This window comes from Streptomyces goshikiensis, from assembly GCF_014650555.1.
Classification (GTDB): Bacteria; Actinomycetota; Actinomycetes; order Streptomycetales; family Streptomycetaceae; genus Streptomyces; species Streptomyces goshikiensis.
This window is the reverse complement of the sequence record NZ_BMVE01000002.1, coordinates 57,401-115,071: the sequence shown is the minus strand read 5'-3', so window position 1 is coordinate 115,071 and position 57,671 is coordinate 57,401. Positions and strand designations below refer to the sequence as shown.

Annotated in this window: 43 protein-coding genes (2 of these 43 running past the window's edge); 12 read left to right on the top strand and 31 right to left on the bottom strand. The window is 73.0% G+C overall.

Features of this window, described 5'->3' with window-relative positions:
• Positions 1 to 70: the 3' portion of a restriction endonuclease gene (locus tag IE248_RS05975; RefSeq protein ID WP_190030116.1), read on the top strand. It extends 2,018 nt beyond the left edge of the window; 70 of the gene's 2,088 nt are visible here — the last part of the coding sequence; its start codon lies off the left edge, out of view; the stop codon is at positions 68 to 70.
• Between the two features lie 28 nt (positions 71 to 98).
• Here IE248_RS05975 and IE248_RS05970 read toward each other — a convergent pair whose 3' ends face one another.
• Together IE248_RS05970 and IE248_RS05965 are read right to left on the bottom strand one after the other, a co-directional pair.
• Positions 99 to 1,208, bottom strand: coding sequence for a CobW family GTP-binding protein (locus IE248_RS05970; protein WP_190030115.1), 1,110 nt, complete (start codon positions 1,206 to 1,208; stop codon positions 99 to 101).
• Positions 1,209 to 1,233: 25 nt separating this feature from the next.
• Positions 1,234 to 2,385, bottom strand: coding sequence for a citrate synthase/methylcitrate synthase (locus IE248_RS05965; RefSeq protein ID WP_100583335.1), 1,152 nt, complete (start codon positions 2,383 to 2,385; stop codon positions 1,234 to 1,236).
• Between the two features lie 82 nt (positions 2,386 to 2,467).
• On the opposite strand from IE248_RS05965, the gene IE248_RS05960 reads away from it, so the two are divergent.
• Positions 2,468 to 3,727, top strand: coding sequence for a citrate synthase (locus IE248_RS05960; protein ID WP_190030114.1), 1,260 nt, complete (start codon positions 2,468 to 2,470; stop codon positions 3,725 to 3,727).
• 19 nt (positions 3,728 to 3,746) lie between these two features.
• On the opposite strand, the gene IE248_RS05955 is transcribed toward IE248_RS05960, so the two are convergent.
• The gene (locus IE248_RS05955) at positions 3,747 to 7,094 is read right to left on the bottom strand and encodes an ATP-binding protein (protein WP_190030113.1); all 3,348 of its coding nucleotides are present in this window, start codon (positions 7,092 to 7,094) and stop codon (positions 3,747 to 3,749) included.
• Between the two features lie 120 nt (positions 7,095 to 7,214).
• On the opposite strand from IE248_RS05955, the gene IE248_RS05950 reads away from it, so the two are divergent.
• The 4 genes from IE248_RS05950 to IE248_RS05935 are packed head-to-tail and all read left to right on the top strand — an operon-like array spanning position 7,215 to position 10,852.
• Positions 7,215 to 7,907, top strand: coding sequence for a hemerythrin domain-containing protein (locus IE248_RS05950; protein ID WP_190030112.1), 693 nt, complete (start codon positions 7,215 to 7,217; stop codon positions 7,905 to 7,907).
• A 59-nt stretch (positions 7,908 to 7,966) separates the two neighbouring features.
• Positions 7,967 to 8,404: a DUF4267 domain-containing protein gene (locus IE248_RS05945; RefSeq protein ID WP_190030111.1), complete on the top strand. Its 438-nt coding sequence runs from the start codon at positions 7,967 to 7,969 to the stop codon at positions 8,402 to 8,404.
• 55 nt (positions 8,405 to 8,459) lie between these two features.
• Complete coding sequence (locus IE248_RS05940; RefSeq protein WP_190030110.1) at positions 8,460 to 10,088, top strand: sensor histidine kinase; 1,629 nt, start codon at positions 8,460 to 8,462, stop codon at positions 10,086 to 10,088.
• A 17-nt stretch (positions 10,089 to 10,105) separates the two neighbouring features.
• Positions 10,106 to 10,852 (top strand): response regulator, encoded by a 747-nt coding sequence (locus IE248_RS05935; protein WP_229895217.1) that lies wholly within the window; start codon positions 10,106 to 10,108, stop codon positions 10,850 to 10,852.
• A gap of 4 nt (positions 10,853 to 10,856) precedes the next feature.
• Here the strand turns inward: IE248_RS05935 and IE248_RS05930 are convergent, their stop codons facing one another.
• The 3 genes from IE248_RS05930 to IE248_RS05920 all read right to left on the bottom strand — a co-directional run bounded on the left by IE248_RS05930 (position 10,857) and on the right by IE248_RS05920 (position 15,206).
• Complete coding sequence (locus IE248_RS05930; RefSeq protein ID WP_008743797.1) at positions 10,857 to 12,449, bottom strand: monocarboxylic acid transporter; 1,593 nt, start codon at positions 12,447 to 12,449, stop codon at positions 10,857 to 10,859.
• On the bottom strand, positions 12,446 to 12,937 hold the full coding sequence (locus IE248_RS05925; protein WP_037795347.1) for a DUF485 domain-containing protein: 492 nt from the start codon (positions 12,935 to 12,937) through the stop codon (positions 12,446 to 12,448). Before IE248_RS05925 ends, IE248_RS05930 begins: the two co-directional genes overlap by 4 nt.
• 148 nt (positions 12,938 to 13,085) lie before the next feature.
• Complete coding sequence (locus tag IE248_RS05920) at positions 13,086 to 15,206, bottom strand: DNA gyrase/topoisomerase IV subunit B (RefSeq protein ID WP_008743799.1); 2,121 nt, start codon at positions 15,204 to 15,206, stop codon at positions 13,086 to 13,088.
• 445 nt (positions 15,207 to 15,651) lie between these two features.
• On the opposite strand from IE248_RS05920, the gene IE248_RS05915 reads away from it, so the two are divergent.
• Positions 15,652 to 15,885 (top strand): DUF7455 domain-containing protein, encoded by a 234-nt coding sequence (locus IE248_RS05915; RefSeq protein ID WP_008743800.1) that lies wholly within the window; start codon positions 15,652 to 15,654, stop codon positions 15,883 to 15,885.
• A gap of 128 nt (positions 15,886 to 16,013) precedes the next feature.
• Here IE248_RS05915 and IE248_RS05910 read toward each other — a convergent pair whose 3' ends face one another.
• From IE248_RS05910 to IE248_RS05880, 7 genes are all read right to left on the bottom strand, one after another.
• A complete protein-coding gene (locus IE248_RS05910; protein ID WP_047960722.1) occupies positions 16,014 to 16,931 on the bottom strand; it encodes a serine protease in 918 nt (305 codons plus the stop codon).
• A 108-nt stretch (positions 16,932 to 17,039) separates the two neighbouring features.
• Positions 17,040 to 18,611 carry an RNA polymerase sigma factor gene (locus tag IE248_RS05905; protein WP_268254021.1) on the bottom strand — a complete coding sequence of 524 codons (1,572 nt, stop codon included), beginning with the start codon at positions 18,609 to 18,611 and terminating at the stop codon, positions 17,040 to 17,042.
• A gap of 480 nt (positions 18,612 to 19,091) precedes the next feature.
• Positions 19,092 to 20,033, bottom strand: a complete 942-nt coding sequence (locus tag IE248_RS05900) for a FadR/GntR family transcriptional regulator (protein ID WP_073777204.1) — start codon at positions 20,031 to 20,033, stop codon at positions 19,092 to 19,094.
• Positions 20,034 to 20,184: 151 nt separating this feature from the next.
• Complete coding sequence (locus tag IE248_RS05895) at positions 20,185 to 21,966, bottom strand: ATP-binding cassette domain-containing protein (protein WP_190030108.1); 1,782 nt, start codon at positions 21,964 to 21,966, stop codon at positions 20,185 to 20,187.
• A gap of 131 nt (positions 21,967 to 22,097) precedes the next feature.
• A complete protein-coding gene (locus IE248_RS05890; RefSeq protein WP_008743806.1) occupies positions 22,098 to 22,844 on the bottom strand; it encodes an NUDIX hydrolase in 747 nt (248 codons plus the stop codon).
• 123 nt (positions 22,845 to 22,967) lie between these two features.
• A complete protein-coding gene (locus tag IE248_RS05885) occupies positions 22,968 to 24,938 on the bottom strand; it encodes a glycogen debranching N-terminal domain-containing protein (protein WP_100583328.1) in 1,971 nt (656 codons plus the stop codon).
• Positions 24,939 to 25,159: 221 nt separating this feature from the next.
• Positions 25,160 to 26,440, bottom strand: a complete 1,281-nt coding sequence (locus IE248_RS05880; RefSeq protein WP_190030107.1) for a DUF4192 domain-containing protein — start codon at positions 26,438 to 26,440, stop codon at positions 25,160 to 25,162.
• Between the two features lie 123 nt (positions 26,441 to 26,563).
• Here IE248_RS05880 and IE248_RS05875 point away from each other — a divergent pair, with 123 nt between their 5' ends.
• Together IE248_RS05875 and IE248_RS05870 are read left to right on the top strand one after the other, a co-directional pair.
• Positions 26,564 to 28,723, top strand: a complete 2,160-nt coding sequence (locus IE248_RS05875; protein ID WP_190030106.1) for a RecQ family ATP-dependent DNA helicase — start codon at positions 26,564 to 26,566, stop codon at positions 28,721 to 28,723.
• Between the two features lie 214 nt (positions 28,724 to 28,937).
• A complete protein-coding gene (locus IE248_RS05870) occupies positions 28,938 to 29,567 on the top strand; it encodes a hypothetical protein (RefSeq protein WP_037798266.1) in 630 nt (209 codons plus the stop codon).
• A gap of 285 nt (positions 29,568 to 29,852) precedes the next feature.
• Here the strand turns inward: IE248_RS05870 and IE248_RS05865 are convergent, their stop codons facing one another.
• From IE248_RS05865 to IE248_RS05855, 3 genes are all read right to left on the bottom strand, one after another.
• Positions 29,853 to 30,497, bottom strand: coding sequence for a hypothetical protein (locus IE248_RS05865; protein ID WP_037798264.1), 645 nt, complete (start codon positions 30,495 to 30,497; stop codon positions 29,853 to 29,855).
• Between the two features lie 59 nt (positions 30,498 to 30,556).
• Complete coding sequence (gene rnhB, locus IE248_RS05860; RefSeq protein ID WP_037798261.1) at positions 30,557 to 31,267, bottom strand: ribonuclease HII; 711 nt, start codon at positions 31,265 to 31,267, stop codon at positions 30,557 to 30,559.
• Positions 31,268 to 31,360: 93 nt separating this feature from the next.
• Positions 31,361 to 31,975 carry a TetR/AcrR family transcriptional regulator gene (locus IE248_RS05855; protein ID WP_100583325.1) on the bottom strand — a complete coding sequence of 205 codons (615 nt, stop codon included), beginning with the start codon at positions 31,973 to 31,975 and terminating at the stop codon, positions 31,361 to 31,363.
• A 140-nt stretch (positions 31,976 to 32,115) separates the two neighbouring features.
• On the opposite strand from IE248_RS05855, the gene IE248_RS05850 reads away from it, so the two are divergent.
• Positions 32,116 to 33,669 carry an MFS transporter gene (locus IE248_RS05850; RefSeq protein WP_373301473.1) on the top strand — a complete coding sequence of 518 codons (1,554 nt, stop codon included), beginning with the start codon at positions 32,116 to 32,118 and terminating at the stop codon, positions 33,667 to 33,669.
• A 68-nt stretch (positions 33,670 to 33,737) separates the two neighbouring features.
• On the opposite strand, the gene IE248_RS05845 is transcribed toward IE248_RS05850, so the two are convergent.
• The 8 genes from IE248_RS05845 to nrdR form a co-directional block, all read right to left on the bottom strand.
• Complete coding sequence (locus IE248_RS05845) at positions 33,738 to 35,606, bottom strand: DUF4153 domain-containing protein (RefSeq protein ID WP_434093860.1); 1,869 nt, start codon at positions 35,604 to 35,606, stop codon at positions 33,738 to 33,740.
• Between the two features lie 223 nt (positions 35,607 to 35,829).
• A complete protein-coding gene (locus IE248_RS05840; RefSeq protein WP_037798254.1) occupies positions 35,830 to 36,747 on the bottom strand; it encodes an ADP-ribosylglycohydrolase family protein in 918 nt (305 codons plus the stop codon).
• A gap of 11 nt (positions 36,748 to 36,758) precedes the next feature.
• On the bottom strand, positions 36,759 to 37,418 hold the full coding sequence (locus tag IE248_RS05835; protein ID WP_037798251.1) for a histidine phosphatase family protein: 660 nt from the start codon (positions 37,416 to 37,418) through the stop codon (positions 36,759 to 36,761).
• Between the two features lie 80 nt (positions 37,419 to 37,498).
• Positions 37,499 to 38,104: a YdbC family protein gene (locus IE248_RS05830; RefSeq protein WP_073777226.1), complete on the bottom strand. Its 606-nt coding sequence runs from the start codon at positions 38,102 to 38,104 to the stop codon at positions 37,499 to 37,501.
• A gap of 32 nt (positions 38,105 to 38,136) precedes the next feature.
• Positions 38,137 to 38,976, bottom strand: a complete 840-nt coding sequence (locus IE248_RS05825; protein ID WP_190030104.1) for an arylamine N-acetyltransferase family protein — start codon at positions 38,974 to 38,976, stop codon at positions 38,137 to 38,139.
• A gap of 148 nt (positions 38,977 to 39,124) precedes the next feature.
• On the bottom strand, positions 39,125 to 39,823 hold the full coding sequence (locus IE248_RS05820) for a DUF6215 domain-containing protein (RefSeq protein ID WP_229895145.1): 699 nt from the start codon (positions 39,821 to 39,823) through the stop codon (positions 39,125 to 39,127).
• 151 nt (positions 39,824 to 39,974) lie between these two features.
• Positions 39,975 to 42,860 carry a vitamin B12-dependent ribonucleotide reductase gene (locus IE248_RS05815; protein ID WP_073796347.1) on the bottom strand — a complete coding sequence of 962 codons (2,886 nt, stop codon included), beginning with the start codon at positions 42,858 to 42,860 and terminating at the stop codon, positions 39,975 to 39,977.
• A gap of 129 nt (positions 42,861 to 42,989) precedes the next feature.
• Complete coding sequence (gene nrdR / locus IE248_RS05810; protein WP_008742949.1) at positions 42,990 to 43,502, bottom strand: transcriptional regulator NrdR; 513 nt, start codon at positions 43,500 to 43,502, stop codon at positions 42,990 to 42,992.
• A gap of 468 nt (positions 43,503 to 43,970) precedes the next feature.
• Between nrdR and lexA the strand changes: the two genes are divergently transcribed.
• Complete coding sequence (gene lexA / locus IE248_RS05805; protein ID WP_008742948.1) at positions 43,971 to 44,765, top strand: transcriptional repressor LexA; 795 nt, start codon at positions 43,971 to 43,973, stop codon at positions 44,763 to 44,765.
• Positions 44,766 to 44,836: 71 nt separating this feature from the next.
• Here the strand turns inward: lexA and IE248_RS05800 are convergent, their stop codons facing one another.
• The 5 genes from IE248_RS05800 to IE248_RS05780 all read right to left on the bottom strand — a co-directional run bounded on the left by IE248_RS05800 (position 44,837) and on the right by IE248_RS05780 (position 53,824).
• The gene (locus IE248_RS05800; protein WP_190030103.1) at positions 44,837 to 46,807 is read right to left on the bottom strand and encodes an ATP-dependent DNA helicase; all 1,971 of its coding nucleotides are present in this window, start codon (positions 46,805 to 46,807) and stop codon (positions 44,837 to 44,839) included.
• Between the two features lie 52 nt (positions 46,808 to 46,859).
• The gene (locus tag IE248_RS05795; protein WP_190030102.1) at positions 46,860 to 48,737 is read right to left on the bottom strand and encodes an IucA/IucC family protein; all 1,878 of its coding nucleotides are present in this window, start codon (positions 48,735 to 48,737) and stop codon (positions 46,860 to 46,862) included.
• A 131-nt stretch (positions 48,738 to 48,868) separates the two neighbouring features.
• Entirely contained in the window at positions 48,869 to 49,507 is a 639-nt protein-coding gene (locus IE248_RS05790) for a GNAT family N-acetyltransferase (RefSeq protein ID WP_100583319.1), read from the bottom strand.
• A gap of 31 nt (positions 49,508 to 49,538) precedes the next feature.
• Entirely contained in the window at positions 49,539 to 51,593 is a 2,055-nt protein-coding gene (locus tag IE248_RS05785) for an IucA/IucC family protein (protein ID WP_190030101.1), read from the bottom strand.
• An 872-nt stretch (positions 51,594 to 52,465) separates the two neighbouring features.
• The gene (locus tag IE248_RS05780; protein WP_229895144.1) at positions 52,466 to 53,824 is read right to left on the bottom strand and encodes a diaminobutyrate--2-oxoglutarate transaminase family protein; all 1,359 of its coding nucleotides are present in this window, start codon (positions 53,822 to 53,824) and stop codon (positions 52,466 to 52,468) included.
• Between the two features lie 273 nt (positions 53,825 to 54,097).
• Between IE248_RS05780 and IE248_RS05775 the strand changes: the two genes are divergently transcribed.
• Entirely contained in the window at positions 54,098 to 55,276 is a 1,179-nt protein-coding gene (locus IE248_RS05775) for a trypsin-like serine peptidase (protein ID WP_047960718.1), read from the top strand.
• A gap of 99 nt (positions 55,277 to 55,375) precedes the next feature.
• Here the strand turns inward: IE248_RS05775 and hflX are convergent, their stop codons facing one another.
• Together hflX and IE248_RS05765 are read right to left on the bottom strand one after the other, a co-directional pair.
• Entirely contained in the window at positions 55,376 to 56,890 is a 1,515-nt protein-coding gene (gene hflX, locus IE248_RS05770; RefSeq protein WP_073777242.1) for a GTPase HflX, read from the bottom strand.
• Between the two features lie 284 nt (positions 56,891 to 57,174).
• A protein-coding gene (locus IE248_RS05765) for a M1 family metallopeptidase (RefSeq protein ID WP_008742940.1) crosses the window boundary here: on the bottom strand, positions 57,175 to 57,671 show its 3' portion. It continues 949 nt past the right edge of the window; only the last 497 of its 1,446 coding nucleotides appear in the window; the start codon falls outside the window, past its right edge — the gene reads right to left on this strand; its stop codon occupies positions 57,175 to 57,177.

The window sequence follows — 57,671 nt, the reverse complement described above, 5'->3', positions numbered from 1 at the left end:
GATCGGCGGCAAGGGCTACCGCGGCGGCCTGGAGGACCTGCTCGGCGAGTACGGCGTAGAGGTGGCGTGAGGCAGCGGACCCGGCGGCGCCCGCCGCCTCAGTCCTCGGCCGGGGTGTCCGCGGGCCGGTCCACGTAGCGCAGGACGCCCCACATGCTCTCCGGGGGCACCTGCCGCGGGGCCGGTTCGCGGCAGGCCTCCAGCTCCCGGAGCAGGGCCGGGCCGTCGGTGCCGGAGCCGATCAGGACGAGCTGGGTCAGGCGTGTTTCGCCCCGGCCCCAGGGTCCGGGGGCGAAGCGGAGGAAACGGCCGACGGCGTGGACCTCGTAGCGCTCCTCGTGCCCGGGGACTCCGAAGTGGACGAAGCCCTTGATCCGGTAGAGCCCGGCCGGGCGGCGGTCGAGGAAGTCGAGGAACCGGCGCGGGTGCAGGGCCTGCTCGGAGACGAACTCGATGCTCTCGTAGGCCGCGTGGACATGCCCGCAGCGCTCGTGGTCGTGTCCGGCCCCGTCCGCCGGGTCGGTCCCGTCGGCCTCGTCGGCCTGGTGGGCGGCTTCCGCGAGCAGGTCCTCGAAGGAGAGCTGGCCGCGGGTCTCCGTCCACGGGCGGCGGTCGAAGAGCAGCTCCGGATCGATCCGCCCATGGTCCGCCCCGACGACGGGGATGCCCGGGCCGCACAGCGTGCCGAGCGCGGCCTCGATCCTGGTCCGCTCGGCGGCGTCCACCCGGTCGGTCTTGTTGAGCACCACCAGGTCGGCGACGGCGAGATGGCGCTCCGTCTCCGGGTGCCTGGCCCGGCTGGCGTCGAACTCGGCCGCGTCCACGACCTGCACCATTCCGCCGTAGCGGATCGCCCGGTTCTCGTTGGCCATGAGCATCTTGACCATCTCCTGCGGCTCGGCCAGGCCGCTCGCCTCGATGACGATCACGTCGATGCGGTGGACGGGCGCGGCGAGCTTCTCCAGGTAGGCGTCGAGTTCGCTGCCGTCGACCGCGCAGCACAGGCAGCCGCCGCCGAGGGAGACCATCGAGTCGCCGACCTGGCCGGCCACCGACATCGCATCGATCTCGATGGAGCCGAAGTCGTTGACGACGACCCCGATCCGGGTGCCTCCCCGGTTGGCCAGGAGGTGGTTGAGCACGGTGGTCTTGCCGGATCCGAGGAATCCGGTGAGGACGACGACGGGGATGGGCTGCCTGCTGTTCACCCGGCCGATCGTAACCAGCCCGGGGTCAGGCGAGCGCGGGGACCGGCTGCGGCGGGGTCGGACCGGTGTACCGGGCGGCCGGCCGGATGATCTTCGAGTCGGCGGCCTGTTCGAGGATGTTGGCGCTCCAGCCGACCACGCGGGCCGCGCAGAAGGTCGGGGTGAACATCTCGCGCGGCAGTCCGCACAGCTCCATGACCACGCCCGCGTAGAACTCCACGTTGGTGTGCAGTTCGCGGCCGGGCTTGAGCTCGGCGAGGATCCGCTCGACCTGCCGCTCGACCTCGACCGCGAAGTCGACGAGCGGGCCCCCGAACTCGCGCGCCGTGTCGCGCAGCATGCGCGAACGCGGGTCCTCGGTGCGGTACACGGGGTGCCCGAAGCCCATGATCCGCTCCCCGGCGAGGACCCGTTCGCGGATCCACGGGTCGATGCGGTCCGCCGTGCCGATGGCGTCGAGGGTGTCCAGGGCCCGGCTGGGGGCGCCGCCGTGCAGGGGGCCGGAGAGTGCGCCGATCGCCCCGGTCAGGCAGGCCGCGACATCGGCGCCGGTGGAGGCGATCACGCGGGCGGTGAAGGTCGAGGCGTTGAACCCGTGGTCGATCGTGGAGATCAGGTACCGCTCGACCGCGCGGGCCTTGACCGGGTCGGGCTCCTCCCCGGTGAGCATGTACAGGTAGTTGGCGGCGTACGGGAGGTCCGCGCGCGGCTCCACCGGCTCCAGGCCCTGCCCGAGCCGGTGCAGGGCGGTGAGCAGGGTCGGTACGGCGGCGCAGGCGGCCAGGGCGTCGGCGGCGCGGCGCTCGGGGCCGAGGTCGTAGACGGGGCGGAAGCCGGCCGAGGCGCCGAGCAGCGAGAGCGCGGTGCGCAGTCCGGCGAGCGGGCCGGACAGGGCGGTGGCCCGGGCGAGTGCGGGCAGGGCGTCCCGCACCTCGGCGGGCAGCCTGCGCAGCGGCGCGATCTCGGCGGCGAAGGCGTCCCTCTCGGCGGCGTCGGCAGGCAGGGCGCCGCGGAACATCAGGTGCCAGACGTCCTCGAAGCCACGGCTCCCGGCGAGCTCGACGGCCGAGTACTGGCGGTAGTGGTAGAAGCCTTCACGGCCACGGACGTCACCGAGTTCGGTCTCGGTGACCACGACTCCCGCGAGACCGCGGGGTACTTCGACGCTGGTGTTCATGGATCGACCATCCATGCTTGACTCAATACTTGTCAATATTGATTGAATCAACATTCACATCAACATGCGTAGGATGTGCGTCATGAACGACAGGGCGGGCGACCAGACGGGCGCCGGGAGCAGGATCAGCACCCGGCAGGCGGCGGAACTGCTCGGCGTGAAGCCGGCGACCGTGTACGCGTACGTCAGCCGCGGCCAGCTCACCAGCCGCCGCGACCCCGTCGGCCGGGGCAGCAGCTTCGATCCCGCCGAGGTGGAGTCGCTGGCCCGCCGCAACCGGCGCGAGGCCGCGGCCCCGACCGGATCCGCCGGGGAGCTCGCGGTGCGGACCTCCCTCACGCTCATCGAGCCCGACCGGTACTACTTCCGGGGCGTGGACGCCGTCGAGCTGGCCTCGCGGCACCCGTACGAGGAAGTCGCCGAGTGGCTCTGGACGGGCACGCTGCCGCGCGGGGCCCGCTTCACCGCTCCCCCGGAACCGCTGGCGGCGGCCCGCCGGGCCGTGGCCGCCCTGCCCGAGCACAGCGGACCCCTCGACCGGCTGCGCGTGGCCACCGCCGCCGCGGCCGTGGCGGATCCGCTGCGCTTCGACCTGTCCGCCGAGGCCGTCCTGGGCTCCGCCCGCTGCCTGATCCCGGTCCTGGTCGACGCCCTGCCGGAGGTGGGTCAGCCCGGCTGGCGCGGGGACGGCCGGCTGGCCCGGCGGCTGTGGACCCGGCTGACGCCGCGCGAACCCGACCCTGACGCGCTGGCCGCGCTGGACCTGGCCCTCGCCCTGCTCATCGACCACGACCTGGCCGCCTCGACCCTGGCCGTACGGGTGGCCGCGTCGGCCCACGCCCATCCGTACGCGGCGGTGTCGGCCGGACTCGGCGCGCTCGAAGGCCCGTTGCACGGCGCGGCCGGGCGGCTCGCGCACCGGATGCTGGAGGAGGCGCTGGAGCGGGGCGGCGCCGCGCCGGTGGTCGCGGACCACCTGCGGGCGGGGCGGCGGGTCCCGGGGCTCGGCCACCGGCTGTACGCGGGCGAGGACCCGAGGGCCCGGGCGTTGTTCGCACGCCTGGAGACCCTCCCGCAGGCGGCCCCGGCCCTGGCCGCGGCCCGGGAGGTGGTGGCCACCACCGCCGCCCGCCGGCCCGGGCTGCACGCCAACGTGGACCTCGCGCTGGCGGTGCTGACGGTGTCCTGCGGCATGCCGGCGGAGGCCGGCGAGACGGTGTTCGCGGTGGCCCGTACGGCGGGCTGGATCGCCCATGCCCTGGAGGAGTACCAGGAACGCCCGCTCCGGATGCGCCCGGTCGGCCAGTACCGGGGCCCGCGCCCCCCGCAGCCGATGCCGTAGCGACGGCCGCCGGGCACCCCTACGCCGGATCGCGCCAGCGGGCGGTGATGCGGGCGGCCGCGTCGAAGTGGGCGGCGGCTTCGGACTCCCGGCCGAGGAGCCCCGCCAGTTCGCCGAGGGTGTGCGCGACCGGCCGGGTCGCCAGGGTGAACCCGGCGGCGGGCGGTGGGGCGTCGCGGTAGGGCAGCAGCTCCGCGTACAGCTCCGGCGCGCCCCGCCGCTCGCCCAGCGCCACCAGGGTCATCGCCCGGAAGGTCCCGAAGACCCGGAAGAAGTAGTCCGGCCGCAGCGGTCCACACCGCTCCAGGACCGCGCGGGCCTCCTCCGCCTCCCCGGCCTCGGCCAGCGCCACCGCGAGCAGGTCGCCCACCGCCGGGCCGTACCGCTCGTACGCCTCCCGGGCGGCGGGCAGCGTACGCGCCAGCTGCCCCTCGCTCGCCCGCAGGGTCGCGACCGCGACCGACAGGTACCCCTGGGCGTGCGGGGATCCCTGCCGGGCCATCGCCTCGGCCGCCCGCGCGTACAACCGCTCCGCCTGCGCCGGCCGGCCCTCGACATGGGCCAGGGTCGCCGTCACGCAGTCGGAGACCGCCGACGCCTCCGGCATCCGGTAGCTCCGGGAGAACTCCGCCGCCTCCCCCAGCAGCCGGCGCGCACCGGCCGCGTCCCCCGCGGCCGCAGCGGCCGTCGCGCGGGTGAAGAGCCCGAACCAGCGGTGCGCCGGCAGCTCGTGCGCCGCGCCCAGCCGTTCCAGTTCCCGCCCCAGCCCGGCCCGTTCCGGCCCTTCCAGATCGGGGTCCAGCTCCCGGAGCAGCGTGACGAGGGCCGCCGCCCGCAGCTCGGGATCCCCGAGGCCCTCCGCGAGCGCGACCGCCTCCCGCGCGGCGGCCCGTACGCGCGGGATCCGGGCATCGGACAGTTCGGCCGCGTACGCCCCGAGCAGCCGGCACCGTACGGCCGGTTCGAGACCGGGCCGCTCCAGCAGGCGTTCGAGCAGCGCCACGACCGGCCGGTCGACCGCCCCGTACGGCCGGGTCTGCCAGGGGCTCGGCTCGGTCCATGCGGTGAACGCGCTGATCAGCAAGGATTCCCGGCCCGTGCCGATCGTGCACTCGATGGCCTGCCCCCGCGTCTTGCGGGCCGCCATGACCGCTCCCGCGCGCACCTGGGCCCGTACCAGACGGCCCAGCAGCCCGACCCGTTCGCCGTCGCGGTCGCCCGCGGCGCCGGGCGGGACGGGGGTGCGCTCGAAGCAGGCCACCGCCTCCACGAGCAGCGCGGCGGCCGTGTCGTGGGCGAACCGCCGGTCGGCGAGGTCGGCGGCCCGTACGCAGTAGTCCACGGCCTTCGCCGCGGTCGCCGAGGAGGCCGCGCGTACGAAGTGGTGGGCGAGCCCCGAGACGTCGTCCGGAGCGAGCCGCTCCAGGCTCTGCCCGATCCGCCCGTGCATCCGCGCGGCGCGCAGCCGGCTCAGGTCGGCCAGCAGCGTGTCCCGGACCAGCGCGTGCGCGAACCGCACCCGCCCCGGCCCGGGTTCAACGAGCAGCCCGGCGACCAGCCCCGCCTCCAGCGCGTCCAGTACGGCGTCCTCGCCCGCGTCGGCGGCCCCGACCAGGACCTCGACACCGCACTCCCGCCCCGCGACGGCGGCCAGCCGCAGTACGGAGACCACCGCGTCGGGAAGCCTGCCGAGACGGCGGCGCAGCACGTCCCGTACCCCCTCGGGCACGTCGGACAGGGCGACGAGTGCCCCCTCGCTGCCCAGCAGCCGGGCGCTCTCGCGCACGTAGAAGGGGTTGCCGCCGGTCCGTTCGGCGAGCGCCGCCAGCGTCGCGGGGTCCGCCTCCGGGCCGCCGAGCGCCCGCACCACCTCGGCGACGGCCGCCTCGGGCAGGCCGGGCAGCACCACCCGGGTCGGCGAGCGGCGGGCCAGCAGGGCGAGGGTGTCGGCGAGCCCGCCGGGCACCTCGTCCGGCCGGAACGCGCCGACGACCAGCAGCGGGGTCCCGGCCGGCGGTTCCGCCGCCCCGGCCAGCAGGGCGAGCGTTTCGCCGTCGGCCCAGTGCAGGTCGTCCAGCACGACGCAGACGGGCCGCTCCCGGGCCGCCTCCGCGAGCCACTGCCAGACCGCGCGGTGCATCCGGAACCGTCCGGCGGCGGTGTCCCCGGCCGTGCGGGAGGGCTCGTCGGCATCGGAGAGCAGCGGGGCCACGGCGGCGGCCGCCCCGGGGCCGGGCGGGACGGCGGCGGCGACGGTGCGCAGCGCCTCGGCCCAGGCCCAGGCGGGCGGGGCGCCCTCGGCGTCGGCGTTGTGGCCGACGGCGACGAGCCAGCCTTCGCTGCGGAGCCGGTCGCGGAACCGGTGCAGCAGGGCCGATTTGCCGAGCCCCGCCTCTCCGCTGACCAGGGCGATCCCCGGCCCGGCGGCGCGCGCCCGGTCCGCGGCCCCGGCCAGCAGCGCCAGTTCGGCCTCGCGGCCGACGAAGGGGGCGGGCGCGGCCTCGGGTGCCCCGTCGGGCGGCTGCGCCCGGGGCGGCGCGGGTGCCGCAGCGGCCGGCTCCGCGGCGGGTACCTCGGCGGGCCCCGGTGCGGCCGTCGCCCGGCGCAGCACCCGGTCGTCCTGCGCCAGGATCGCCCGCTCCAGCGCGACCAGGGCGGCGCCGGGGTCCAGCCCCGCCTCCTCGGCCAGCACGGCCCGCGCCCGGCGGAGCGCCGAGAGCGCGTCGGCCTGCCGCCCGGCGGCCCACAGCGCGAGCGCGTGCAGCCGCCAGCCCTCTTCCCGCAGGGGTTCGTCGCGGGTCAGCAGCGCGGCCCGCGCGACGACCCCGGCGCTGTCGCCGACCCGCAGCCCGGCGGCGAGGTCCAGTTCCCGCGCGGCCAGCCGCAGCTCGTCCAGCCGGGTGATCTCCGCGTGGCTCCACGGTTCGTCGGCGGTCTCCGCGTAGGCCGGCCCCTGCCAGAGCGCCAGCGCCTCCCGCAGCAGCCGGCGGGCGCGGTCCGGTGCGCGGTCGAGCAGGTCCCGTGCCTCCCCGAGGAGCCTCTCGAAGCGCCACGCGTCGACCGCGTCCTCGGGCAGCCGCAGCGCGTACCCGGGCGGCGCGCTCACCAGCAGCCGCGCCGCCGCGCGGGGAGCCCGGCCGGGTTCGAGGAGCCGGCGCAGGTTGGACACGTAAGCCTGGAGCGAGGCCACCGCACGGGCGGGCGCGGCACCCTGCCAGAGCTCCTCGATCATCCGGTCGACGGAGACGACCCGGCCCCGCGCGGACACCAGCAGGGCCAGGACGGAGCGCTGGCGGTGACCGCCGAGCGGGACCGTCTCGCCGTCCCGCTCGGCGGCGAAGGAACCGAGTACGCGTATGTAGACCATGACGTTGTACAACGTAGACCGGATCGGTCAACTCCGGCCGGAATCCGCCCAGATGACGCCCCGGCGACCCTCCAAGTGAGCTCCAAGAGCCTTCCATGAGCCGAGGGCGAGTCTCTTCTCATGAAGACGAAGACGACGAAGAAGACGCCGCAGACACAGACCGGCACCCGGCCCGACACCCACCAGATGGTCGTCATCCACCGCGGCATCCGCCGCGAGGCCGGCCTACTGATCGATCTGGTCACCGCCACGGCACCCGGGGACACCGCTCGGGCCAAGGTCCTGGCGGAACACTTCCGCACCTACCGCCTCGGCCTCCACAACCACCACACGGGAGAGGACGAGCACCTCTGGCCGGCGCTGCTGGCCCGCGTCGATCTGGAAGCCGACATCGTCCTGCGGATGGAGGAGCAGCACGAGCGGGTGGCGGCCACCCTCGCGGCAGCCGATGCCGCCCTGCCCGCCTGGGAGGCCACCGCCGCCGAGGCGGACCGCGACCGCCTCGCCGCCGTCCTGGCCGAACACCGCGCCGTCCTGGTCGAGCACCTCGACGAGGAGGAGGAGTCACTTCTTCCGCTGGCCGACCGGCACCTGACCGCTCAGGAGTGGGCCGCGATGGGCGAGCACTTCGCGGCGAGCGCGCCCAAACCGAAGGTGCTGTTCTTCCTCGGCATGGCCCTGGAAGAGGCCGACCGGGCCGAGCGCAGGTCGATGCTCCGCGGCCTGCCGCTCCCGGCCCGCCTGATCTGGTACGCCGTCGGCCGTCCCGCGTACGCCCGCACGGTGCGCGCCGTCCGCCGCACCGGCCGCTGACCGCTGACCGCTCCCGGCACCCGCCCGCCCCCACCCCCGCACACCAGCAGGAGACCGCCATGACCAGCACGACCGTCAAGCACCTCGCCACCGCCCTGGCCGCCCTCGGCGCCGCGTTCATCCTCTACATCGGCCTCAGCTACCTGATCGCGCCGCAGGCCAGCGCCTCGCAGTTCGGCGTTCCGACCTGGCCCCGGCAGGACGGCACGGCCTTCCTCGCCGTCAAGGGGGTGCGCGACGCGGCGAGCGGCCTGGTCATCTTGGCGCTGCTGCTCACCGGACAGCGGCGGGGGCTGGGCTGGGCCCTGGCGGCGCTCACCTTCGTACCGCTGGGTGACATGGTCATCGTCCTCGGCTCGGGCGGACCCGCCGCCACGGCGTACGGGGTCCACGGCGCGACCGCCGCGGTCGTGGCGTTCACGGCGCTCCTGCTCCTGCGCGAGCGCACCCCGGCCGCCACCCCCACCGGGCCCGGAATCACATCCTCCGCAGTCTGATCCGTGACCCCGGAGGAATACCGCTCGTGCCTGAGCCGACCTACGGTTGTCTGTCATGCGGTTCCCCCTCTTGAGCGCTCGGCGCCTCGGGCTGCCCAGACGGGCCGTCTCCCAGATCCTGCTGACCCAGCTGGCCATCGCCGCCGGGGTCGCCGTGCTGGCCACCGGGCTGTTCCTGGCCCCGCTCAGCGCACAGCTCGACGACCAGGCGATGCGGCGGGCCCTGGCCATCGCGCAGAGCGCCGCCGCCGACCCGGCGCTGGCCGCCGGCCTGCTGACGGCGGAACCTCCGGCCGGAGGACCGGCGGCGGCGGACGGCCCCGTACAGTCCTCGGCCGAGCGGATCCGCCGGGCCACCGGCGCCGAGTACGTGGTCGTCATGGACCTGAACGGGATCCGCCGTTCCCACCCCAGCCCCGAGCTGATCGGACTGCCCGTCTCCACCGACCCCCACGACGTCCTGGCCGGCCGCGAGGTCATGGAGATCGACGAGGGCACCCTCGGCCGCTCCGCCCGCGGCAAGGTGCCGCTGGTCGCCGCCGACGGGGAGATCGTCGGCGCCGTCTCGGTCGGCATCGCCTACGACAGCGTCCGCGACCGGCTGCTCGGCGCCATCCCCGGCCTGCTCGCCTACGCCGGCGGCGCCCTGGCGGCGGGCGCGCTCGCCGCCTACCTGCTGTCCCGCCGGATCCAGCGGCAGACCCGCGACCTGGCCTTCTCCGATATCGCCGGCCTGCTCGCGGAGCGCGAGGCCATGCTGCACTCCATCCGCGAAGGAGTGATCGCCCTCGACCCCGGCGGCCGGATCCGGCTCGTCAACGACGAGGCCGCCCGGCTGCTGGGCCTCGCTCCCGACTCCGCCGTCGCCGGGCGCCCGCTGGACGACGTACTGGGCGCGGGCCGGACCACCGACGTCCTGGCCGGCCGGGTCGCCGGCCGGGACCTGCTCACCGTGCGGGGCCGGCGGGTCCTGGTCGCGAACCGGATGCCCACGCGGGACGGCGGCGCCGTCGCCACCCTGCGTGACCGCACCGAACTGGAGCACCTGAGCCGTGAGCTCGACTCCACGCGGGGCCTGATCGACGCCCTGCGCGCCCAGGACCACGAGCACGCCAACCGCCTCCACACCGTCCTCGGCCTGCTGGAGCTGGGCCTGCACGAGGAGGCGGCGGAGTTCGTCACCGAGGTCGTCGGGGTGCACCGCAGCACCGCCGAGCAGGTCACCGAGAGGGTCCACGACCCGCTGCTGGCCGCCCTCCTCGTGGGCAAGACCACGGTCGCCGCCGAGCGCGGGGTCCCGCTCCGCCTCGCCGATTCCACGCTCCTGCCCGACCGTCTGGTCGACCCCGGCGGGCTCGTCACCATCGTCGGGAACCTGGTCGACAACGCCTTGGACGCGGCGGCCGGCTCGGCGGCGCCCCTGGTCGAGGTCGACCTCCACGCGGAGGGCCGGACCGCGGTCCTCCGCGTCCGCGACAGCGGCCCCGGCGTGCCCGCCGCGCGGCGCGAGGAGATCTTCACCGAGGGTTGGTCGACCAAGCAGCCCAGCGGCCCTCGCGAGCGCGGGCTCGGTCTCGCGCTCGTACGCCGGCTCGCGCAGCGGCAGGGCGGCAGCGCCTGGGCCGGGGAAGCAGCGGACGGAGGGGCGGAGTTCTCCGTCGTACTCCCGGAGGCCCTGCGATGAACGCGGTCCCGAGCCGGGTGTTCGCCGTATTGGTCGTCGATGACGACGTGCGGGTTGCCCGGATCAACGCGGCGTACGTGGAGAAGGTTCCCGGATTCGAGGTGGCGGCCCGGGCCCATTCGGCGGCCGAGGCCCTGGAGCTGCTCTCCGGCCGTCCGGTGGACCTGATCCTGCTCGACCACTACCTCCCCGACGAAAACGGCCTGGACCTGGTCCGCCACCTGCGCCGGCGCGGTGACCTGACCGATGTGATCATGGTCACCGCCGCCCGCGACCTGGCCACCGTCCAGGCCGCGATGCGCCTCGGCGCGCTCCAGTACCTGGTCAAACCCTTCACGTTCGGCGCCCTGAGATCCCGCCTGGAGGCGTACGGATCGCTCCGCCGCAGCCTGGAGAGCGGCGGCGAGGCCGAACAGGCCGAGGTCGACCGGATCTTCGGCACCCTCGCCTCGGCCGGCACCCCCAACGCCCTCCCCAAGGGCCACTCCCCCACCACGGCCGAGCTGGTCCGCCAGGTGCTGCGCAGTGCCGACGGTCCCCTCTCCACCCAGCAGATCGCCGACCTCGCCGGCATCAGCCGCCAGACCGCCCAGCGCTACCTCAAGCTCCTCGACCGCACGGGCCGCGTCACCCTCGCCCTCCGCTACGGGGAGACGGGCCGCCCGGAACACCGCTACGCCTGGCGCCCGTCGGACCGCCCGTCGGACCGCCCGTCGCACGGAAGCGATCGGCCGAACGGGAGCGATCACCCCGACGGAACCTGACCTCTCACACGGCCCCGGCCCCCGTCAGCGCCCGGACCTCCGTCTCCGCGTGCCTGCGCTCGTCCGCCTCCTCGGCGGAGGTGACCGTCCCCAGCCAGCCCGCCAGGAACCCCAGCGGAATCGAGATGATCCCCGGGTTCTGCAACGGGAAGTACTGGAAGTCCACGCCCGGGAAGAGGGACTCCGGGCTGCCGGAGACCACCGGCGACAGCACCACCAGCAGCACGGCCGGCACCAGCCCCCCGTACACCGACCAGACGGCGCCCCGCGTGGTGAAGTTCCGCCAGAACAGCGAGTACATCAGCACCGGCAGGTTCGCCGAGGCCGCCACCGCGAAGGCCAGCCCCACCAGGAACGCCACGTTCAGGTCCTGGGCGAGCAGTCCCAGCGCGATCGCCGCCGCCCCGATGCCGACGGCCGAGGCCCGGGCCACCGCGACCTCGCTGCGCTGGCGGGCGTGCCGGCGCTTCAGCGAGGCGTACAGGTCGTGCGCGACCGAGGCCGAGGAGGCCAGGGTGATCCCCGCGACCACCGCCAGGATCGTGGCGAAGGCGATGGCCGCCACGAAGGCGAACAGCACCGCGCCCCCGGTGGAGCCGGCGCCTCCGCCGAGGAACGCGGCGAGCAGCGGAACCGCCGTGTTCCCCGAGGCGTTGGAGGCGCGGACCGCGTCCGGTCCCACCAGCGCCGCGGCCCCGAATCCGAGCACGATGGTCATCAGGTAGAAGCCGCCGATCAGCGCGATCGCCCACACCACCGACCGGCGGGCCGCCCGCGCGGTCGGCACCGTGTAGAAGCGCGACAGGATGTGGGGCAGTCCGGCGGTGCCCAGCACCAGCGCGAGTCCGAGGCTCATGAAGTCGAAGCGGGCGGTCCAGTCCCCGCCGTACTTGAGCCCCGGACTCAGGAAGCGGGCCCCGTGTCCGCTGCGCTCGGCGGCGCTCGTCAGCAGCTGGTCGAAGTTCCCGTGGAAGCGCAGCAGCACCAGCACGGTCAGGGTGATCGCCCCGCCCATCAGCAGTACGGCCTTCACGATCTGGATCCAGGTCGTGGCCCGCATCCCGCCGAAGGACACGTACACCACCATCAGCGCGCCGACCCCGACCACCGTCAGCGTCCGCGCCGCCGTGCCCGAGTCCCCGAGCAGCAGGCCTACCAGGCTGCCCGCGCCGACCATCTGCGCGACGAGGTACAGCACCGAGACGGTGACGGAGGAGATTCCGGCCGCGATCCGCACCGGCCGCTCGCTCATCCGGGCGGCGACCACGTCGGCCAGGGTGAAACGCCCGCAGTTGCGGACCAGTTCGGCCACCAGGAACAGGACGACCAGCCAGGCGACGAGGAACCCGACCGAGTACAGCAGGCCGTCGTAGCCGAACAGCGCGATCAGCCCCGAGATCCCGAGGAAGGAGGCGGCGGACATGTAGTCGCCGGCGATGGCGAAACCGTTCTCCAGCGGTGAGAACAGCCGCCCGCCGGCGTAGAACTCCTCAGCCGAGCCGTGCCGGTTGCGGCTGACCCAGGTGGTGATGCCCAGGGTGACCGCGATGAAGAGGCTGAACAGGATCAGCGCGAGGGTCTGGTGCTCGGTGGTCACCGGCCGGCCTCCCGGCTGCGGGACCGTTCCTGGCCGCGCTCCTGCTCGAACACCGTCCAGCGCAGGTCCAGCGCCGCCCGGTCCCGGCGGAGCCGCGCGTGCCGCGCGTAGGCCCAGGTCAGCAGGAAGGTGCTGAGGAACTGCCCGAGCCCCGCCAGCAGGGCGACGTTGACGGCCCCGATCACGGGCCGGGCCATCACCCCGGGCGCCGTGGTCGCGGCGACCACGTAGGCGACGTACCAGAGGAAGAAGCCGGCGGTCGCGGGGACGACGAACCTGCGGTATCGGCTCCGGACCTCCTGGAAGGCGGCGCTGCGCTGCACTTCGAGGTAGATGTCGGACGCGCCGGGCGCGCGGCGGCCGCCGGGGGCCGGGTGCGGCGGCGCCGCGGCCTCGCCCTGGCCCTCGCCCCATCCGACGGCGAGCGCGTCGTACCAGGGGTCGTTCAGCCGGATCGTTCCGGCATCGCGCCCTTCGTGCTTGTCCACCGAACTCTCCTTGTCCGCCGCCGCATTGGCCGCGTGGGACAAGGATGTGCGCAATGCTCCCTTTCCGGACTGGTGTACCGGTGCTCTTCACTCCATCAGGTGATGGAGTGAAGAGCACCGGTGTGCCGGGAGCCGAGCGCCTCTCGGATCAGGCGTCGATGCGCGAGCGGTCGAGGGTCGCCGCGGAGCCGGTGATGAACTCCTTGCGGGGCGCCACCTCGTTGCCCATCAGCAGGTCGAAGACCTGCTCGGCGGAGTCCAGGTCGCCGATGTTGATCCGCCGCAGGGTGCGGAACCGCGGGTCCATGGTGGTCTCCGCCAGCTGGTCGGCGTCCATCTCGCCGAGGCCCTTGTAGCGCTGGATCGAGTCCTTGTACCGGACGTTCTTGCGCTGGAACTCCAGCAGGGTCTGGCGCAGTTCGTTGTCCGAGTACGTGTAGACGTACTTGTCCTGGCCCTTCTTGGGCTGGACCAGCTCGATCCGGTGCAGCGGCGGCACGGCCGCGAAGACCCGGCCCGCCTCGACCATCGGGCGCATGTAGCGCTGGAAGAGGGTGAGCAGCAGGCAGCGGATGTGCGCGCCGTCGACATCGGCGTCGACGAGCAGGACGATCTTGCCGTACCGGGCCGCGTCGATGTCGAAGGTCCGGCCCGAGCCGGCTCCTATGACCTGGATGATCGCCCCGCACTCGGCGTTCTTGAGCATGTCCGAGACCGAGGACTTCTGAACGTTCAGGATCTTGCCGCGGATCGGCAGGAGGGCCTGGAATTCCGAGTTCCGGGCGAGCTTCGCGGTACCGAGGGCGGAGTCGCCCTCGACGATGAAGAGCTCGCTGCGGTCCACGTCGTCGCTGCGGCAGTCGGCCAGCTTCGCGGGCAGCGAGGAGGACTCCAGCGCGGTCTTGCGGCGCTGCGCCTCCTTGTGCTGGCGGGCCGCGATACGGGTCCGGGCGGCCGCGACGATCTTCTCCATCACGGAGCGGGCCTGCTGCTTGTCGTCCCGCTTGGTGGAGGTCAGGAAGGCCTTGAGCTCCTTGGCGACGACGGCGGCGACGATCCGGGTGGCCGCCGAGGTGCCGAGCACCTCCTTGGTCTGGCCCTCGAACTGCGGCTCGGCGAGGCGGACGGTGACGACGGCGGTCATGCCCTCCATCGCATCGTCCTTGACCACGTCGTCCTCGGCCACGCGCAGCAGCTTGGCGGAGCGCAGCACCTCGTTCACGGTCTTGGCGACCGAGCGCTCGAAGCCGGAGACGTGGGTGCCGCCCTTGGGGGTGGCGATGATGTTCACGAACGACTTGACGTTGGTCTCGTAGCCCGTGCCCCAGCGCAGGGCGATGTCCACGCCGAGCTCGCGGGTGACCTCGGTGGGGGTCATGTGGCCGCGGTCGTCGAGGACCGGGACGGTCTCCTTGAAGGTGCCCGCGCCGGTCAGGCGCAGCACGTCGCAGACGCCCTTGTCCTGGGCCAGGTACTCGCAGAACTCGCTGATGCCCCCGTCGAAGCGGAACGTCTCCTCGGTCTTGCCGGCGCCGTCGATGCCGCGCTCGTCGCGGACGACGAGGGTCAGGCCGGGCACCAGGAAGGCGGTCTGGCGGGCGCGCTGGTAGAGGTGCTCCAGCGAGAGCCGGGCGTCCTTGAGGAAGATCTGGCGGTCGGCCCAGTAGCGGACCCGGGTTCCGGTTTTACCCTTGGCGACCCGCTTGACCTTGCGCAGGCCGTTGGCCGGGTCGAACGGGCTGTCGGGGCCCTGCTCGGTGAACATGCCCGGGACGCCGCGGCGGAAGCTGATGGCGTGCGTCGAGCTGTTGCGGTCGACCTCGACGTCGAGGCGGGCGGAGAGGGCGTTGACCACGGAGGCGCCGACGCCGTGCAGGCCGCCGGAGGCCGCGTAGGAGCCGCCTCCGAACTTGCCGCCGGCGTGCAGCTTGGTCATGACGACCTCGACGCCGGACAGGCCGGTCTTGGGCTCCACGTCGACGGGGATGCCGCGACCGTTGTCGCGGACCTCCACGGAGGAGTCCTCGTGGAGGATCACCTCGATGTGGTCGCAGTAGCCGCCCAAGGCCTCGTCGACGGAATTGTCGATGATCTCCCAGAGGCAGTGCATCAGGCCACGGCTGTCGGTGGAGCCGATATACATGCCGGGGCGCTTGCGGACGGCCTCCAGGCCTTCGAGGACGAGGAGGTGCCGCGCGGTGTAGTTGGAGCCGTCCCGGTCTGCTCCGGTCAGGAGTGCGCTGGAAGGCACGGACGTGTCGGCGGTCACGCAGTTCGCTCCTCGCTGAATTTCTTTTCTGGCCCGGTCGGGCGCAGGGGTGGCTGGCGCCCTGTCAGAGGGTACCGAGGCCTGGTAGAGCCGATGCAACGCCACCCTCGCCCTTCGTCAGCCTAGTGCAGGTCCGCACGCGTGTTCGATCCCCCGCCCGGGTGAAGCAAACATCACGTTCCCTTCCGCGCATGAACCATTTAGGGTTCGGGCACGTCCTCATGAACAACCCGGCACTCACGCCGGGGAGGACGGAACTGCTACAAGCGAACGACTGACAACGCGAAACCGTAAAGCAACGCAATACGGCTCCTTCGCCGCCAACCGGCAACAGCCGGCCAGCTTCGGAAGGAAGTTTCGAGGAAAAGCCGAGAGCGGGAACGTTTTCGGCCTGGTTGGATGTTGACCCTGGTACGACAGCTCGTCGAGCTAGAGAAGAGGCGACGTGACTACTGTTCTGACACCCGCGACCCCGCTGACGGCCGCTGACCGATGCGACCGTTGCGGCGCCCAGGCATATCTGCGCGTCGTCCTGCTGAGCGGCGGTGAACTGCTCTTCTGCGCCCACCACGGACGCAAGTTCGAGCCGGAACTCAAGAAGATCGCCGCGGAAATACAGGATGAGACCGAGCGGCTTACGTCCGCTCCGGCTGTAAACGCCGACACCGAGGACCGCTGACACAAGGCCTACACCTCGCATCCGACGAGCCAGGACCGGCCAGGCCGGTCGACGGGCGGTACCCCTGAGACCCAGGGGTACCGCCCGTCCTCATGTTCGAGACCGTTCGAGGATCCGGCCGCCGCCCCTCACGACCTCGTGGCGGGCCGTGCAGTGCCCCCAGAAGCCCCGGAGGCGCCCCGGAGGGTGTCCTGGTCGGGCTTGCGCTGCGAGCCCGTCTCAGCGGCGCTCACGAAGTCGGCCAGCGGAGCGATCCTCGTGTAGACCCCGGGACTGTCCGCGCGCCCGCAGCCGCGCCCCCAGGACACCAGCCCGATGAGCCGGCCCCGGGCCACCAGCGGGCCGCCACTGTCCCCCTGGCAGGCGTCCTTGCCGCCGTCGCGGTCTCCGGCGCACACCATGGAGGCGGCCTGGTACCGCCCGTCACGGTCCCCCGGGTAGGCGGCCTCGCAGACCTCGTCCTCCAGCACCGTCACCCCGGCGGCGCGCAGCCCGTACGCGTAGTCACCGAACCCGCTCGTGTCGCCCCAGCCGTACACGGCCGCTTCCGTCCCGACCTCGTAGCCGGGATGCCCGGCCCCGGCCAGGGGGATGACGTGGTCCGCCGGAACGGCCTCCTCCAGCACCAGCACGGCGAGGTCCCCCGCGTTGGTCGCGGGGTCGTACGCCGGGTTCACCCGGGCCCCGCGCACCGCGATCTCCCGGCCCTCGCTCGCGCGCAGCTCCGTACGACCGGTGATCACCCGGAAGTCGGGGAGGGATTCGACGGGGCCGCCGAGCACCTGGCTCCCGAGGCAGTGGGCGGCGGTGAGCACCTTGGTCGGGGCGACGATGACGCCCCCGCAGAACTGGCCGCCCCGCGTACCTCCGAACCGGTCACGGCTGGCGAGCGCGACGACCCACGGGGTGTCGGCGACCTTGACCGGCTTCCCGCCTATGACGACGCTGTCGGCGGCGGCCCTCGGCGCCGGGGAGAGCGGTGCGGCGGCCGCACCTGCCACCAGGGTCAGCGCGCCCGCCAGAACACGGGCAAAGGGAAGACGCATGTGGGCTCCTGACTCCGAGTGTGTGTGACTCCACCCAGAGTGGGATGCCCGGTGGCCGGGCGCACCCGCGCACGGCCACCGGCGTACGGCCCTCGGGCCGGGAGGTGCTCAGTCGAGGTAGTCGCGCAGCACCTGCGAGCGGGACGGGTGGCGCAGCTTCGACATGGTCTTGGACTCGATCTGGCGGATGCGCTCACGCGTGACGCCGTAGACCTTGCCGATCTCGTCCAGGGTCTTGGGCTGGCCGTCGGTGAGCCCGAAGCGCATCGAGACCACGCCCGCCTCGCGCTCACTGAGGGTGTCGAGCACCGAGTGCAGCTGTTCCTGGAGGAGGGTGAAGGAGACCGCGTCGGCCGGGACGACCGCCTCGGAGTCCTCGATCAGGTCGCCGAACTCGCTGTCGCCGTCCTCGCCGAGCGGGGTGTGGAGGGAGATCGGCTCGCGGCCGTACTTCTGGACCTCGATGACCTTCTCCGGGGTCATGTCGAGTTCCTTGGCCAGCTCCTCCGGGGTGGGCTCGCGGCCCAGGTCCTGGAGCATCTGGCGCTGCACGCGGGCGAGCTTGTTGATGACCTCGACCATGTGCACCGGGATGCGGATGGTGCGGGCCTGGTCGGCCATGGCGCGGGTGATCGCCTGGCGGATCCACCACGTGGCGTAGGTGGAGAACTTGTAGCCCTTGGTGTAGTCGAACTTCTCGACCGCGCGGATCAGACCCAGGTTGCCCTCCTGGATCAGGTCCAGGAAGAGCATGCCGCGGCCGGTGTAGCGCTTGGCCAGGGAGACCACGAGGCGGAGGTTGGCCTCCAGCAGGTGGTTCTTGGCGCGGCGGCCGTCCTCGGCGATGATCTCCAGCTCGCGCTTGAGCTTGGGCGCGAGCTTGTCGGAGTTCGCCAGCTTGTCCTCGGCGAACAGGCCCGCCTCGATGCGCTTGGCGAGCTCGACCTCCTGCTCGGCGTTGAGGAGCGGCACCTTGCCGATCTGCTTGAGGTAGTCCTTGACCGGGTCGGCGGTGGCGCCGGCGACGGCGACCTGCTGGGCGGGGGCGTCGTCCTCGTCGTCGGAGATGACGAAGCCCTTGCTCTCCCCGCCCTCCTCTTCTTCTTCGCCCTCGGCCTTGGCCGCGCCGGGCGCGTCCTCGGCGGATTCCTCGTCGCCGGCCTCGTCGGCGTCCTTCTTGGCCGCGGTCTTCTTCGCCGCCGTCTTCTTGGCGGTGGTCTTCTTCGCGGCGGTCTTCTTGGCCGTGGTCTTCTTCGCGGCCGTCTTCTTGGCGGGCGCTTCGGTTCCGGGCTCTTCCGCCGGGGCGGCCGCCGTGTCCGGTTCCGCCGGGTCGGCCTCCGGGGCCGCGGCGGCCGGGGCGGGCGGCGCGGCCGTCTTCGCCGCCACGGTCTTCGTGGCCGTCCGCTTGGCCGGGCTCTTCGCTGCGACGCTCTTGCGGGGGGCGCGCTTGGGCGACTCCGCGGCACTGACCATCAGCGTCACACCCTCTTCCTCCAGGATCTGGTTGAGGCTGCGCAGAACATTCTTCCACTGGGTCGCAGGAATCTGGTCAGCCTCGAAGGCCCGACGCACGTCATCGCCGGCGATCTGCCCCTCGGCCTTGCCCCGCTCGATGAGCGCCATCACAGACTCGGAATCGGCGATCTCCGGCGGGAGCGTACGGGATGTGCTGGCCGACACGAACAACCTCTCGGAACGATGGAAACGGCTTCCGACCCCGGCCTGGTGCTGGACCGGAGCCGACGACACCGACTGGGGATGGGCCGGGGGCGCGGGCAGGGGCCGGGGAGCTGCACAGCACCCCCAAGGGCTGCTGTCTTCCCTCCGTCGGCCATCACCACCTAAGTCATCGCGTGACGTCGCGGAGCGTTACGCCCAATCTTCGTGGCCCGAATCACACCCCGTTTGCGCTCATGCCGGTCATACGGTCATACATGCGTTCTGGGCGGCTTTCCGGGCCCCGGCAGCGACCCCCGTACGGAGGGCTCGCGCGGCGGCCCCGTGGCCGCGCACCCGTCGTGTCGCCGGGGCCACCGGGGCCGCCGGGGCCCGCCCGGCCACGGCCGGGCGGTGACCCTCAGTGTTCGGCCCGGGGGTACCCGGAACCCGGGACCCGGCGACAGCGGCTGGTGCCACCCCATGCGCCCGCGCCTTCGCCGATCAGTGCTCGCGCGGGGCGGGGACCACGCGCTCGACCTCCGGATGCACGGTCAGGAGCTGGCGCATGGCGTTCTCGGCTCCCAGCGCGTCACCGGCGGCGAGGGCCTCGACCATCCGCGCGTGGTGCGCGACGCAGGTCTCGCTGGGGCGGTCACATGCGGTGACGGGGCTGCCCGAGACCTGGAGGGCGGAGGAGACGATGCCGGAGAGGTGCTCCAGCATGCGGTTCCCGGCGACCTGGATGAGCAGCGCGTGGAACTCATTGTCCGCGCGCGCGAAGGTGATCGAGTCGCCCTGGCCGAGGGCGTGGCCCATGATCTCGACCATGTCGGCGAGGCGCTGCTGGATGTCCGGGCGGCCGTGGCCGGCGGCCAGGCGGGCGGCGAGCGGCTCGATGGTCCAGCGGAGCTCGTTGAGCTCGCGGCGCTGGTCGTCGCGCTGGGGGCCGAAGGCCCGCCACTCGATGATGTCGGGGTCGAGCAGGTTCCAGTCGGCGACCGGACGGACCCGGGTGCCGACGTTGGGCCGGGCGCTGACGAGGCCCTTGGCCTCCAGGACCCGCAGCGATTCGCGGACGACCGTACGGGACACCTCGAAGCGCTGCCCGATCTCCTCGGGGACCAGCGGACGGTCCGCGCCGAGGTCGCCGGAGACGATCATCTGGCCGAGCTGCTGGACGAGTTGGCCGTGGAGTCCGCGGCCACGGCTGCCTGCCGCGCGGCGCCCGACCCGGCTCAACTCGACGTCGCCTCCGTCCCAGTGGGGCGCCGCGACGCGGTCTGACCCGGGGGTCTCCGCGTAGGGGTAGCGGTCGAGTTCGCCCGGACCGGCGAGGCCGGATTCGGCATGGCGGGCGGTGGTCATCATGGTGTGCGCAAGGGTACTCACGCATCCTTTGTCGGCCTCACCTCCATCACCCTTGAGGTCTTTGGTGAAAAGCACACGAAAGGGTGATCGCCGCTACCTACGCAATTGACGACTTATCGTAAAGAACCGGGCTAATTGCGGGGAGTTACGTTCCGCGCCAGGCGATGCGGACTTCAACGGTCCCGTTGCCACTCTCTCCGGTGTCGGAACGATCACCAACGGTCCGTTACCAACGGACGCGGCTGCGCAGTCCTGTGAACCCATAGGCGCACAACAGGACCATCAGCGACAACACCAGCGCCGTTCCCACGGGTTGGGCCATCACCCGGAGGGCACCGAGCACCAGCCGGTCCACCTCCGGGGGCCACTGCGCCCGGGTCAGGCCGCGGAGCCGGGCGACGAGTTCACTGGTCGCGTACGGGGACGGCCCGTGCAGCGCCTTGCCCACCAGCGGAACGACCATCACCGGCACGGCCAGTACGGCGGCCAGGCCCGCCGCCGCGGAGCGGAAGGCTCCGGAGGCCAGTACCCCGGCCCAGGCACAGCCGATGAGCAGTCCGGCCCAACTGGCGGCCGGGGAAACCCACTCGGACGGGGAGCCGAGCGCGCCGGCGCCGAAGAGGAGGTTCAGGACGGCGGCGTCCGCGACCACCGCGAGCGCGCCCAGCAGCAGGGCGAGGACGGCGGCGACGCCCAGCTTGGAGGCGAGCAGCCCCATCCGGCGCGGGACGGTGCCGCGGTCGGCGGCGAGCGCGGGGTAGCGGTACTCCTCGCCGAAGGCCAGGGCTCCGAGCAGTCCGGCGCCGAGGGCGGCGGGCGGCAGCGGCAACACCTCGGGCCAGGCGGCGAGCAGCCGGCCTTGCGGGGCGTGGCCGGTCCGGGCGAGGACCAGGGCGGTGAGCGCGGAGGCGGCGACGACCAGCGCCGCGGTCAGGACGGGGGTGGCGGTTCCGAAGACCCGGCACAGTTCGTAGCGCAGCGGGCGCAGCGGACCGCCGACCCGGCGGACGGTGGAGGCGGGCCGTTCGGGACGGGCGTACCGGGGCCCGCCCTCGGGGGCCTCGCCCGGCACCGTGTCGGGCGCGGCCGCGGTCCCCGCCTCGGTACGCGCCTGCGGCACCGGCGGTGCAGGCGCTCCGCAGTCGCCCGTCTCATCGGCGAGCTGATGGACCAGCACACCGTTGCGGAAGGCGACTTCGCCCACTTCGGCGCAGTTGCTGCCGTACACCGACAGGCGGCTGCCGCTCTCCTCGACGATCTCCACCGCGCGCTGGGCGGCGCGGGCTTCACGGCCCAGTACGTCGGCGAGCCGGGCCGCGTGCGGGGTGCGCACGGCGACGCGTGGGCGCAGCCGGGTGCGGGCGAAGTCCGCGGCGTCCTGGTCGGCGACGAGCCGGCCCGACTCGATGGAGACGACCCGGTCGGCGCTGCGTGCGGCTTCCTTCGCGTCGGCGGTGGTGAAGAGGACGGCGCCGCCGAGGGAGGCGTGACCGCGCAGCAGTCCGTGCAGCCAGGCGGCCTCGCGTGGGGAGATCCCGGCGGTGGGCTCGTCGAGGAGCAGGGTGCAGGGGTCGGCGAGCAGCGCGGCGGCGAGGGCGACCCGGCGTTCCATGCCGAGCGAGAGCGACCCGAGGCGGTGGTCGCGCAGGCCCGCGATGCCGACGACTTCCAACAGGGTGTCGGCCCGGGAGGCCGGCACCCCGGAGGCGGCGCAGAGCATCCGCAGCTGGTTGCGCACGGTCCGGGACGCGTTGCCGGGGACGTCGCCGAGCAGGACGCCGACCTCACGGCTCGGGTGCGGGATCCGGTGCAGCGGGCGGCCGCGGAAGTAGGTGACCCCTCGGCCCGGTTCGAGTTCGAGCATGAGCCGCAGCGCGGTGGTCTTGCCCGAGCCCGGCTCGCCGAGCAGGGCGGTCACGCACCCGGGGCGGGCCTCGAAGGTGAGGTCGTCCACGAGGGGCGGGAGGTCGGGGCGGGGTGTGCTGGTGAGTCCGATGGCCTGGAGCATCGCTTCTCTCGCGGGGGGTGAGACCGCTCTGCGGCAGGGTGAGTACCGCAAACAAGATAACGCGATATGTCCGATTTTCTACGGAGCCGCTCCGGGGTGGCGCCGAGGGCGTGTTCCCGGCGGCCGGGGCCTCAGACTTCCGGACGCAGCATCGGCGGGTTGAGCAGGGTGGCCCCGCCCGCCCGGAACAGCTGGGCCGGTCGCCCGCCCTGACGGGTCGTCGTCCCCCCGGCCGGGACCAGGAACCCGGGGGTCCCGGTGACCTTGCGGTGGAAGTTGCGCGGGTCGAGGGCCACGCCCCAGACGGCCTCGTACACCCGGCGCAGCTCTCCGACGGTGAACTCGGGCGGGCAGAAGGCGGTGGCCAGCGAGGAGTACTCGATCTTCGAGCGGGCCCGCTCCACACCGTCGGCGAGGATCGTGGCGTGGTCGAAGGCGAGCCCTTCGGACGCCGGGTCACCGACCGGGAGCAGTTCGTCGACGGGGGCCCAGCGCGCGCTGTTGGCGTCCCCGCCGGCCCGGGGCGCGGGCAGGTCCGGAGCCAGCACCAGGTGCGCCACGCTGACCACGCGCATCCGGGGGTCCCGCTTCGGGTCGCCGTAGGTGGCGAGCTGTTCGAGATGCGCTCCGTTGCCCAGGCCGGGGTCGGCCGGGTCGTGGGCGCACAGCCCGGTTTCCTCGGCGAGTTCGCGGGCCGCGGCGGCCGCCAGGTCCTCGTCACCGCGGACGAATCCGCCGGGCAGCGCCCAGCGTCCCTGGAACGGCTGCTCACCCCGGCGGACGACCAGCGCGCAGAGCGCGTGGCGCCGCACGGTGAGCACGACCAGGTCGACGGTGACGGCGAAGGGCGGAAAGGCCGACGGGTCGTAGGGCGACATGCCGCGATCATAGTCGTCTGCCTGACGATAAACAGAGCTTTCCCGATCCCGGCGACGACGATCCGGAATCCGGCGGCCGTCTTCCGGGCGCGGCCGAGGAACCCCGGCCGCCTCGAAGGGGTGTCAGCGGCCGCACAGTTGCAGCACATCGGCGGCCTCCTCCACCATTCCGAGGCCGAGCCGGCTGACCCTGACGGCGAAGGGTTCCCCGGATACCCGCAGGCCGGACAGCCGGATGGCGCCGAGGGGGGCGCCCGGGAGCGGAGCCAGCGCCACCGTCCCCTCCGGGGCGTCGGGGCGGATTCCGGCGAGGGCGGCCAGCGCATGGATCCCTGCGGCCGCGGCCACCGCCGCGGGCCGGCAGGCCGCCGGATGCGGCAGGGGCGCGCTGCCCGCGGTGCGCTGCTCGGCGGCATACATCTCCGGGAGCCGGTAGCCGAAGGTCTCGGCCGCGTCCAGCAGGCCCCGGAGCAGGCCGGCGGCCTCCTTCTCGAAGCCCGCCTGGGCGAGGCCCGCGACGGCGACGGCGCTCTCGTACGCCCGCACCGCGCCCGAACGGTGGCCGAAGGGGTTGTGCCCGGGCTCCCGGGTCGCCATGCTCCGCAGCCCCCACCCCGAATCCATGGCCGGGGCGCCGAGCAGCCGGGCGAGCTGCTCGGTGCGGACCGGGTCCAGCAGGCCCGGGGCGAGCCGGCCGCCGCCCAGCAGCCCGGTGTCGAGCAGGTGCGCGGCGGCCCCGGTCAGCCGGGGCAGGGGCCGCCCGTCGGGATGCAGGGCGGCGGCGGGCCGGCCGCCGTCCGGGCCGTCGATCCAGAAGCGGTCGCGGAACCTCTCCCGCAGCGCTGCCGCCCACTCCTGCCACTCGCCGGCCCCGGGGCGCCCGCAGCCGGCGAGCAGGTCGGCGCCGAGCAGCGCGGCGCGGTGGGCGTGGGCCTGGGTCTCGCAGCGCCGCGGCCCCGGGTCCGGGTCGGCCAGGAAGCCGTCCTCCCCGAGGGCGCCGCGCAGCCAGTCCAGGCACCGCTCCGCGGCCGGGAGCAGCCGGGCCACCTCGGCTTCGGGCATCCCCCAGCGCCGGGCCTCGGCGAGTACGGCCGGGAAGGCGAGGGTGGCCTCCGTCCCGGTGCACCCCGGCGGCAGCTGCGGGCCCGCGCCGCGCAGTGGCCCGGGGATCTTCCCGCTCTCGGGGCCGGGCCCGGCGCCCTGGGTCCGGGCCAGGGTGCGCAGGGTGGCGGCGGCGAGCCCGGTGCCGAGCGGCAGCGCCATCCTGGCCGCCCACAGGGATTCGGCCGGGGCGAGTCCGAGTCGCCAGGGCACCCCGGCGGCCACGAATGCGTCTCCCGGCTCCTCGGGGTCCCTCAGCAGCAGTGCGCGCAGGTCTTCGACACTGGTCCGGAACCAGGCCTCGGCTCTCGGGTCGTCGCCCTCGGCCCGGGCGTCGGCCAGCGGGTTGATGACCTGCCCGGCCGGGGCCCGCGTGATGCGGTCCTGCGTGGTCCGCAGTTCGATGGTGCGGGACTCGCCGGGGCCCAGCTCCAGCTGCCAGCGCAGCAGTCCGGCCGAGGCCAGCGCGTCGTCCGGGGCGGGCTCGGCAGCGGTGACGGCCTGGGCCTCTCCGGTGCTCCAGCGCAGGCCGGCGGCATGCACCCCGGCGGGCAGCTCGGGGCCGCTCCGACCGGCGGCCACCGCCGCCAGTTCGGCGAGGTCGGTGCCGAGCGAGATCTCCACGGGCAGGCGTACCGGGCGGGCCGCGAAGCTGCGCAGGGTGATCCGCTCGGTGCCGTCCGCGTGCCGGATCCGCTCCACGCCGATGTCCGGGTCGGGCCCCGCCTCCGCGCCGGTGCGGACGGTGGCGGTGAAGCCGGCCCGGTCGGCGCCGAGGCTGCGCCCCTGGACGGCGATCGGGTCGCGGCCGCCGACGCGCAGCACGCAGCGGCTGAGCAGCCTGCGGCCGGCGCGGTAGATCCCGTCGATTCCCTGCCCCGTCAGCTGGCCGTGTTCGGGCGAGATGACCAGGCCGGGCGCGGCAACGCAGATGACGGCGCCGTGCACGGGAGGCAGCTCGGGCCTGCGGGCGGGAGGTACGGGGTGAGACATAGGTCGCCTTGTCTGCGCTCCGGTCGGTTTCGCGGGGCGGCGGCACGGCCGGTCCCCCACCACCCCCCAGCTGAACGCCCCCGACCCCGCCCGGGTCACGGGCCGCGGCGGTGGCTGGGCGCGTCGGGGGTGATGCCTGCGCCGTACGGCGCAGCCCGCGGCGGTCCTGAGCCGGTGCGCGGCGGTCCGGAACAGGCGTGCGCGACTGCCCTGTCCCCGGCTCACCGGTCGCTCCCCGAGGTGCGGCGCTTGTCGCGCAGGATCGGACGGGCCAGGCGCGCCGGCCGCTCCCGGCGCCCCGGCGGGCGGGTGGTGGCCGCCTGGCGCTTGCGGCGGGGCTCCCTGCGCCGCCGCTCCGCGCGCAGGCACTCCCGCAGCCCCTCGGGGTCGATGCCCTCGTTGCAGGCGTGGTGGAGCAGCTGGGCGAAGCGGTAGTCGGCGTCCGCGCGCAGGGCCAGCGCGAGGGCGATGCGGGCGGTCGGTTCGTCGCCGGTGGACCAGCAGACCCAGCCGGCGAGGGTGAGCGGGGCCGCCGCGTGCTCCCCGTAGGCACCGACGCAGCGCCGGGCCAGGGCGCGCCACAGGCGCAGGGCGGGAGCGGCCTCCTCGTTCTCCATCCACTCGGCGGCGATGTCGCGGATCTCGCGGTCCTGGAGGCCGAGGATCACGGACGCGGCCTCGTCGTGGCCGAGCAGCGCGTCGTCCCACGCGTCGGTGCCGGGCCCGCCCTCCGGGGGCGGGGCGAGGGCCAGGCGCCGCATCAGGGTCTGGGCGAGGGTGATGGTCTCGGCGCCGACCTCCTCCCGGGTCGCCCCGTCGAGGATCTTCGGGACGAGGGCGGCGGCCGCCCGGTCCAGGGCCGGCTCCTGCTCCTTGGCCAGTGCCCCGCCCAGCGGGGTCAGGCGGCCCTCGATCTCGCTGAGGGAGCCCCTGACCTGCAGGCCTGCGAAGGTGGCAGCGGCGGCCATGACCGAGGTGCCGGGCGCGACGAGCGGATGCCCCTCGGCCGGGCAGCAGTGCGCTTCGGGGCAGGTGTAGGACCAATAGCGGCCGTCGGAGAGGCACAGGGCCTCCAGCACGGGCACGTCCAGCGCGCCGCAGGCCAGCCGGACCCGCTGGGCGAGCGGCCGCAGCCGGGTCATCACGCGCTGCCCGCTCTCGCCCTTCCGGGGGTCTTGGCAGAGGAAGACGACGATGCCGTCGGGCTTGGCGCCGCGCCGCTCGCTGCCCCGGACCAGGGTCTCGGCGACCTGGCGGGCGGTGTCCTCCCATTCGGCGGGTGTCGTGGGGATGCCGACGCGGAGCCGGCCGCCGAAGCGCCCGCCCTCGCCGTGCACGGCGACCATGACGAGGGAGTCGGTCGGGTGGAAGCCGAGCATGTACGGCAGCGCGTCGGCGAGTTCGGCCGGGGTGCGCAGGGTGATCTGCGGTCCGGCGGTGGATCCGGCGGGGCTGGTGGGAGCCTGGCTGGACGGGGTGCGCGGTTCGTTCTCGTTCGTCATGCCTCGAAGGTCCCGTGCCTGATCCGTTCCGGAAACCCCTGTGGATAACTCATTCAACTTTCAATATCCACAGGTTCAGGGCGCCATTGGCGCGATGTCGGAGCCATCAGGTTGCATGGGGGCATGAACGCAGACCTGAGGTCCTCAGCCGATTCCGTACTCGCCCGTCTGGTGGGCGATCCGACGGGCACCGCTCGGCTGCGCGAGGACCAGTGGCGGGCGATCGAAGCCCTCGTCGCGGACAAGCGCCGCGCGCTGGTCGTCCAGCGCACGGGCTGGGGCAAGTCTGCCGTGTACTTCGTCGCCACCTCGCTGCTGCGGGCGAGCGGCGCGGGCCCCACCGTGATCGTCTCCCCGCTGCTCGCTCTGATGCGCAACCAGGTCGAGGCGGCGGCGCGCGCCGGCATCCGCGCCCGCACCATCAACTCCGCCAACCCCGAGGAGTGGGAGGGCATCCAGGCCGAGGTCGCCGCCGGCGAGGTCGACGTCCTGCTCGTGAGTCCCGAGCGGCTGAACAACCCCGATTTCCGCGACCAGGTGCTGCCCAAGCTCTCCGCGGCCACCGGCCTGCTCGTGGTGGATGAGGCCCACTGCATCTCCGACTGGGGGCACGACTTCCGCCCCGACTACCGGCGGCTGCGCACGATGCTGGCCGACCTCCCGCCGGGCGTCCCGGTGCTGGCGACGACCGCCACGGCCAACGCCCGGGTGACCGCCGATGTCGCCGAGCAGCTCGGTACCGGCGCCGGGACGGACGCGCTGGTGCTGCGCGGCCCGCTGGACCGGGAGAGCCTGAGCCTGGCGGTCCTCCCCCTGCCCGACGCGGCGCACCGCCTCGCCTGGCTCGCCGACCACCTGGGCGAGCTCCCCGGCTCCGGCATCATCTACACGCTGACCGTGGCCGCCGCCGAGGAGGTCACCGCCTACCTCCGCCACCGCGGGCACACGGTGTCCTCGTACACCGGCAAGACCGAGAACGCCGACCGCGAGCAGGCCGAGAACGACCTCCAGGCGAACCGGGTGAAGGCGCTGGTGGCCACCTCGGCCCTGGGCATGGGCTTCGACAAGCCCGACCTCGGCTTCGTGGTGCACCTGGGCTCGCCCTCCTCCCCCATCGCCTACTACCAGCAGGTGGGCCGCGCCGGCCGCGGCGTGGAGCACGCGGAGGTACTGCTGCTCCCGGGCCGGGAGGACGAGGCGATCTGGCAGTACTTCGCCTCGGTGGCCTTCCCCCCGGAGCAGCAGGTGCGGCGGACCCTCGACGTCCTGGCGGCCGCGGGCCGGCCGCTGTCGCTGCCCGCCCTGGAACCCCTGGTCGACCTGCGGCGCACCCGCCTGGAGACCATGCTCAAGGTCCTCGACGTGGACGGCGCCGTGCACCGGGTCAAGGGCGGCTGGACCGCCACGGGCGAGCCGTGGGTGTACGACGCGGAGCGTTACGCCTGGGTGGCCCGGCAGCGGGCCGCCGAACAGCAGGCGATGCGCGACTACGCGGCCTCGACCGGCTGCCGGATGGAGTTCCTGCGCCGCCAGCTCGACGACGAGGAGGCCGTGCCCTGCGGCCGCTGCGACAACTGCGCCGGCGCCCGGTTCACCGCGGCCGTCTCCGGCACCGCGCTGGACACCGCGCGCGGCGAACTCGGCCGCCCCGGCGTGGAGCTGGAGCCGCGCAAGATGTGGCCGACGGGACTCGCCGCCGTCGGCGTGGACCTCAAGGGGCGGATCCCGGCGGGTGAACAGTCCTCGGCCGGCCGGGCGCTGGGCCGGCTGTCCGACATCGGCTGGGGCAACCGGCTGCGCCCGATGCTCGCCCCGCAGGCGCCCGATCAGCCGATTCCGGACGACGTCGCGCAGGCCGTGGTCGCCGTCCTCGCGGACTGGGCCCGCGGTCCGGGCGGCTGGGCCTCCGGAGCCCCGGACGCACCCGCCCGTCCCGTCGGTGTGGTGGCCCTGCCCTCCCGCGGCCGGCCGCAGCTGGTGGGCTCGCTCGCCGCGCGGATCGCGGAGGTCGGGCGGATGCCGTTGCTCGGCACCATCGCCTACACGGATCAGGCTCCGGAGTTCGGCCTGCCCTCATCCAACAGCGCCCAGCGGGTACGAGGCCTCCACCAGGCCCTGACCGTGCCCCCGGCGCTCGCGGAGGCACTCGCCGGGGCGGCGGGTCCGGTGCTCCTCGTGGACGACCGCGCGGAGAGCGGCTGGACCCTCGCGGTGGCCGCCCGACTGCTGCGGCGGGCAGGCGCGAAGGAGGTGTTTCCCCTGGTACTCGCGCTCCAGCCGTAGCCGCATGCGTCATCCGGGGGGTGACGGGGCAAGGATATGAGAGGCATACCGGCGAATTCCGGTCGGCGGCGCCAATTGCTCGTTGCCGCATCATCGCGGGCCACGCGAGAATCGGAGAGCTCCCGTTCGGCTCGACGGCACTCTTTAGGGCCGCGCCGCGGCGCGCCCTCTGCCCAGCCGTGCCCGTTCGACGGGCGTACCCGAAGGGAGGACCGTGACCTTCGGATTCGCCCCGCCCTCGACCACGTCCCTGATCACGGCCACCGGTGGCTCCAGCCGCCACGGCCGTCTGCTCGAACCCGCCGAGTGGACCGCGGCGGGGGTACCGCTGCTGCGCAATCCGCGTGAGGTCGTCAGCGGGCTGCATTCCCGCCACAGCCCGGTGCCGTCCACGGCGGTCATCGCCGTCCTCGACCCCGAGGAACAGCTCGTGGCGAGCGCCTCGTTCGTCCAGCGCTCCGCCTCGGCCGACGGCTGGGAGTACCGCAACGCGCTGCTGTCCCGGCTGCGCCGGGTGATCCCGCACGACCTGCGGCGCCGGACCCCGGTGCGGACGGCGGTGCTGCTCTACTGCCGCGAGGGCGACGAGCGGTGGACCGAGGAGGACGGGGCCTGGATGTGGGGGCTGCGCGACGCCTGCACCCTGCACGGGCTGCGCTGCGGCGCGTACATCACGCTGACCCGCGGCGGCTGGCAGGTGCTCGGCGAAGGCCGGGGCGGCAGACGGCCCAGTTCGGACTCGCGGCCCGAGCGCCTCGGTGACATCACGACCGACCTCGCGCCCCTGACCCTGCGCACCGGCGGCAGCGCGACCGAGGCCCTGCGCCGGACCGCCGCGCGCTGAGCACCTGACGGCAGCACGCCGCTCATCGACAGCCGAGCGACAGCGCGCCGGGCCGTCGGCAGACCGCGGCGCAGGCCCCGTACGGCCGCGGCCGCGCGCCGGCAGTCCCGCACCGGCACAGTCCCGGGCACGCGGGCTTGCGCGGACGGGCGTACGGACACGTCACCGCGGGCAGGCCGAACAGCCGCACACCCGGAACCGGGCGTACGGCGGGTCAGGCCTCGGACTTCAGCGGGGCCGGCACCTGGCCCGCCCCGCCCCTCGCCCGCGCCGGGACACGGGGCGTCAGACGCCCGCGCCCAGCACGGAGTTGATCTGCTGCGCGTCGCCGCACACGATCAGGAGCGCACCGGCCCGCGCGAGCGCGACCGGCAGAGCGCCGGCAGCGGCATCGAGCGGTCCGCCGTTGGCCGCGAACACCACGACGGGACGGCCGGCGGCACGCTGGACCTGCGCCGCGTCCGCGTAGAAGACGTCGTCCCGGGCGTCGTGCTGAGCCCAGTAGGACTCCTCGCCGAAGGACAGCTCGTGCGCGGCCCACGGGTGCGGGTCGCCGGTGGTCAGAACCAGGATGTCGCCGGGCGCGCGCCCGGTGTCGAGCAGCAGGTCAACGGCCTCCTCGGCCGCGTCCAGCGCGCCCTCAGCGGAGGCAGGGATCAGCTGGACCTGCGGCACCGACGCCGAGACGGACGGAGTGGTGGGGGCAGCGGGAGCTGCGGGAACGGGTCCGGGGGCGGCGGCCTGCGGCGCGCGCTGCGCGGGCGGGGCGGGCCGGGCGGGACCGGGGCGTCCGGGCCGGGGTACGGCGGCGGGACGCGGACCAGGTACGGGGCGGGGGGTCTGCGCGGTGCGGCTCGCGGCCGGCGTGACGCGGGGACCCTGGGCACTCTCGTGAATCTGAGGCTCCTCGATGGCGGGGGTGAGAGGCATGAGTTGATGTCTATCAAACACCGGTACGAAACGTACCGGTGGGTGGCACGTGCGTGCGATCAGAAATCGAAGCCGAGTTGGCCTCCGTTTTCCAGCTCCATCGCTTCCTCGCTGCGCCGCACCTTCTTCAAGTGCCGCCATTGCGGCAGCGCGTCGAGGTACGACCACGAGAGCCGGTGGTACGGGGTGGGCCCCAGTTGCTCCAGAGCGGCCCGGTGCACGGGCGAGGGGTATCCGGCATTGGCGGCGAACGCGAAGTCCTCGATCCCGCCGCCCTGTTCGCCTATGTCCGCCATCATCCGGTCGCGCCGGACCTTGGCGATCACCGAGGCGGCGGCGACGGCGACGCAGGACTGGTCGCCCTTGATCACCGTGCGGACCCGCCAGGATCCCCCGAGGTAGTCGTGCTTGCCGTCGAGGATCACCGCGTCGGGCCGCACCGGAAGCGCCTCCAGGGCGCGCACCGCCGCGAGGCGCAGGGCGGCCGTCATGCCCAGCTCGTCGATCTCCTCCGGGGAGGCGTGCCCCAGGGCGTGCGCCGTGACCCAGTCCTCCAGGACGTCGAGGAGCGCATCACGCCGCTTCGGGGTGAGCAGTTTGGAGTCGGTGAGTCCTGCGGGCGGCCGGCGCAGACCGGTGATCGCCGCGCACACGGTGACGGGACCGGCCCAGGCCCCTCGTCCGACTTCGTCGACCCCGGCGATGACCTTGGCGCCGGTGGTTGCACGGAGGGAGCGTTCGACGGTGTGGGTGGGTGCTTCGTACGGCATGGCGCCAGCAAGGTTACGCCGCCGCGCGCCGCCTGCACACCCCGGCCCCGGGCAAGCCCGCGAGCGGATCGGCGCCCACATCCCGGGGCCGGGTCAGACGCGGAGCAGCGGCACCATCACGTGATCGATCAATTCAGCGATCTCCGCGTCCCGCCATTCACTGCCGCACATTTTCATGCGATACATCAGCATCGCCGGAATGACGTCGGAGACCAGCGGACTGTCCGCATCCGGCCGGACATCGCCCCGCCTGATTCCGCGCCGGATGAGCTCTTCGATCAGACGGTGAGCGGGCTTGTGCAACCCGTCCCGGATGACCTCGCGGAACCGGTCCGCATCCGTGTGGTCGCATTCGTGAAGAACCGCACGCAGGGCCTGACCGGCCCGGGTGTCCATGGCGCCGCGCATCCGCACACACAGCTCCCGGAGCTCCTCGCGGATCGATCCGGAATCGGGGATCTCACCGATCGGGGGCAGCCGGGTGCGCAGCACCTCGGCCACGAGGTCCGCCTTCGAGCCCCAGCGCCGGTAGAGCGCCGCCTTGCCGGTCTGCGCGCCGGCCGCGACGCCCTCCATGGTGAGCGCGTTCCAGCCGACCGTGCCCAGCTGCTCCAAAGCGGCGTCGAGAATCGCCCGTTCGAGTTCGGGGCCCCGTCTGCGCCCCGGTGACACCTCCGGCGACGCCACCGACGAGCGCGAATCCACCATCACCCACACCTCCGACCCGCACGTGCGTCCCCCGCACGCGTTTTCAGCCTTAGTGAACGCTTGCGTTCACTAAGGCTGGCTCCTACTTTGGTCCTTCAGTGAACGGATGCGTTCACTATTTCACTTTGGGGGGATCCTCAGTGACAAGCTCGCAACTCGCCACGTCCCCGATACCCGGCGCGGCCCTCCGCGAGGGCCGCTCCGGAATGGCACTCCTCGTCATCGCCGCGTGCCAGCTGATGGTCGTCCTCGACGCGACGATCGTGAACATCGCACTCCCGCGCATCCAGACCGCCCTCTCCTTCTCCACCACCGACCTGTCCTGGGTGCTGAGCGCGTACACCCTGACCTTCGGCGGTCTGCTGCTGCTGGGCGGCCGCGCCGGCGACATCCTGGGCCGGCGCCGCGTCTTCATGACCGGCATCCTGCTCTTCACCCTGGCCTCCCTCCTCGGCGGCTTCGCCCAGGAGCCCTGGCAGCTGCTCGCGGCCCGCGCCCTCCAGGGCGTCGGCGGGGCCATCGCCTCGCCGACCTCACTGGCCCTGATCACCACCACCTTCGCCGAAGGGCCCGAGCGGAACCGGGCCTTCGGGGTGTTCGCCGCGGTCTCCGCGGGCGGCGGCGCGATCGGACTACTGACGGGCGGGATGCTGACCGAGTGGCTCGACTGGCGCTGGGTCCTCTTCGTCAACGTGCCGATCGGCGTACTGATCGCGGTCCTCGCCCCCCTCTACATCAGCGAGTCCGAACGTCACCCCGGCCACTTCGACATCGCCGGAGCTCTCACCTCCACCGGCGGCATGGCCTCGCTCGTCTACGGCTTCATCCGCGCCTCCGAAGACGGCTGGCGCGACCCCCTCACCATCGGTTCCTTCGCCGCGGCCCTCGTCCTGCTCGGCCTGTTCGTCGCCGTCGAGGCCAAGGCCCAGGAACCGATCATTCCGCTGCGGATGTTCGCCGACCGCAATCGGGCCGGCACCTACCTGATCATGCTGGGGCTCGCGGCCGCGATGTTCGGCATGTTCTTCTTCATCGTCCAGTTCATACAGAACGTGCTGGGTTTCTCCCCGATCCGGTCCGGACTCGGCTTCCTCCCCGTGACCGCCGCGATCATCACGGCGGCCGGGCTCTCGCAGCGCTTCCTGCCGCGCTTCGGGCCCAAGCCGTTCATGGTCACCGGAGCCGCCCTCACCGGCGCCGGGCTGACCTGGCTGACCTTCATCACCACCGGCAGTTCCTACCTGTCCGGGGTGCTCGGCCCGATGCTGCTGTTCGGCTTCGGCATGGGCCTCAACTTCGTGACCCTCACCCTGACCGCCGTCTCGGGCGTGGCGCCGCAGGAGGCGGGCGCGGCCTCGGGGCTGCTCAACGCCAGCCAGCAGGTCGGTGGTTCGCTGGGGCTGTCCATCCTGGTCACCGTCTTCGGCTCGGCCTCGCGCCACGACGCCGAGCGGCAGGTGCCCGCGTTCATGGCCCGGGCCGACCCGGGTCAGCTGGCCGCGTTCAAGGAGACCGGGCGGCTGCCCGACCCCTGGGGCGACCACGTGCTGACCCAGGGCATCTCCACCGCGTTCATCGCGGCCGTCGCCATGGCGGGCCTCGCCCTGGCCACCGCCGTGCTGATGATCCGGGTGCGCAAGAGCGACCTGGACGCCCTGGGCGGGGTCGCCGCGAAGGCGGGTCCGGCCGCCTGAACGTACGGGGCCGGGTGCGTGGGGAAACGATCCCGCGCACCCGGCCCCGTACGGAAATCCCCCGGAGCTTACGGTTCGACGCGGCTGCCGAACGTACCGAGGCGCGAGCAGTCCTCGTACGAGGCCTTCAGCGGGCGCTCGCGCAGGATCTTCCGGGCCCGGTACTCGCCGAGGCTCATGGCGTACCAGGGCACGTCGCCGGCCTCGGCCAGCTCGTCGTTGATCCCCCGCAGGGCGCACGAGCGCTGCGGCTCGGGCAGCCTGTCTAGGGCGGGGGCGGCGTCCGCCGAAAGGGACTGGAAGTAGGCGAGGTCGATCTTGGCGTCCTGCTGGAAGCGGGTCACGTTCCGCTCGGCGACCATGCCGTCCGGGGACAGCAGCCCGAAGGCCAGTACGGCCGCCGCCGCGCTGCCCGCGACCGCGCGGGGCAGCCAGCGGGCGCCGAACACCCCGGCAGCCATGATCAGTACGAGGACCAGCCCGAGCCACAGCTCCATGGCGGCCACCGACACCCGCAGCCGGGTCAGCCCGTACGCGTCCACGTAGAAGTCCATCCGGCGCAGCGCGGAGGCGACCACGACCAGGGTCAGCGCGCACAGGGTGCCGAGGACGGCGCGTACGAAGCGGCGGTCTCCGGCTCCGCCGCGCGGTGCCCAGCGCAGGGCGAGCGCGATCACGACGAGGGTGAGCAGGGTGGCCCAGAGGAGCTGCCAGAAGCCCTGCTGGGCGTACTCGGCGTAGCTCCGGTGGCCGGTGCTCTTGAGGACCTTGTCGTAGCCGCCGAACAGGACGGCCAGCTGCACGGCGTTGAATCCGGCGAACAGCAGGTTGAGGACGACCAGCGGAAGCGCCCATTCGAGGCGGGAGCGCGCCCTGCCGGGGGCGATCCGGAGCCGGTCCCAGCGCAGCGGGGCCGCCGTGGTGCGGGCGGCGGCGAGCGCGAGGACGGCGCCGAGGACGAACAGCAGGATCCGGACCGGCCCGTCGCCGACGGAGACCTCGGGCGTCAGATCGCCGAGCAGGTCGGCGAACGCGGCGTCGGCGGAGGCGAACAGGGTGCCGAAGACCACGAGCAGGCCGAGGGCCACGGCGGCCGCCTTGGCGACGGGCAGCCAGCGGTCCCGGCTGAGCCCGCCGCTGCGGGAGCGCAGGCCGGTCCAGGCCCAGCCGACGCCGTTGACGGCGGAGTCGACGAAGCCGAACGGGCTGAACAGCACGCCGGGCCAGGTCCGGACGCCGTGCAGGGCGAGCGAGGCGAGGGAGACGGCGGAGAGGATCGCCAGCGTGGCGGGCCAGGCGGAGTCGCGCAGCGCCGGCACGACGAGCAGGGCCACGCAGCCGACGGCCCACACCACGGTCCACGGGCGGGCCTTGCGGCCGGCGGCGCGGGCGGCGAAGTAGGCGGCGGCGATCGCGGGCAGTACGGCGACCAGCAGGCCGGGGCCCATACCGTCGCCCAGCAACAGGGCGGCGGCGAGGCCGGCGAGCACAGCGGCGATGAGCGTGGCGGTCCGGATCGGGGCCGCCTCGACGGGGCGGATCCGTACCGCCCAGGCCGCGGGCGCGGCGGCCCGGGCGCGCTGCTGCTGGATCAGCGCCTGCCGGGCTTGCCACGCGGAGGCGTCGAAGCCGCCCGCAGGGCCACCCCCGACCGGCCCGCCAGAACCGGCACCGGCACCGGCCGGACCTGCGGAAGCAGCGGCCCCGGCGTGCGCGCCCCCGGCCGCCGCAGCGGTCACCGGCGTTGCGGTCGCGCCGCCGCCGGCCCCCGCCGCAACCCCCGCCCCGGACCCGGCCGGTGCCGCCGAGCCCGGCTTCGCCGGTTCGGCCGCGGCCCCCTGAGCCCCAGATCCCTGGGCCGCAAACCCCTGGGCCGCAGGCCCTTGAGCCCCAGCCCCCCGAGCCGCAGACCCCTGAACGGCAGCCCCTCCGGCCACAGCCCCCTCGGCCGCCCCGGAGTCCACCTCATCGGCGTTCTCTGACATCGGGTTCCCCTCCCCTGTCGGCCGCCCCACTGGTTCCACTGGAGGCGGCGAAGCGGACAGGGTAGGCCTGTGACGTGCGGCTTTGGCCAGCCGCACGGGACCCCTGTGGCAGGACCGTGACAAACCAGAGCCGGGTACGGCGCCCCGGCCCGGGCGTGGCGTCAGCGCCGAGGTGTCAGCGCCGCGCGGACTCCGGCAGCCAGGCCGGCAGCGTCTCGGTGCGGGCCAGCCAGGCCTCCGGCAGCACCGCCTCCCCGCGCGCCCCCAGCACCCCGCCGACGATGGCGCAGGTCGTGTCGACGTCCCCGCCCACCTGCGCGGTCGTCCAGAACGCCCGCTCGTAGTCGTCGAGCGAGCGCGCCGCCGACCACAGGGCGAACGGCACGGTGTCGTGGGCGCTGGTGCGGCGCCCACAGCCCAGGACCGCCGCGACCGTCGTCGCGTCGCCGTAGTCCAGCATGTCCCGCGCCCGCCGCAGCCCGGCGCCCACCGCGCTGCGCGGCACCAGGGCGATGACCCCGTCCAGCAGGTCGGCGGCGGCCGGCGGGCCCTCCGGGTTCGCCGCCAGCGCGGCCGCGGCGGCGACGGCCATCGCCCCGCACACCGCCTCGCGGTGCTGGTGCGTGGTGTAGGCGGAGATCTCCGCCTGGTGGGTCGCCTGCTCGGGGTCATCGGCGTACCAGGCGCCGAGCGGCGCGATCCGCATGGCGGCGCCGTTGCCCCACGAGCCCTGCCCGTTGAAGAGTTCGGCCGCCAGCGTGCGCCAGTCCGCGCCCTCGCGGACCAGGCGGAGCATGCGGTTCACGGCAGGGCCGTAGCCGCGGTCGAAGTCGTGGTGGTGGGCGAAGGAGAGCGCGAGGGCGTCCTGGTCGACGCGGCCGTGTTCGGCGAGGACGGCCACGACCGAGCAGGCCATCTCGGTGTCGTCGGTCCACTGCCAGGTGTCGTTGCCCGCCGGCACCTCGCGGCGCTTGAGCAGGGGGTAGTTGACGGGGACGAAGTACTGGGAGCCCAGGGCGTCACCCAGAGCCAGCCCTCGGAGGCTGGCCATGGCGCGTGCGTAGCGCCTTTCGGAAGAGGAGTCAGAGGTCATCCCGCGTCACTCTAGCCGTCCAGGTCATAAGGCTCGGGTGTGGTCCAGCGCTCAAACGGGCGGTCCATCCGGTACCGGCCGTCCGGCCCCCGCAGCAGCACCCGGTACTCGCCGTTCCCCGGGTTGGACAATGCCTCGAACTCGGCCACCGACCAGTGGAACCAGCGCATGCAGAACAGCCGCATCGTCAGCCCGTGCGTCACCAGCAGCACGTTCTCCGGGTGGTCCGGTGCCTCGAAACTGCGGTAGAGGCTCTCCAGGAAGGAACCGACCCGGTCGTACACGTCCGCTCCCGACTCACCCTGCGCGAACCGGTAGAAGAAGTGGCCGTAGGCGTCGCGGTAGGCCTTCTGGAGCCGGACGTCGTCGCGGTCCTGCCAGTTTCCCCAGTCCTGTTCGCGCAGCCTGGGCTCCTCGCGCGCCCGGACGCGCACCGGGTCCAGGCGCAGTTCCCGGAAGGTCTGCAGGGTCCGGCGGTAGGGGGAGAGGTACGCGCTGATGGTCTCGTCGCCGAACAGCTCGCGCAGCCGTACGCCGGTCTCGGCGGCCTGCGCGCGCCCGGCCGGGGTCAGGCGCAGGGCGTGGTCGGGCTCCCGCTCGTACACCGTGTCATCGAGGTTGCCCTCCGATTCCCCGTGTCGGACGAGGACGATGCGCCGTGGTCGTGCCATTCCCCGACCCTATGCGGCACCCGGTGGAGCGAACACCCGGGCACGCCGGTCGGGCCGGCTCGGCGCCTACCGTCGTACGGTCATACCGTCCAGGACGGTTCGAGGTCGACGACGTCACCCGTGAGGGCCTCCACGTCGGCTTCGGTCTGGGCGCGCAGCGAGAGGCGTTCGACCCGCTCCGGACGGTACTTGCCGTGCTCGGCGGCCGCGCGCCACATCGACAGGACGAGGAACTCCCGGCCGGGGGCCTCCCCGAAGAGGCCGCGGATCATGCCGGGCGAGCCCGCCATGGCCGGGTTCCACACCTTCTCCTGCATGTGGGCGAAGTGGTCCACGCGCCCCTCCCGTACCCGGGTGTGTGCGACGCGCACCACGTCGGCGTCGGTGAAGCGCGGCTCGAAGCCCGTCTTCACGTCGAAGCGGTGATCAAAGAGGGTGACCCGCATCGCGGTGTAGGTGCCGTTCTGGGAAGCGGCCAGCCGGTCGTGCGAGCGCGCCATGAAGGAGTCGTAGAAGGAACGGCTCTCCCAGAACGTGAAGACATGCGCCACCCCCTGTCGCCCTCGGCTCCAGCCACCGCCCTGCCCCCGGAATCCCGGCTCGCCGGGAAGCCCCGCCCATTTGCGCTGCCCGCGCTCGAAGCCGCGTCGGTCCGTCACCGTGCAGCGAATCCACTTGACCAGCACCGCGCCATCGTACGGGCCCGACGCTGCCCCGGTCAGTCCTCGGCGCGGTTGATCAGGACCAGTTCCGCCGCATCCCGCTCGGACAGCCGAAGCCCGAACTCCCGGGCGAGCAGTGGCACCAGTTCGCCGGGCTCCACCGGCTGCCGTTCCGTGCGCCCGTCGGGGTACAGGCGGGTGAGTTCCCGCCCGACGAGGGCCAGCCGGACGGCGTCGCCCGGGAGCTGGACGATGACCTGCCCGATGAAGGCGGAGCGGGGGTGCGAGGAGCTGTAGTGGTTCAGCACCACGTAGTCGACGGGGTGGTAGTGCTGCGGGGAGAACGCGTACAGCTCGCGCCAGGTTCCCTCGCGCCGCAGGCACAGCGCGAGGACACCGCCGTCCTCCTCGCGGACGGTGTACGTCCATGCCCCCTGCCGGATTTCGGCCCCGGGGCGCGCCAGCGGGACGGGCTCGCGCGGCCCCAGATATCCGAACCCGGCATCGCACAGCCAGGGTTCACCGTCGACGGTGACGACGAGGACGGCGTGCGTCACCGCCAGCAGGGTGTCCCCTCGGGTGCGGTTGCGGGCACCGCGCCCGGAGACCTCGAAGCCGATCCGCTCCAGGGCGGCGGCCAGCAGCGAGTTCTGCTCGTAGCAGTAGCCGCCGCGACGGCCCTGCACGATCTTGTCCTGAAGGGCCTCGATGTCCAGAGCGACGGGGCGGCCGAGCAGGACGTCCAGGCTCTCGAAGGTGATGGCGGCGGTGTGCGCCCGGTGCACCGCGTACAACGTCGCGAGGTCCGCCTTGAGTTCCCCGTCGTCCCCGACGGGTCCGTCGTACCCGATCCGCGCCAGATAGGCGTCCAGATCCAGCTCGTCACCGCTCCACATGTCTCCCCCGCTCCCGCTCACACGACCGCGGGTGCTCAAGCGTCCCGCTGCCCACCATGATCGGCTCGAAGACCTCCCTCTCCAACCGGCTTTCCCGCCCACCCTGTGCCCCGCCCGGCGGGCCCCAGGCCGGCCGGCGCCCCCTCCATCAGCCGGCGCTCCACCCCGGGACCGTCGGCAGCACCTGCTCGGCGACGCGGAGCAGCGCCATGTCATCGGGCAGCGTGCCGTCCTCACGCCAGACGACCACGTCGAAGGAGGTCCCGCCGCCGCCCTTCGCGTCGGCGGCGACCATGACGTGGCGGGCGATGCCGCCGGGCCCGCTGCCGGTCTTGCCGTTGCCGAAGTCAAAGGTGATGGCGATGGTCGGGTACGAGTAGACGACGGCCGGGTGCCCCAGGACCGTCTGCTGTTGGGCGGTCACGCCCAGGACCTCGACCGCCTGGTCGACCGGGAGGTCGTCGTAGGACGCCGAAACCTGCACGGTGTGGGTCTTCAGCTGGACCTTCGCCTCGGATGCGGCGATCTTGACGCCGCTGCCGAAGGTGATCCACCTCCCGTTGCCCGTGGCGTTCAGCGGCTGCTCCGCGGGCGTTCCGAGGAGCGCCGGCAGGTCGGGGCGGTTCAGGGCCGCGCACAGCTTCGCCCCGGAGGCGTATTCCGCGGGCAGCTCGTCCTTCGTGGTCGAGCAGACGGCCGGTTTGACGTCCTCGGGCGAGTGCCCCAGCTCGAAGAATTCCCCCAGCCCCCACGCGCCCCCCAGGACGCCCCCGACCGCCACCACCGCCGCGACCGCCTGGGCCCCCACGTTCATTTCCTTCTTGGATCCGGCGAAACCGTCTGCCACGTCCCCCACCCCTGCCGTTCTCGTCGCAGGTGAGCGTGCCGGAGCCGTCCCCGCAGGCACAAGGCCTTTTGCCCGGCGGCGGTGACCCGGGCAGACGCCGGAGCGGGGACCGGCCCGTGGCCGGTCCCCGCTCCGTCAGTCACTCAGTCGCTCAGCTGCAGCCGCTGGTGGAGCCGCAGCCCTCGCAGATGTAGCAGGAGCCGGCGCGCTGCATCTTCGTACCGCAGGAGAAGCAGAGCGGGGCGTCGGCGGAGACGCCGAGCTGCATCTCGACCAGTTCGGCGCTGGAGTGCGCCGTCTTCGGGGCCGGGACCTCGATGACCGCCATGGGCTTCGGGGCCGGGACCGCGGTCAGCGGAGCCGACTGGCTCAGGGACTCCGTGTCGATCTCCTCGTCCAGCGGCTCGTACGACCCGGTGTCGAGGTGACGCTGACGCTCGTCGGCGGTGTGGATGCCGAGCGCCGAGCGGGTCTCGAAGGGCAGGAAGTCCAGCGCCAGGCGACGGAAGATGTAGTCGACGATCGACTGCGCCATCCGCACGTCCGGGTCGTCCGTCATGCCGGCCGGCTCGAAGCGCATGTTCGTGAACTTCGAGACGTAGGTCTCCAGCGGCACGCCGTACTGCAGACCGACCGAGACGGCGATCGAGAAGGCGTCCATCATGCCCGCGAGGGTGGAACCCTGCTTGGACATCTTCAGGAAGACCTCGCCGAGACCGTCGTCCGGGTAGGAGTTGGCGGTCATGTAGCCCTCGGCGCCACCCACGGTGAAGGAGGTGGTGATGCCCGGGCGGCCCTTGGGGAGGCGCTTGCGGACGGGACGGTACTCGATGACCTTCTCGACGGCGGCGCGGATGGTCTCCTCCGTCTTGGCGGTGACCTCCTCCTTCTCCTCTTCCTTCTTCTTGGCGGAGAGGGGCTGGCCGACCTTGCAGTTGTCGCGGTAGATCGCGAGCGCCTTGACGCCCATCTTCCACGCCTCGAAGTAGATCTCCTCGATCTCCTCGACGGTCGCCGTCTCCGGCATGTTGACCGTCTTCGAGATCGCGCCCGAGATCCAGGGCTGGATCGCGGCCATCATGCGGACGTGGCCCATCGCGGAAATGGAACGCTCGCCCATGGCGCAGTCGAAGACCTCGTAGTGCTCGGTCTTCAGGCCCGGGGCGTCGACCACGACGCCGTGCTCGGCGATGTGGGTGACGATCGCCTCGATCTGCTCCTCCTGGTAACCCAGGCGGCGCAGGGCCTGCGGGACGGTGCCGTTGACGATCTGCATCGAGCCGCCGCCGACGAGCTTCTTGAACTTGACCAGGGCCAGGTCCGGCTCGACACCCGTGGTGTCGCAGGACATCGCGAGACCGATGGTGCCGGTCGGCGCGAGGACGGAGGCCTGGGAGTTGCGGAAGCCGTTCTTCTCGCCGAGGCGCAGGACGTCCTGCCAGGCCTCGGTGGCAGCGGCCCAGATGGTGTTGTCCAGGTCCTGGGTGCGCGGCGCGGTGGCGTTGGCGTCGGCGTGCTGCTTCATGACGCGCTTGTGGGCGTCGGCGTTGCGGGCGTAGCCGTCGTACGGGCCGACGATGGCGGCCAGCTCGGCGGAGCGCTTGTACGCGGTACCGGTCATCAGCGAGGTGATCGACGCGGCGAGGGTGCGGCCGCCGTCAGAGTCGTACGCGTGACCGGTGGCCATCAGCAGGGCGCCGAGGTTGGCGTAGCCGATGCCCAGCTGACGGAAGGCGCGGGTGTTCTCGCCGATCTTCTGCGTCGGGAAGTCCGCGAAGCAGATGGAGATGTCCATCGCGGTGATGACGAGCTCGACGACCTTGGCGAAGCGCTCGGCGTCGAAGGACTGGTTGCCCTTGCCGTCGTCGTTCAGGAACTTCATCAGGTTCAGCGAGGCGAGGTTGCAGGACGTGTTGTCCAGGTGCATGTACTCGCTGCAGGGGTTGGACGCGGTGATGCGGCCGGACTCCGGGCAGGTGTGCCAGTTGTTGATCACACCGTCGTACTGGATGCCCGGGTCCGCGCAGGCCCACGCCGCCTCGGCGAGCTTGCGGAAGAGCGCCTTGGCGTCGACCTTCTCGATGACCTCGCCGGTCATGCGGGAACGCAGGCCGAACTCGGTGCCGTTCTCGACGGCCGTCATGAACTCGTCGTTCACACGGACGGAGTTGTTGGCGTTCTGGTACTGGACGGACGTGATGTCGTCGCCGCCCAGGTCCATGTCGAAGCCCGCGTCGCGCAGGGCGCGGATCTTCTCCTCTTCCTTCACCTTGGTCTCGATGAAGGCCTCGACGTCCGGGTGGTCCACGTCCAGGACGACCATCTTGGCCGCGCGGCGGGTGGCGCCGCCCGACTTGATCGTTCCGGCGGAGGCGTCGGCGCCGCGCATGAAGGAGACCGGGCCGGAGGCGTTGCCGCCGGAGGAGAGGAGCTCCTTGGAGGAACGGATGCGGGAGAGGTTCAGGCCGGCGCCGGAGCCGCCCTTGAAGATCATGCCCTCTTCCTTGTACCAGTCGAGGATCGACTCCATGGAGTCGTCGACGGACAGGATGAAGCAGGCGGAGACCTGCTGCGGCTGGGGCGTGCCGACGTTGAACCACACCGGCGAGTTGAAGCTGAAGATCTGGTGCAGGAGCGCGTACGTCAGCTCGTGCTCGAAGATCTCCACGTCGGCGGGCGAGGCGAAGTAGTCGAAGTCCTCGCCGGCCTTCGTGTAGGTCTTCACGATCCGGTCGATCAGCTGCTTCAGACCGGTCTCACGCTGCGGGGTGCCGACCGCGCCGCGGAAGTACTTGCTGGTGACGATGTTGACCGCGTTCACCGACCAGAAGTCGGGGAACTCGACGCCACGCTGCTCGAAGTTGACCGAGCCGTCGCGCCAGTTGGTCATGACGACGTCACGGCGCTCCCAGCTCACCTCGTCGTAAGGGTGCACGCCCGGGGTGGTGTGGATGCGCTCGATACGCAGGCCGCCCTTGGCAGCCTTGGTCCCCTTGGCGCGGGAACCTCGTGCCGAGCCGCTCGCCGTCTCTGTCATGCCGCCTCCCATATGCGGGCAAAAACGCCCTAAAGTGCCAGCGTTATTCCGAGGCACGGTGCTGTGTCTTGTATCTACGTCTCTTCGCCTGGCCGAGCAGACGGACCGCGCTGCGCTGCGGCCGTCCGATCAGTCGGCGGCGGAGGCGGGCACGGGGACCTGGGCGGCCCCACCCTGCTCGCACTCATCGGGGTGAGACCGCGGCACACGGAGTTCCGCGATGGCGGTCTCGAAGTCTTCAAGGGTGTCGAACGCTTTGTACACGGATGCGAAGCGCAGGTAGGCGACGAGATCGAGCTCCTGCAAGGGGCCGAGTATGGCCAGACCCACGTCATGGGTGGTCAGCTCGGCACTCCCGGTGGCGCGCACCGCCTCCTCGACCCGCTGGCCGAGTTTGGCGAGGGCGTCCTCGGTGACCGGCCGTCCCTGGCACGCCTTGCGGACGCCAGAGATGACCTTGGTGCGGCTAAAGGGTTCGGTGACCCCACTGCGCTTGATCACCATCAGCGAGGCCGTCTCCACCGTCGTGAAACGACGGGAGCAGTCGGGGCACTGACGGCGCCGACGAATCGACGTGCCGTCGTCCGTGGTGCGGCTGTCGACGACACGGCTGTCGGGGTGCCTGCAGAAGGGGCAGTGCATGGTTCCCTCACCCTCCCTCTTGGCACGACTGAATCACCCCACGGCGTCCCTGAGCGGTAGAGAGGAGACTCTGCCGGGGACCCGTGAAGCAGCCACAAGCATATGCGATGTCACGGCCCTCGATTGACCGAGGAACCACAACCTCTGGGTGGCAGCGCCCATCCAACCACTAGATCTTGGGTTGTGGTGGATTCTGGCGCACCGCGTGTCGCGGCGCCCGACGGCCGGATTCCTGGCTCGCCGGTGCCACACTGGCCACTGCCGGCACGGCGGCGGCCCGACGCGGAAGGGTACCGTAAGCAGCAGAGCCGGGTCCGAACCCGCGTTCGGCGGACCGATTGTCCATACACCTCACGCTGTGACCACGACGAGCGATCTGCGATTTTTCACTCGAACGTGTGTTTGGCGCAACCTTTCGAAAGCAACTACCGTTGTCCAGCTAGGGAGAACATTTCGAGAGGGGCCGACGTGACCACCACCGCAGACAGTGCCGCCACCATCACTGCCCAGAACCGCTCCCAGAGCCGACTTGAGCCGGTGCATGCCATGAACGACGCAAGCCTGAACCCGGAGGCGGAGCCCGTACGCCCCGCCCGCTCGCTGCCAGGTCGCCCTCCAGGCATCCGCGCCGACAGCTCGGGACTCACGGACCGGCAGCGGAGGGTCATCGAGGTCATTCGGGACTCCGTGCAGCGGCGGGGTTACCCGCCGTCGATGCGGGAGATCGGCCAGGCGGTCGGCCTGTCGAGCACGTCGTCGGTCGCGCACCAGCTGATGGCCCTGGAGCGCAAGGGCTTCCTGCGCCGCGACCCGCACCGCCCCCGGGCGTACGAGGTGCGCGGCTCCGACCAGCCGAGCTCGCAGCCCACGGACACCACGGGCAAGCCCGCCGCCTCCTACGTTCCCCTGGTCGGCCGGATCGCGGCCGGCGGCCCGATCCTCGCCGAGGAGTCGGTGGAGGACGTGTTCCCGCTCCCCCGCCAGCTCGTCGGTGACGGTGAGCTCTTCGTCCTCAAGGTCGTCGGCGACTCGATGATCGAGGCGGCCATCTGTGACGGCGACTGGGTCACGGTCCGCCGCCAGCCCGTCGCGGAGAACGGCGACATCGTCGCCGCGATGCTGGACGGCGAGGCCACCGTCAAGCGCTTCAAGCGCGAGGACGGCCATGTCTGGCTCCTCCCGCACAACGCCGCGTACCAGCCGATCCCCGGCGACGAGGCGACCATCCTCGGCAAGGTCGTCGCGGTACTGCGCCGGGTCTGAGAGCCCGCGCCCCCATCCAGCTCCGGGACCTACTGCGCCGGTCCCGGAGCTGTCGTCTTTTTGCGGCTGGGCTACTTGCCCTCGGCCTGGGCGCCGGCGTCGATGGCGGCCAGTGAGCGACGGGCCTGGTTACGGTCCGTGGTGTACCAGAAGTCCGGCAGCGTGGCCCGTAGGAAGCTCCCGTACCGGGCCGTGGCCAGCCGGGGGTCCAGCACGGCCACGACACCCCGGTCGCCGGAGGCCCGTACCAGCCGGCCCGCGCCCTGCGCCATCAGCAGCGCCGCATGGGTGGCCGCGACGGCCATGAAGCCGTTGCCGCCGTGCTCCTCGACCGACTTCTGCCGGGCGCTCATCAGCGGGTCGTCCGGGCGCGGGAACGGGATCCGGTCCATGACCACCAGCTGGCAGCTCGGGCCGGGCACGTCCACGCCCTGCCAGAGCGAGAGCGTGCCGAACAGGCAGGTCTTCGGATCCGCGGCGAAGGCCTTGATCAGCTCGCCCAGCGTCTCCTCACCCTGGAGCAGGATCGGGTTGTCGAGCCGGCCGCGCAGTTCCTCGGCGGCCGCCTTGGCGCCGCGCATGGAAGAGAAGAGTCCGAGAGTACGGCCGCCGGCCGCCTCGATCAGCTCGGCGAGCTCGTCCATCATGTCGCCGCGGGTGCCCTCGCGGCCCGGCGTGGCCAGGTGCTTGGCGACGTACAGGATGCCCTGCTTCGGGTAGTCGAACGGGGAGCCGACGTCCAGGCCCTTCCAGACCGGGACGTCATCCCCCTCGACACCCTCGGGGGACAGGCCCAGCGAGGCCGCGACACCGTTGAAGTCGCCGCCCAGCTTGAGGGTGGCGGAGGTGAGGACCACCGAGCGGTCCTCGAACAGCTTCTCCCTGAGCAGCCCGGACACGGACAGCGGGGCGACCCGGAGGGTGGCGCCGAACCGGTCGTGGCGCTCGTACCAGACGACGTCGTACTCGGAGCCGTTGGTGATCCGCTCGGCCACGGTGTGGATGTTGTCCACGGCGGCGAGCGCCTGCTTGCGGACGGCGTCCTCGTCGTGGACGGACTTGTCGCGGGTGGAGCCGATCGCCGAGATGACATTGCGCGCGGCGTCCCGCAGGGCCATCAGCGCGTAGCCGAGGTCCTCCGGGATCTCCTCCAGCCGGCCCGGGAGCGCCAGCTCCATGACCCGCTCGAAGGACTCGGAGGCGGTCTGCAGGGAGTCCGCGCTCTTCTCGTCGACCAGCTTGGCCGCCCGCTTGACGGCACGGTTGACCTGGCCGGGGGTGAGCTCACCGGTGGCGACCCCGGTCACCCGGGAGACCAGCTCGTGCGCCTCGTCCACGATCAGCACCTCGTGCTGCGGGAGCACGGGGGCGCCCTCGATGGCGTCGATGGCGAGCAGCGCGTGGTTGGTGACGACGACATCGGCGAGCTTGGCCCGCTCGCGGGCGGCCTCGGCGAAGCACTCGGCCCCGTACGCGCACTTCGTGGCGCCCAGGCATTCCCGGGAGGAGACCGAGATCTGCGCCCAGGCCTTGTCCGAGACGCCCGGGGTCAGGTCGTCCCGGTCGCCGGTCTCGGTCTCGTCCGCCCAGTCGCGCAGGCGCAGCAGGTCCTTGCCGAGCTTGCTGGTGGGGGTGGCCGCCTCGAACTGGTCGAAGAGGCCTTCCTCCTCGTCCTGCGGGGCTCCCTCGTGCAGCCGGTGGAGGCACAGGTAGTTGGAGCGGCCCTTGAGCATGGCGAACTGCGGGCGGCGGCGCAGCTGCGGGTGCAGCGCCTCCACCGTGCGCGGCAGGTCGCGCTCGACGAGCTGCCGCTGCAGGGCCAGCGTCGCGGTCGCCACGACCACGCGCTCGCCGTGCGCGAGGGCAGGCACCAGGTAGCCGAGGGACTTGCCGGTGCCGGTGCCGGCCTGGATCAGCCGGTGGGAGTTGTCGTCGATCGCTTCGCCCACGGCTTCGGCCATGGCTACCTGGCCGGGCCGCTCCGTGCCGCCGACGGCGGAGACGGCGGCGTGCAGCAGGTCGGGGAGGGAGGGCTTCGTCATAGCACTGCCAACCCTAAGGGGCCGCACCGACAGCGACCGCATCGACGAGCAATCACGGCTGGTACAGCGGGTTGGGCACGGTGCCGTGGGTGACGGCGTGCGGGCGGTCGGGACGGTCGCGGTAGCCGTCCTCGTGGAGCCGGTTCCGGTTCAGGCAGAGCCGGTCGATCCGCTCGGTGAGCAGGTCGAAGAGCTCGTACCGCTCCTTGAGCTCTGGGAAACGCGCCTGGTGGCGGAGGATCTCGGCCCGTACGAGGGACCAGAACTCGATCTCCGGGACGCCGAGCCGGTCCTCGCACAGGGCGCAGAGGTAGCGGAAGACGCCGATGAACAGCCCGGAGTGGATGAACTGGGTAAGGAAGGCGGGCGGCTCGGTGAGCAGGGCGGCGCGGACCTCGGCGGGCATGGAGGCGTGCTCGGGCAGCGGCTCGCGGCTGATGTTGACGTCGTCGACGAAGTCCTTGACCGCGAGCCGGACCGGCACGTCCTGCTCGTCGAAGATCACGATCGCGTTCTCGCCGTGCGGGGAGAAGACGGTGCCGTAGCGGTAGAGGAAGCGGAGCAGCGGGGGCAGCAGGGCGGCGAAGAGCCGCTGGAGCCAGACGGTGGGGGCGAGTCCGGACCGGGCGACGAGTTCGGCGGTGAAGGAGCGGCCGCGCGGGTCGGTGTGGAGGAGGGAGGCGAGGGTGCGGGCGCGCTCGCCGGGGGCGAGGTGGCCGGTGAGGGGCTCGCGCCAGATCGCCCCGAGGAGCTCCTTGTACTGGTACGGGACCTCGGGCAGCTGCTCGTAGACCGGGTGGCGGACGGTGACGGAGGCGACCTCGCCGAGCAGGACCACCCGGCATTCGTCGCGCAGGAAGGGGTCCGCGTCGCGGAGGGAGTGGATCCAGGAGGTGACGGCGGGGGCGGCGAGGGCGAGGTCGGAGGGCAGGCCGCGCCAGACCATGGTGTTGAAGACGGAGAGCGGCAGTTTGACGCTGTGGCGGTCGGGGCGGGTGAGGTTGAGGAACGTACGGATGGACTGCTGGGGCAGGCGTACGTCGGGATCGGCGGGCAGCGGGACCAGCGCCCCGGAGGCGAGGGCCTGGGCGAACAGCGGCAGCACGACCTCGTCCCACTGCCAGGGGTGGACGGGGAGGTAGAGGTAGCCGCTGGGGTCGAGGCCCCGGTCGCGCAGGGCCTGGTCGAAGGCGGCGCGGGTGACGGGGTCGAGTTCGGCGCGGTAGAGGCGCGCGGGGTCTTCGAGGCCGGCCGTGCCGCGGTACTCGGCGAGCGAGGTGTGCGCGGCGAGCCAGGGCAGGCGCTGGCGGGTGCGGGCCTCGGGGGCCCAGGCGGCGGTGTCGGCGGCGGAGAGACCGATGCGCCCCTTGTTGAGGACGAGCCAGGGGTGCCCGGTCTGGTGGCCTTCGAGCTCGGCGTAGTCGAGGTCGGCGAGGACGTCGGCGGTGAGCGCGGTGTGGGCGATGCGGGCGTCGGCGGTGAGGGTGGCGCTGAGCTCGCGGACGAGGTGGCCGAGGGTCGCGCCGTCGAGGCCGAGGAGGGAGCGGGCGCGGATGAGGAAGGCGTACGGGTCCCCGAAGGCGGTCGGGTGGCCGGCGGGGGTCGGGCTGCCGTAGGAGGGCGGCGCCGGGGTGAGGGTCAGGGTGTCGGGGGTGACCTGCCAGCTGCCGTACGAGCGGCGGCGGGCACGGAAGCCGAGGCTGCTGCCGTCATCGAGGGTGAGGGTCCAGGCGTCACCGGCGGCCGGGGCCGGGGCCGGGACGGGGCTGATGATCCCCTCGTACGCGAACTCGCCGAGCATCTTGGCGAGGAGCGCGCGGCCGGCGAAGGCCCAGGTCACGGGGTTGATTTCGGGCGGCGTGCAAGGGTGCTGGGGTGACGGGGCCACGGTGGTTTCCGTGAAGTCGTGAGCTGCGGGGAAATTCGGCACGGGACTCCTCGGGAGATCGGGAACCTTGCTTCGTCACGCAGAGTTATCAAGTGGAGAGGTATGAGGAAGGACGCGGAGAGCGGCAGGCGGGGAGGCGGGCCGGAGCCGGTGCGGGACTGCGGGGGCGGCACTCAGAGGAGATTGCGCAGCGCCCGTTCCCGGATCATCAGCGCGGCGCGCTTCTCGGGGAGGTCGATCTCCGCGGGACAACGGAAGCCAGAGTTCAGGAAGGCTGTCACGGAGGGGGTGTTGCGGATGTCCGGTTCGGCGATGACGCGGGTGCAGCGCGGCCGGTTGTCGAAGACCAGGTCGGCTACGGCGCGCAGCAGTGCGGTGCCCAGGCCGCGGCCGCGGTTCGTGCCGTCTCCGACGAGCAGGTGGATACCCGTGTCGTGGGGGCGCGCCGGGTAGTGGCGGGACAGCGGGTCGAGGTCGGCCCGGTAGATCTCCCAGTAGCTCATCGGCGTGCCGTCGAGGAGACCGAGGCAGGGGATGCTGCGGCCGTCGCCGTCGAGCTGCGCCCGTAGGTGGGCGGCCGTGACGGCGGCCGGGCCGCCGAGTTCCCAGTAGGCGGCCACCTCGGGGTCGTTCATCCAGCGCGTGAGGAGTTCCAGGTCGCGTTCGAGCCGTACGGGTTCGAGGCGGAAGGCTCCCGCGGCGGTGGTGGCGCTCCCCCAGGCGGCCGGGGAGTCCAGCAGGTCGGCCTCGGCGAGCAGGGGCAGCAGCTGTGCGTTGAGGCGAAGTTCGACGGTTTCGTCGGTGGAGGGCATCGGTGCTCTTCTCCGCGTCGGTGGTGACGCGTCAATCGTGAAGGGGGTTGGCGATGGTGACGTACACGGACTGGGTGTCGACGGGGCCGACCAGCTCGTCGAGGCCGCCCAGGCGGGTGAGCAGGTTCGCCTTGCAGCGCAGGGTGGGCGAGTCCAGCAATTGCGCGGGGAGCGGGCCGAGACCTGCGGCTTTGCCGAGGAAGCGGCGGAAGGCGGCGAGGAGCACGCGCTCGTCGGCGAGCCGCGCGGATCCGAAGGCCCCGATGAGACCGAGCACGTTGTTGACGCCGAGGTAGTACGCGAAGCGTTCGTCGGTGATGGCGTCGGAGACGAAGGTGTCGCTGGCGGCGCCGATGCCGGGGAGCCGGCGCTCCAGTTCCGTGCGGCGGGAGGCGCGGAAGTAGTAGCCCTGGTTGTCTCGGTAGCGGCCGCCGAGGGGCCAGCCGGCGGGGTCGAGGATCACCAGGGTGTTCTGCTGGTGCGCTTCGAGGGCCACACCGGCGAGCGCGTCGAACGCCAGCACCGGCAGGACGACGTGGTCGAGGTAGCGCAGGAACCACTCGGCGGAGACGGCCGAAGTGGAGCGGCCGGTGGCGCCGGCGAGGCGGGAGACGATCTCGGCGAGCCGGGAGCGCATCGTGGTCCGGCCGGGCCACGGGCGGGGGGCGGTGAGCGCGGCGACGCAGAGGGCGTCGTCGCCGGAGCGGAAGGGGTTGTGGCGCAGCAGGACGTCGAGTCCTTGGACGGGGGTGCCGTCCGGGGCGTTGACGGCGACCCAGGCGGGGTCGCGGACGATGTCGAAGCCGGGGTGGGCCGCCTGCCACTGCTCTGCGAGGCCGGTGCGGAGCAGCCGGTGCACCTCGACACCGCGGTGGAGTTCCTTGCGGAGGTTCTCGCGGCGGGAGTTGGTGATGCGCAGGCCCAGGGAGAGCTTGAGCATCGCGGGGGCGCCGGGGCGGTGGACGGTGCGGATGGAGGAGGTGGGGTGCCAGGGCTCGCCGTGCGGGCCGAGGTCGGTGAGGAGTCCCGCGTCGCGCAGGGCGGTGACGGCGGGGCGCCGGAGCAGGTCGCGGGCCTGCCAGGGGTGGAGGGGAAGGGGGGTGGCGCCGTCGGGGAGCGTGAGTCCGGGGGCGAGCCGGCCGAGGAGCTGCGCGGCGGGGACGGGGCGGCCGCGTTCGGTCCAGGCGGAGTCGGTGGCGAGGGCGGCGGGTGCGACCGCCAGCCAGTGGAGGGGGAAGGAGCCGTGGAGTTCGGGTGAGTACGGGCGCACCTCGGCTTCGGAGAGGCCTTCGCGGCTCTTCGGGGTGGGGTGCAGGGGGTGACCGAGAAGGAGCGACTGTTCGGAGGTGAGGAAGAGGTCCCCGGCCACGGGGGCGGGCGGGGAGGGGTGTTCGCGCCGGTCGGCGATGAACTCGGCGGTGCGGTGCACCGAGTCGGAGACCCGGCCGACGAGGTCGGCGCCGCCGCGGCTGGCGGGGTTGCCCTCGCGGGCGATCAGGGCGGCGAGGGTGACGGCGTCCAGGGCGGGGGCGTGGGCGGGCGCGGCCTCGAACCGGGGCGGGGAGAACCGGTGCCAGCCGGACGGGGACCAGTAGCGGACGGCGACGAGCAGGGCGGCGCCGGAGGCGGGGAGGGGGATGCGGAGCAGGGTTCCGACGGGCCCGTCGGGACGCCCGATACCGGTTTCGCGGACCCAGCACCGCAGCAGGTTCTCCACCGCCGCGGCCTCGGCGGCGACGGCCGGGTCGGGGTGGTCCAGGAGGTCGGGCAACGCGGCCGGTTCGGGGCCGAGGGGTCCGGCCCCGCCCACCCGGGCTCTCCCCGTGCCGTCCTTCTGCCGGGGCACACTGGCCGCCGGGTCGCTCCGCGGGGCCGGGGCCGGGCCGGGCGTGCCCGAACCCGGAAGGTCAGCCGCCTCGGAGCCGCCGTACGCGGACGCCCCCGCCTCGGCGGCACCGGGCCAACCTCCCGGCAACCCCGAGGCGGGGAAGCCGGCCGGCCCGAACTGCGGCGCGGGCACGCCGACCGTCCAGTCCTCGGCGTCCCGGGCCGGGGACAGGCTCGACGCCTCCGACCGGCCCGGCATGCCGGGTGCCTCCGGGGCCGCACCCGGGAGCTGCGGCTGCCCGGGGCCCGGGGCGGACTCCGTGATCGGGGACCGTACGCCGCCCTCCCTGCCATGTAGGGAAGCGGCGTCGCCCGGCGCCATGCCCGGGTCCGCGAGCCACGCGGACTCCGGGCCCGGGGTGAAGGAGCCGTCATCCCCAGCAGTCGAGTGTCCGCTCGGGGAGACGAGTGCGATCGGCCCGTGGGCGGCAGCCTCCGCAGCCAGGTGCGCGGGCTCCATGTCCCGGGCAGAAGGGCCGGAGTCACCGTCGGCCGAGCTCGCGCCCGGCGCAGCCTGAGCGACCGGGCCGGGGACTACCGCCCCCGTAGGCGTGCCTGGGTCCATGCCCTGGGCGGACAGGCCCCGGTCCCCGGCGGGCAAGCGCACGCCCAACGAGGACTGGACGGCCGGCTCAGGAGCCGTGGCCGCCGTCGCCATGCCCTCGCCCGTGCCCGAGGCCGCGGTGAGGTGCGGCGGATGCTCAGACGCTTGGGGCTGGGCCGCCCGCTCAGGCGCCGCGGCCGCCGTCTGCATGGCTGGCGCAGCAGCCACGGCCGAGGTCGGGACCGAGTCCGAGATTGGGGCCGGGGTCGAGGTCGCGGCCGGAACCGGGGCCGGAACCGAGGTCGGGGCCGGGGCCGGGGTGGGAGACGGGCAGCTCTCAGCCCCTGGGGGCTGGGCAGGCGTCTCGGGGGCCGCGGCCGCCGTCGGCATGAACGCTGCCGAGGCCGAGGCCGGGGTCGGAGCCGCGGTGAAGTGCGGGGAACGCTCGGGCACGGGGAGTTGGGCGGGCGGCTCGGGGGTCGGGGGTGGGGAGGGGGTGTCGGGCATGGGGGTCCTTCGGGTGCGGGTCAGTGGGGGCGGCGGCCGGCTGCGGGGATGGCGTCGGCGAGGCGGTCGAGGACGGCGGTGGCCTGTTCGTCCGTCACGGTCAGCGGGGGCAGCAGGCGGACGACGCTGGAGTGGCGGCCGCCGAGTTCCACGATCAGGCCGCGGTCCAGGCACTCCCGGCGGACGGCGGACGCGAGGCCGGGGGCGGCGGCGCCGGTGTCGGGGTCGATGAGCTCGACGCCGATCATCAGGCCCCGGCCCCGGACGTCCCCGACGCACGGATGGGCCGGGATCAGCCCGCGCAAGGCCGCGAGCATCCGGTCGCCCAGGGTCGCCGCGCGCTCGGCGAGGCCGTTCTCGCGGACGTACGCCAGCGTCGCGGTGCCCGCCGCCATGGCCAGCTGGTTGCCGCGGAAGGTGCCGGCGTGGGCACCGGGCGCCCAGACGTCCAGCTCCGCCCGGTACACGATCACCGCCAGCGGCAGGCTGCCGCCGATCGCCTTGGACAGGACCATCACATCGGGCACCACCCCGGCGTGGTCGACGCCCCAGAAGGCGCCGGTGCGGCCGACCCCCGTCTGCACCTCGTCCGCGATCAGCGGGATCCCCCGCGCCGCGGTGATCTCCCGCATCCGTCGCAGCCACGCGTCCGGGGAGGGGATGACCCCGCCCTCGCCCTGCACGGGCTCGACGATCATCGCGGCGGGCGACGGCACTCCGCTCTTGGGGTCGTCCAGCAGGCTCTCCGTCCACCGGGCCGCGAGCCGCGCGCCCTCGGCCCCGCCGACCCCGAAGGGGCAGCGGTAGTCCTGCGGGTACGGAAGCCGCGTCACCCGTACCTCGGGAGCGCCCCCGGAGGCGTCCAGCGCCCCGGCGGTCATGCCGTGGTAGGCCCCGGTGAAGGCGAGCAGCCCGGAGCGCCCGGTGGCGGTGCGCACGAGTTTCAGCGCGGCCTCGACGGCATCGGTCCCGGCCGGCCCGCAGAACTGGATGCGGGCGTCGGCGGCCAGCCCGGCCGGCAGGTTCGCGAACAGCTCGCTGGTGAAGGCGTCCTTGACCGGGGTCGCGAGGTCCAGCACGTGCAGCGGGGCTCCGGAGTCGAGCACGCCCCGGATCGCTTCGAGCACCACCGGGTGGTTGTGCCCCAGCGCGAGGGTTCCGGCGCCCGAGAGGCAGTCCAGGTAGCGGCGCCCGTCGGCGCCCTCGATCGTCAGGCCCCGGGCCCGTACCGGAACGATCGGCAGGGAGCGCGCGTACGTCCGGGCGGCGGATTCCCGCTGCGCCTGCCGGCCCAGGATCCCTTCCGCGGCGGCCGCGGAGCCCCTGCTCCCCTGTGTCACAACGGTCGCCGCGGCTGCGGCCTGTTCGGTCAGAGCCACGAGTGTCGGACCTCCCGCACGGAATTCGCTGCCGGCTTCTCTTCCGGATTGCGCCTCGAACATGAACGCTGCCGCCCTTTCCCCCGTATGTAGCAACGACGGGGAAGGCAACGGATCACGGGTGGGCCCAAGATCCTTGCTCTCCGTGTCGGCACCGGACACCCGTCCGGCAGGAACCGCGCCCCGGTCTGCGCCGTCCCCAACGGCATCGGCATAGTGGGGTGCTGCGCTCCACTGCAACGAACGCCTCGACCCACCAGGGGGACTTACGACATGCGACCGAACCGACCGGTCACAGCGGCCCTTTGCGCGGCCGCTCTCGCGCTGACCGCCGCGGCCTGCGGCCCGGGCGACGGGGAGGCCGGCGGCGACGCCAAGCCGACCGTAGCGGCGAGCCTTCCCTCCGGAGCCGACGGGATCAAGATCCCGGACGAGCTCAAGGACAAGCTCAAGGAGCACGGCTTCGACCTGGAGAAGTGGAGGGGCGGTGCGTGGAAGAACTGGAACCAGGACGACTGGCTCCGCGAGGCGGGTGACTACGTCAACCCGATCATCGAGGACCTGTGGGACCCGGACCGGATGCGTGGCGCCGAGGAGCCGAAGGGCCCGTCCGTGGACCCGGACGCCGGCAAGGACCAGGGTGTGACGGACCCGACGCCGGCCGCGGTGGCGGCCAAGCCCGCGCCCGCCCCGTACCACGCGAACGTTCCGGAGTCCGGCAAGGTCTTCTTCGACGGCCCCGAGGGCTCGATGGTCTGCTCGGCCACCGTGGTCAAGGACCCCGCGCACCCGGGCAAGTCCAACATGGTCTGGACGGCGGGCCACTGCGTGCACTCGGGCAAGTCCGGCGGCTGGTACCGCAACATCGCCTTCGTCCCGTCCTACAACAACGCAGGCAAGCCGGCGACCGCGCTCAAGGGCGCGCCCCGCGAGCAGGTGGCCCCGTTCGGCGTGTGGTGGAGCGACTGGGCGCAGACCTCGGACCAGTGGATCGCGACGGGCGGTCCCACCGGTGGCGCGGGTGCCCCGTACGACTTCGCGATGCTGCACGTGACCCCGGAGAAGGGTTCGGGCAAGTCCCTGGAGGAGACGGTCGGCTCGGCGCTTCCGGTGGAGTTCAACGCTCCGGCCGTGCCGAAGATCGCGAGCATGACGGCGACGGGCTACCCGGCGGCGGCCCCGTTCGACGGTCAGAAGGCCTACCAGTGCACGGACCGGCCGGGCCGGCTGTCGCTGGTCGCAGCCGACCCCGTGATGTACCGCATAGGTTGCACGATGACCGGCGGCTCCTCCGGCGGCGGCTGGATCGCGGCGGGCAGCAACGGCAAGCCGGCGCTGGTGTCGAACACCTCGATCGGTCCCACCAAGGCGGGCTGGCTGGCCGGCCCGAAGCTGGGTCCGGAGGCCAAGAAGCTCTTCGAGGGCGTCAGCGGCAAGTTCCGCGGCCAGTAGCCGACACACGCAGTCCCGCTGCATGACCGAGGGCCCCCGCGATCGCGGGGGCCCTCGGTCATGCGGTGTGCAGCGGCGGGGCGAACGGCCCCCGCCGTGCTAGTGCTTCGCCGGTACGTACGGAGCCAGGTCCGCGGCGAGTTCCTGGTGGACCCGCGCCTTGAGCAGGGTGCCCTCCGGGGTGTGCTCCTCGGAGATGACCTCGCCCTCGGCGTGCGCCCGGGCGATCAGCGAGCCGCGGGTGTACGGCACCAGGGCCTCCACCTCGACCTCGGGTCGCGGCAGCTCGGTGTCGATCAGTTCGAGCAGCTTCGCGATGCCCATGCCGGTGCGGGCCGAGACGGCGATGGAGTGCCGCTCGATGCGCAGCAGCCGCTGCAGGACCAGCGGGTCCGCCGCGTCCGCCTTGTTGATCACCACGATCTCGGGCACGTTGACCGCGCCGACCTCGCGGATGACCTCGCGGACCGCTGCCAGCTGCTCCTCCGGGGCCGGGTGCGAGCCGTCCACGATGTGGAGGATGAGGTCGGAGTCGCCGACCTCCTCCATCGTGGAGCGGAACGCCTCGACCAGGTGGTGGGGCAGGTGCCGGACGAAGCCGACGGTGTCGGCCAGGGTGTAGATCCGGCCGCTCGGCGTCTCGGCCCGGCGCACGGTCGGGTCGAGGGTGGCGAACAGCGCGTTCTCCACCAGTACGCCCGCGCCCGTGAGGCGGTTGAGCAGCGAGGACTTGCCGGCGTTGGTGTAGCCGGCGATGGCGACCGAGGGCACCTTGTTGCGGCGTCGTTCCTGCCGCTTGATCTCGCGGCCGGTCTTCATCTCCGCGATCTCCCGGCGCATCTTCGCCATCTTCTCGCGGATCCGGCGCCGGTCCGTCTCGATCTTGGTCTCACCGGGGCCTCGGGTGGCCATGCCGCCACCGCCGCCGCCACCCATCTGCCGGGACAGCGAGGCACCCCAGCCGCGCAGGCGCGGCAGCATGTACTGCATCTGCGCGAGCGCGACCTGCGCCTTGCCCTCTCGGGACTTGGCGTGCTGGGCGAAGATGTCGAGGATCAGGGCGGTGCGGTCGACGACCTTGACCTTGACGACGTCTTCGAGGGCGATGAGCTGGCCGGGGCTGAGCTCACCGTCGCAGACGACGGTGTCCGCGCCGCTCTCCAGCACGATGTCACGCAGCTCGCGGGCCTTGCCGGAGCCGATGAAGGTAGCCGGGTCGGGCTTGTCGCGGCGCTGGATCACACCGTCGAGGACGAGGGCGCCGGCGGTTTCGGCGAGGGCGGCGAGCTCCGCGAGGGAGTTCTCCGCGTCGTTCACGGTGCCGGAGGTCCAGACGCCGACGAGCACCACTCGTTCCAGTCGCAGCTGGCGGTACTCGACTTCGGTGACGTCTTCGAGTTCGGTCGAGAGGCCGACGACGCGGCGCAGGGCCGCGCGCTCGGAGCGCTCGAACTGGTCGCCGTCCCGGTCTCCGTCGATCGCGTGGCTCCAGGCGACGTCCTCTTCCATCAGGGCGTCGGCCCGAAGGCTCTCGGTGAAGCTCTGCGGGTCCGACGCGTCGCGTGCGTCGCGTGCGTCCCGCGCGTCCTGGGAAGGGGATGAAGAGGAGGTCATTGGATCCTTACGTCGATTTCGGTTGCGTCCGCGCCGGCCGGGCCGGGCGGAGCCCGGGCGGCACCCGAGCCAAGGCCAAAGCTACTGCCGCGCGTGACCTAACACTGTCACGTCCAACGTGTGACATCGCCGGGAGATTCCCCCCGGGAGCCCCGCGGCGCGGCCCTGTCGATGGTGACATGCCCGTTACCCGGGGGTCACACCCTTTTCCGGCGCCGCCAATCCCGCCGGCCCCCGCCGGCCCCCACCCGCCGCCGCGCGCGCCGCGCGTTACGCGCCGCGGCTTACGCGCCCTTCGCCCCGCTCCACTCCGGGTGCCCGGGCATCGGCGGGGTGGTGCTCCCGTACAGCCAGGGCTTCAGGAACTCCCCGAGGTCGCGTCCCGCCTCCCGCGAGGCCAGCCGTACGAAGTCCTCCGTACCCGCGACCGCGTCCCGGTGCTCGCCCACCCAGCTCCGCTCCACCCGGTCGAACGCCTCGGCGCCGATCTCCTGCCGCAGCGCGTACAGGATCAGCGCCGCCCCGTCGTAGACCGCCGGCCGGAACAGTCCGATCTTCTGCCCGGGGGCGGCGGGCTTGGGCGCGGCCGGGGGCCCGCCCGCCGCGCGCCACTGGTCGGAGCGCTGGTACGCCTCGCGCATGCGCCGCTCCAGGGAGTACTTGCCCAGCCCGTCCGCGTACAGGGCCTCGTACCAGGTGGCGTGCCCCTCGTTCAGCCACAGGTCGGACCAGGCACGGGGCGTGACGCTGTCACCGAACCACTGGTGGGCGAGCTCGTGGA

What these genes read in the sequence shown, in the direction of transcription:
- rnhB (WP_037798261.1), bottom strand. Translation starts at nt 31,267, where the DNA reads ATGCCGTACGAAGCACCCACCCACACCGTCGAACGCTCCCTCCGTGCA.
- IE248_RS05910 (WP_047960722.1), bottom strand. Translation starts at nt 16,931, where the DNA reads ATGCGTCTTCCCTTTGCCCGTGTTCTGGCGGGCGCGCTGACCCTGGTG.
- IE248_RS05885 (WP_100583328.1), bottom strand. Translation starts at nt 24,938, where the DNA reads ATGTCTCACCCCGTACCTCCCGCCCGCAGGCCCGAGCTGCCTCCCGTG.
- IE248_RS05960 (WP_190030114.1), top strand. Translation starts at nt 2,468, where the DNA reads ATGAACGACAGGGCGGGCGACCAGACGGGCGCCGGGAGCAGGATCAGC.
- IE248_RS05800 (WP_190030103.1), bottom strand. Translation starts at nt 46,807, where the DNA reads ATGACGAAGCCCTCCCTCCCCGACCTGCTGCACGCCGCCGTCTCCGCC.
- IE248_RS05790 (WP_100583319.1), bottom strand. Translation starts at nt 49,507, where the DNA reads ATGCCCTCCACCGACGAAACCGTCGAACTTCGCCTCAACGCACAGCTG.
- IE248_RS05950 (WP_190030112.1), top strand. Translation starts at nt 7,215, where the DNA reads ATGAAGACGAAGACGACGAAGAAGACGCCGCAGACACAGACCGGCACC.
- nrdR (WP_008742949.1), bottom strand. Translation starts at nt 43,502, where the DNA reads ATGCACTGCCCCTTCTGCAGGCACCCCGACAGCCGTGTCGTCGACAGC.
- IE248_RS05840 (WP_037798254.1), bottom strand. Translation starts at nt 36,747, where the DNA reads ATGACCTCTGACTCCTCTTCCGAAAGGCGCTACGCACGCGCCATGGCC.
- IE248_RS05880 (WP_190030107.1), bottom strand. Translation starts at nt 26,440, where the DNA reads ATGACGAACGAGAACGAACCGCGCACCCCGTCCAGCCAGGCTCCCACC.
- IE248_RS05895 (WP_190030108.1), bottom strand. Translation starts at nt 21,966, where the DNA reads ATGCTCCAGGCCATCGGACTCACCAGCACACCCCGCCCCGACCTCCCG.
- IE248_RS05945 (WP_190030111.1), top strand. Translation starts at nt 7,967, where the DNA reads ATGACCAGCACGACCGTCAAGCACCTCGCCACCGCCCTGGCCGCCCTC.
- IE248_RS05940 (WP_190030110.1), top strand. Translation starts at nt 8,460, where the DNA reads ATGCGGTTCCCCCTCTTGAGCGCTCGGCGCCTCGGGCTGCCCAGACGG.
- IE248_RS05835 (WP_037798251.1), bottom strand. Translation starts at nt 37,418, where the DNA reads ATGGCACGACCACGGCGCATCGTCCTCGTCCGACACGGGGAATCGGAG.
- hflX (WP_073777242.1), bottom strand. Translation starts at nt 56,890, where the DNA reads ATGACCTCCTCTTCATCCCCTTCCCAGGACGCGCGGGACGCACGCGAC.
- IE248_RS05865 (WP_037798264.1), bottom strand. Translation starts at nt 30,497, where the DNA reads ATGCCTCTCACCCCCGCCATCGAGGAGCCTCAGATTCACGAGAGTGCC.
- IE248_RS05875 (WP_190030106.1), top strand. Translation starts at nt 26,564, where the DNA reads ATGAACGCAGACCTGAGGTCCTCAGCCGATTCCGTACTCGCCCGTCTG.
- IE248_RS05785 (WP_190030101.1), bottom strand. Translation starts at nt 51,593, where the DNA reads ATGCCGGGCCGGTCGGAGGCGTCGAGCCTGTCCCCGGCCCGGGACGCC.
- IE248_RS05825 (WP_190030104.1), bottom strand. Translation starts at nt 38,976, where the DNA reads ATGTGGAGCGGTGACGAGCTGGATCTGGACGCCTATCTGGCGCGGATC.
- IE248_RS05965 (WP_100583335.1), bottom strand. Translation starts at nt 2,385, where the DNA reads ATGAACACCAGCGTCGAAGTACCCCGCGGTCTCGCGGGAGTCGTGGTC.
- IE248_RS05815 (WP_073796347.1), bottom strand. Translation starts at nt 42,860, where the DNA reads ATGACAGAGACGGCGAGCGGCTCGGCACGAGGTTCCCGCGCCAAGGGG.
- IE248_RS05775 (WP_047960718.1), top strand. Translation starts at nt 54,098, where the DNA reads ATGCGACCGAACCGACCGGTCACAGCGGCCCTTTGCGCGGCCGCTCTC.
- IE248_RS05890 (WP_008743806.1), bottom strand. Translation starts at nt 22,844, where the DNA reads ATGTCGCCCTACGACCCGTCGGCCTTTCCGCCCTTCGCCGTCACCGTC.
- IE248_RS05855 (WP_100583325.1), bottom strand. Translation starts at nt 31,975, where the DNA reads ATGGTGGATTCGCGCTCGTCGGTGGCGTCGCCGGAGGTGTCACCGGGG.
- IE248_RS05955 (WP_190030113.1), bottom strand. Translation starts at nt 7,094, where the DNA reads ATGGTCTACATACGCGTACTCGGTTCCTTCGCCGCCGAGCGGGACGGC.